Here is a 57,671-nt window from a genome sequence, read left to right as displayed (position 1 = left end):
GTTGCACATGGCCGCACAGTCGCTGCGCTCGGGGGAGTGTGACCTTGCCCTGGCCGGCGGCGTCACCGTCAACGCCACCCCCGACATCTTCGTCGAATTCAGCCGCATGCGCGGGCTGTCCGCGGACGGCCGCTGCAAGGCCTACGCCGGCGCGGCCGACGGCACCGGATTCTCCGAAGGCGGCGGCATGCTCGTGGTGGAGCGCCTATCTGACGCTCAGCGCCTGGGGCATCCGGTGCTGGCCATGCTGCGCGGCTCCGCGATCAATCAAGACGGCGCGTCCAACGGGCTCACCGCGCCCAACGGTCCCTCGCAGCAGCGGGTGGTGAGGGCCGCCCTGGCCAGCGCCGGATTGACGCCGGCGGACGTGGACGTCGTCGAGGGCCACGGCACCGGAACCACTTTGGGCGATCCGATCGAGGCCCAGGCCCTGCTGGCCACCTACGGGCAGGATCGCAGCGAGCCGCTGTGGCTGGGGTCGATCAAGTCGAACATGGGCCACACGCAGGCCGCCGCCGGGGCGGCCGGCGTCATCAAGATGGTGCAGGCGATGCGTCACGAGACGCTGCCGGCGACGCTGCACGTGGACGCGCCGAGCCCGCATGTCGACTGGTCGGCGGGCTCGGTGTCGCTGCTGACCGAGGCGCAACCCTGGCGGGCCGAGCGCCCGCGTCGCGCGGGGGTTTCGTCGTTCGGCATCAGCGGCACCAACGCGCACGTCATCGTCGAAGCCGCTCCGGCTGAACCCGCGCGTGAGGCCGGACCGGCACGTCCGGTGGTTCCCTGGCCGTTGTCGGCGAAGTCCCCGTCGGCGTTGGCGGCGCAGGCGGCGCGGTTGGCCGAATACTTTCGCGCGCACAGTGATCTGGACCTCGCCGACATCGGGTGGTCATTGGCGGGCCGCGCGACCTTTGAGCACCGAGCCGTCGTGGTGGGCGGTGACCGCGACCGGTTGCTGGCCGGACTGGACGAGCTGGCCAACGACGACCCGACCGGATCGGTCATCCGGGGCATCGCGACGCCGGCGGGCAAAACTGTGTTCGTCTTTCCGGGCCAGGGCTCGCAATGGCTGGGCATGGCCATCGAATTGCTGGATACCGCACTAGTATTCGCACAACAGATCCGCGAATGCGAAGAGGCGTTCGCCGAGTTCGTCGACTGGTCGCTGATCGGTGTGCTGCGTGGCGCACCCGATGCGCCGGGACTGGACCGGGTCGATGTCGTGCAGCCGGTCCTCTTCGCCGTGATGGTGTCGCTGGCCGAACTGTGGAAGTCGGTCGGGGTCAACCCGGATGCGGTGATCGGCCATTCGCAGGGTGAAATCGCCGCCGCTTACGTCGCCGGTGCGCTGTCGCTGCACGACGCCGCGCGGGTGGTCACGTTGCGCAGCAAGCTGCTGACGTCGCTGGCCGGCCCCGGCGGGATGCTGTCCATCGCCTGCAGCACCGAACGGGCCCGGGAGTTGTTGTCGCCCTACGGCAATCGAGCCAGCATTGCCGCCGTCAACGGCCGGTCGGCCGTCGTGGTGTCGGGTGAGGTGGCCGCGCTCGACGAGCTCGTCGGCTTCTGCGCCGACCTCGAGCTGCGGACCCGGCGGATCGACGTGGACTACGCGTCGCATTCGGTGGAAGTCGAGGTGATCCGCGCGGATCTCGCGGAGGTGCTGTCCGGTATCCTGCCGCGCTCCTCGCGGATCGCGTTCTTTTCCACGGTGACCGGAAACCGTTTGGACACAGCCGGGTTGGACGCCGAGTACTGGTATCGCAACATCCGACAGACCGTGCAGTTCGACCAGGCGGTGCGCAGTGCCTGCGAGCACGGATACCGGACGTTCATCGAATCCAGTCCCCACCCGGCTCTGGTCGCGGGCATCGAGGACACCGTCACCAACCACGTCGGCGGCGGCACCGAAGCTATCGTCATTCCCACCCTGGGCCGCGATGACGGCGGACTCGACAGATTCCTCACTTCGGCCGCGACCGCCTTCGTCGCCGGAGTGAGCGTGCGCTGGCGCGGCGCGCTGGACGGCGCCGGCTTCGTCGAGCTGCCGACGTATGCCTTTGACCGGCGCCGGTTTTGGCTGTCTGGGAAGGGCATCTCGGCCGACGCTTCCGGACTGGGCCTGGGCACCAGCGAGCACCCGCTGCTGAGCGCGGTTGTCGAGCTCCCGGCTTCGGGCGGGGTGGTGCTGACGGGCCGCCTATCGCCGAGCCTGCAGGGCTGGCTGACCGATCACGCCGTGTCCGGCACGGTTGTGTTCCCCGGAGCCGGCTTCGTGGAGTTGGCGATCCGCGCCGGTGACGAAGTCGGTTGTCCGACGGTCGACGAACTGACGCTGCAGGCGCCGTTGATGTTGCCGGCCAAGGATTCCGGGTCGTCGTCGGTTGCCGTGCAAGTGGTCGTCGGACCCGCCGAAGAATCCGGCCAGCGCCCGGTGTCGATCTTCTCGCGCCCCGACACCGGTTCCGGTTGGATGTGCCACGCCGAAGGAACGCTGAGCACCGGCTCGGTCGAGCCGGGGGCGGATCTGTCGGCTTGGCCGCCGGCGGGAGCCGTCAAGGTCGATGCGGCCGACGGCTACGAGCAGTTGGCGGCGCGTGGCTACGGCTACGGCCCGGCCTTCAAGGGCCTGACCGCGGCCTGGGTGCGCGACGACGAGGTGTTCGCCGAGGTGCGGCTGCCCGATGCCGCCGGCGGTGTCAACGGATTCGGCGTCCATCCGGCGTTGCTGGATGCTGCCATGCACGCTTTGATTGTCAGCCAGAATGTCGCCGGCCAGACCGACGAGGTGGTGCTGCCGTTCTCGTGGCAGGGCGTGTCGTTGCACGCGGCGGGCGCCCCGGCGGTTCGTGTGCGCATCGCGCCGGCATCGACGTCGGAGGGCGCCGCGGCCTCCAACTCTGTTTCGATCGAGCTGGCCGACGGGCTCGGATTACCGGTGCTATCGGTGCGCGCGATGGTGGCGCGCCCGGTGAGCGAGCGGCAGCTGCGGGCGGCGGTGTCGGCCTCGGGTCCGGACCGGTTGTTCGAGCTGGCGTGGTCGCCCGCCACGACGCCGGCCGCCGCCACCGAGTCGCCCGGGCACCAGGTGTTCGAATCCGTTGCGGCCGGCGAAGATCCGGTCTCCGGATCGTACGAGCGCACGCATCATGCGCTGGCGGCCGTGCAGTCGTGGCTGACCGAGCATGACTCCGGGGTGCTGATCGTCGCGACCCGGGGCGCGATGGGGCTGGAGGGGGAGGACGTCCCCGATCTGGCCGGCGCGGCGGTGTGGGGGCTGGTGCGGTCGGCGCAGACCGAACACCCCGGCCGGATAGTACTGGTGGATTCCGATGCGGCGCTTGACGATAGCGTGATCGCGACCGTTCTGGCGGTCGGCGAGCCCGCGGTGTTGCTGCGCGACGGCACCGCCTACATCGCGCGGGTGCACGGCAGCCGGGCGGCCGACGGCATCATGACACCTCCGGCGGATGGGCCCTGGCGGCTCGGAATCAGCAGCGCGGGCACTTTCGAAAACCTGCAACTGGAGCCGGTCCCTAATGCGGGCGCCGCGCTTGAGCCGGGTCAGGTTCGGGTGGCCCTGCGCGCCATCGCCACCAACTTCCGCGACGTCATGATCACCCTGGGCATGTTCACCCACGACGCCCTGCTCGGTGGCGAAGGCGCCGGCGTGGTGGTCGAAGTCGGCCCGGGGGTGACCGAGTTCGCGGTCGGCGATTCGGTGTACGGCTTCTTCCCTGATGGCAGCGGCACGCTGGTGCCCGGCGACGTCCGCCTGCTCCAGCACAAGCCCGCCCACTGGTCCTACGCCGAAGCGGCCGGGATCTCGGCGGTTTTTACCACCGCCTATATGGCGTTCATCCACCTGGCCGACGTGAAGCCGGGGCAGCGGGTGCTGGTGCACGCCGCGGCGGGCGGCGTCGGGATGGCCGCGGTTCAGCTGGGCAGGCATCTGGGCCTGGAGGTGTTCGCGACGGCCAGCCGTGGCAAGTGGGACACGTTGCGGGCCATGGGTTTCGACGACGATCACATCTCCGACTCACGCAGCCTCGAGTTCGAGGAGAAGTTCCGGGCGGTCACCGGCGGCCGCGGCATGGATGTGGTGCTGGACTCGCTGGCCGGCGAATTCGTCGACGCCTCGCTGCGGCTGGTCGCTCCCGGCGGCATGTTCCTGGAGATGGGCAAGACCGACATCCGCGACCCGGGCGTGGTGGCCCAGGACTACCCGGGTGTCCGCTACCGCGCCTTCGACCTATTCGAGCCGGGCCGCCCGCGGATGCATCAATGGATGCAGGAGCTGGCCGGGCTGTTCGACGCCGGCGTGCTGGAACCGTTGCCGGTCACCACCTTTGACGTGCGGCGCGGCCGCGCCGCGCTGCGATACCTGAGCCAGGCCCGTCACATCGGCAAGGTCGTCATGACGGTGCCTTCTGGGCCAGGTACCGGGCTGAGTTCGGGCACGGTGCTGATCACCGGTGGAACGGGCATGGCGGGTTCGACATTGGCTCGTCACCTGGTGGCACACCACGGTGTCGAGGAGTTGGTGCTGCTGAGTCGGCGTGGTCCGGACGCGCCCGGGGCCGCCGAATTGACCGCCGAGCTGCAAACCGCGGGTGCCCGGGCGCGCGTGCTGGCATGCGACGCCGCCGACCGGGCAGCACTGGCGCAGGTGATCGACGACATTGCGGCGCAGCGGCCGCTGTCGGGTGTGATCCACGCGGCCGGCGTGCTGGACGACGCGATGGTCACCTCGCTGACGCCCGAGCGGGTCGACGCGGTGTTGCGGGCCAAGGTCGACGCCGCGTGGAATCTGCACGAGTTGACCCGCGAGCTGAATCTGTCCGCGTTCGTGATGTTTTCGTCGATGGCCGGGCTGGTCGGCTCGTCGGGCCAGGGCAACTACGGGGCGGCGAACGCTTTCCTGGATGGGCTGGCCGCGCACCGACGCGCGCACGGTTTGCCGGCGATCTCGTTGGCCTGGGGGCTGTGGGATCAGGCCAGCACCATGACCGGCGGGCTGGACGCCGCCGACCTCGCCCGGCTGGGCCGAGACGGGATCTTGGCGCTGTCCTCGGACGAGGCCATGGAGCTCTTCGACACCGCACTGATCGTCGACGAGCCGTTCCTGGCGCCGGCCCGCATCGATCTCGGCGCGCTGCGCGCCCACGCGGTCGCGGTGCCACCGATGTTCACCGATCTGGTCAACGCCCCGACGCGCCGCCGGGTCGACGACTCGCTGGCCGCCGCGAAATCGAAATCCGCTCTGGCGCATCGGTTGGACGGGCTCTCCGAACCCGAGCAGCAGGCCGTGCTCCTGGACCTGGTGCGTTCGCACATCGCCACCGTGCTGGGCAACACCACCGCCGAGGCCATCGACCCGGACAAGGCGTTCCAGGAGTTGGGCTTCGACTCACTGACCGCGGTCGAAATGCGGAACCGACTCAAAACCGCCACCGGCCTTGCGCTTTCGCCCACCCTGATCTTCGACTACCCGACGCCCAACGGCCTGGCCGGCTACATCCGCACCGAGCTCGCCGGAGTGCCGCAAGAGATCAAGCACGCCCCCATCGCCCGCGCCACCGACGATGATCCGATCGTGATCGTCGGCATGGCTTGCCGCTATCCGGGCGGGGTGAATTCCCCCGACGACCTGTGGGAGATGCTGACCGAGGGCCGAGACGTGCTCTCGGATTTCCCGACAGATCGTGGCTGGGACCTGGCCGGTGTGTACAACCCGGATCCCGACGTTCCGGGCACCTGCTATACCCGCACCGGCGGCTTCGTGGACGGTGTCGCGGACTTCGACCCCGCCTTCTTCGGAATCGCCCCCAGCGAGGCGTTGTCCATGGACCCCCAGCAACGCATGTTCCTCGAGCTGTCCTGGGAAGCGCTGGAGCGGGCGGGAATTGAGCCCGGTAAGTTGCGCGGCAGCGCCACCGGCATGTTCGCCGGCGTGTACACGCAGGGCTACGGGATGGGCGCCGCACCGACCGCGGAGGGCTTCCGGCTGACCGGCCAGTCGTCGAGCGTGGCGTCGGGCCGGGTGTCCTACGTGCTGGGGCTGGAGGGCCCGGCGGTGTCGGTGGACACGGCGTGTTCGTCGTCGTTGGTGGCGTTGCACATGGCCGCACAGTCGCTGCGCTCGGGGGAGTGTGACCTTGCCCTGGCCGGCGGCGTCACCGTCAACGCCACCCCCGACATCTTCGTCGAATTCAGCCGCATGCGCGGGCTGTCCGCGGACGGCCGCTGCAAGGCCTACGCCGGCGCGGCCGACGGCACCGGATTCTCCGAAGGCGGCGGCATGCTCGTGGTGGAGCGCCTATCTGACGCTCAGCGCCTGGGGCATCCGGTGCTGGCCATGCTGCGCGGCTCCGCGATCAATCAAGACGGCGCGTCCAACGGGCTCACCGCGCCCAACGGTCCCTCGCAGCAGCGGGTGGTGAGGGCCGCCCTGGCCAGCGCCGGATTGACGCCGGCGGACGTGGACGTCGTCGAGGGCCACGGCACCGGAACCACTTTGGGCGATCCGATCGAGGCCCAGGCCCTGCTGGCCACCTACGGGCAGGGTCGCAACGAGCCGCTGTGGTTGGGTTCGATCAAGTCGAACATGGGCCACACGCAGGCGGCCGCCGGGGTGGCTGGCGTGATCAAGATGGTCCTGGCGATGCGCCACGAGATGTTGCCCGCGACATTGCATGTCGACGAGCCGAGCCCGCACGTCGACTGGTCGACGGGCTCCGTCTCGTTGTTGACCGAGGCGCGGGTGTGGCCCGGCAACCGCCCGCGCCGCGCGGGTGTGTCGTCCTTCGGCATCAGCGGCACCAACGCGCACGTCATCGTCGAGGCCGTGCCCGCCGAGGCGCCGCGCGTCGTGGACGGTCCCAAGGTGCCGATGGTGGCATGGCCCGTCTCGGCGAAATCGCTGTCGGCGTTGAACTCTCAAGCCGCACGCTTGGCGGGCCACCTGCGTGCCCACCCGGACTTGGACATCGCAGATGTGGGGTGGTCGCTGGCGCACCGGTCGGCCTTCGAGCAGCGGGCCGTCATCGTCGGGAGCGATCGCGACCGGTTGTTGGCCGGGTTGGACGAGCTTGCCGGTGACGACCTGACCGGCTCGATCGTTCGTGGCACGGCTAACGCCGGCAAGACCGTCTTTGTGTTCCCGGGCCAGGGCGCCCAAACGCTGGGCATGGGAATGGGATTGCACGCCGGCTATCCGGTGTTCGCCGAGGCGTTCAACACCGTCGTGGCCGAACTGGATCGGCACCTGCTTCGTCCGCTGCGCGAGGTGATGTGGGGGAACGACGAAAATCTGGTGAACAGCACCGAATTCGCACAACCCGCGCTGTTCGCAGTCGAAGTCGCGTTGTTCCGGCTGCTCGAGTCCTGGGGCGTGCGGCCCGACTTCGTGATGGGCCACTCGATCGGGGAGCTGGCGGCCGCGCACGTCGCCGGTGTGCTGTCCCTGGAGAACGCCGCGGTGCTGGTGGCGGCCCGGGGTCGATTCATGCAGGCGCTGCCCGAGGGCGGCGCGATGGTCGCGGTCCAGGCCACCGAAGATGAGGTGGGGGCGTTGTTGGTGCCCGCCGAACAAGCCCGCGCGGGCATCGCCGCGGTCAATGCGCCGACCTCGGTGGTGATTTCGGGTGCACAAGAAGCAGTGGCCGCGGCGGCCGATCAACTTCGCGCCGACGGCCACCGTGTGCATCAGCTTTCCGTGTCGCACGCCTTCCACTCCCCGTTGATGGATCCGATGATCGACGAATTCGGAACCGTCGCGGCCGGACTGGCTGTCGGCAAGCCCACCATCCCGATCGTGTCCAACGTGACCGGCCAGCTGGCCGGGGATGACTTCGCCTCGGCGGCGTACTGGAAGCGACACGTACGCGAGGCGGTGCGCTTCGCCGACAGCGTGCGTTTCGTGCACTCGGCCGGCGGAAACCGCTTCCTCGAAGTCGGCCCGGGCAGCGGCCTGATGGCATCGATCGAGGAGACACTGGCTTTCGATCCGACGGCAGCCCCGGTGACCACGATGTCCACGCTGCGCAAGGACCGCCCCGAGCCGGTCGCCTTGCTCAACGCCGTCGCGCAAGGGTTCGTCGCGGGAATGGATGTGGACTGGCGCGGTGCCCTCGGCGACGCCAATCTGGTCGAGTTGCCGACGTATGCCTTTGACAGGCGGCGCTTTTGGCTTGCCGCCGACGGCGCCCCGGCCGACGCCGCGGGCCTGGGTTTGGCCGCCAGTGAGCACGCCCTATTGGGCGCGGTGGTGGAACTGCCGGCCACCGGCGGAGTGGTGCTGACCGGCCGGTTGTCGCCCGCCACCCAGGGCTGGTTGACCGACCACGCGGTCGGCGGTGTGGTGCTTTTTCCCGGCGCGGGATTTGTCGAGTTGGCGATTCGCGCGGGCGACGAGGTGGGCTGCGGTGTGGTCGACGAGCTGAATCTGGCGGCGCCGCTGGTGTTGCCGGCCGGTGCTTCGGTCGCCGTTCAGGTCGTGGTCGGCGGTCCGGACGATTCGGGTGCCCGCGCGGTGTCGGTGTTTTCGCGGGCCGAAGCGGGCTCGGGATGGTCATTGCATGCCGAAGGTGTGCTGCGGGCGGGGTCGGTGCAGCCGAGCGCGGATCTGTCGGCGTGGCCGCCCGTGGGTGCTGTGCCGGTGGATGTGGGCGACGGGTACGAGCAATTGGCCGAGCGCGGTTACGGATACGGCCCCGCGTTCCGCGGCCTGACGTCGATGTGGCGCCGCGGCGACGAAGTCTTCGCCGAGGTCTCGCTGCCAACCGATGCCGGGGTTTCGCCGGCCGGGTTCGGCGTACACCCGGCGATGCTCGACGCGGCACTGCACGCGGTCATGTTGGCCTCCGATCGCGAGGGACTGCCCGAAGGCTCGATGCTCGTTCCGTTCTCCTGGCAGCGGGTGTCGTTGCACGCCGCAGGGGCGGGTGCGGTGCGCGCACGGATCATGCCGGTCAGCCCGTCCACGGTGTCGATCGAATTGGCCGACGGGCTGGGGCTGCCGGTGCTCTCGGTGGCGTCGATGGTGGCCCGCCCGGTCACCGACAAGCAACTCCTGGCCGCGGTGTCGAATTCGGGGCCGGACCGGCTCTTCGAGGTCATCTGGTCCGCTCAGCCGTCGGCGGCGGTGCAGCCGGTATCGGTATTCGGTTGGGATGCACTGGAATTGAACGACGCCGAGGCCGACCGTTCGGCGGGGCTGTTCGAGTCGCAGCCGGTGGCCGGCGACATGATCACCGAGGTGTATGCGGCGACGCGGGCGGTGCTGCCCGTGCTGCAGTCGTGGTTGTCCCGCGACGGCGCCGGGACCTTGGTGGTAGCGACCCGGGGCGCGATGACGCTGCCGGGCGAGGACGTCACCGATCTGGCCGGCGCGGCGGTCTGGGGATTGGTGCGGTCGGCGCAGACCGAGCATCCCGGACGAATCGTGCTCGTCGACGCGGACGGGCCTTTGGACTCCGAGGCGGTAGCCGCGGTCCTGGCGCTCAGCGAGCCGCAGGCGATAGTGCGCAAGGGAACGCTCTACACCGCGCGAGTGCTCGGCAGCCGCGCGGTCGGCGGTCTGCTGCTGCCACCCGACGAGGGACCGTGGCGACTCGGCATGAGCAGCTACGGCACGATCGAGAACCTGCGCATAGAACGGATTCCCGATGCCGATGCGCCGCTGGGTGCCGGCCAGGTGCGGGTCGAGCTGTCGGCCATCGCGGCCAATTTCCGTGACGTCATGATCGCATTGGGCCTCTACCCAGATCCCGAGGCGATCATGGGTATTGAGGCCTCCGGCGTGGTCATCGAAACCGGCTCGCAGGACGGGCGTTTCGAAGTCGGCGACCGCGTCATGGGGCTCTTCCCGGACGGCACCGGAACCATCGCCAAGACCGACCAGCGCCTGCTCGTCAAAGTTCCCGCTGGTTGGTCACACACCGCAGCCGCGACAGCGTCGGTCGTCTTCGCGACGGCAAACTATGCGCTGGTGGACTTGGCCGGCGCCAAGCCCGGTCAGCGGGTGCTGATCCATGCCGCGGCCGGTGGGGTCGGGATGGCTGCGGTCCAGTTGGCCCGCCACATCGGCCTGGAAGTGTTTGCGACCGCAAGCCGCGGAAAGTGGCAAACCTTGCGGGACATGGGCTTTGACGACGATCACATCGCCGACTCGCGTAGCCTCGAGTTCGAGGAGAAGTTCCGGGCGGTCACCGGCATGGCCGGGATGGATATCGTCCTCGACTCGCTGTCCGGTGACTTCGTCGACGCTTCGCTGCGCCTGATGGCGCCCGGCGGGGTCTTCCTGGAGATGGGCAAGACCGATATCCGCGACCCCGACGTCGTCGCAAGGGACCACTCGGGTGTGCGCTACCGAGCTTTCGATCTCTTCGAAGCCGGTCCGGATCGCATCGCACAGATGCTCGACGAGTTGGCCACCATGTTCGGCGAGGACGTGTTGCGGCCGTTGCCGGTCACCAGGTTCGATGTGCGACGCGCGCCCGCCGCGCTGCGCTACCTAAGCCAGGCGCGACACGTCGGCAAGGTCGTGATGACCATGCCGGACGCGTGGACGGCCGGCACGGTGCTGATCACCGGCGCCACCGGCATGGCCGGCTCGGCGGTCGCCCGACACGTCGTGTCCCGCCACGGCGCGCGCAATCTGGTGTTCGTCAGCCGCCGCGGCCTGGACGCACCGGGTGCGGCGGAGCTGGTCGCCGAGCTGAGCGCGGCCGGTGCAACCGTGGAGGCGGTGGCCTGCGATGCCGCCGATCGCGAGGCCCTGGCCAAGGTGATCGCCGAGATTCCGATGCAACACCCGCTGACCGGGGTGATCCACGCCGCCGGGGTATTGCGCGACGCGGTGGTGACGTCGTTGACCCCCGACCGGATCGAATCCGTGCTGCGGTCCAAGGTCGATGCGGCGTGGAACCTGCACGAACTGACCCGCGACCTGGATGTGTCGGCGTTCGTGATGTTTTCGTCGATCGCCGGGCTGGCGGGTGCGTCGGGTCAGGCCAACTACGCGGCCGGCAACTCCTTCCTGGACGGGTTGGCCGCGCATCGACGGGCACATGGGCTGCCGGCGATTTCGCTGGGCTGGGGGCTCTGGGATCAGGCCAGCGCCATGACCGGTGGATTGGGCGCCGCCGACCGTGCCCGGTTCGGCCGGGACGGGATCGTCGCCATGTCCTCGGACCATGCGCTGGAACTGATGGACACCGCGCTGATTGTCGACGAGCCGTTCATGCTGCCCGCCCACATCGACCTCGCGGCGTTGCGGGTCAAGTTCGACGCGGGCACGTTGCCACCGATGTTCGTCGATCTGATCAACGCGCCGTCGCGACGTCAGGTCGATGACTCGCTGGCCGCCGCCAAGTCGAAATCCGCTCTGCTGCAGCGCCTCGAAGGGCTGCCCGAGGATGAGCAACAAGCGGTCTTGCTGGACTTGGTGCGTGCCAACATCGCCACCGTGCTGGGCAGCGCCAGCCCGGAGGCGATCCACCCGGATCGGGCGTTCCAGGAACTCGGCTTCGACTCGCTGACCGCCGTAGAAATGCGTAACCGGCTCAAAGCCGCGACCGGGCTGGCGCTTTCGCCGACGCTGATCTTCGATTACCCGAACTCCGCTGCGCTGGCCGGCTACATGTATCGCGAATTGGTCGGATCGTCGGACCAGCCCGCGGTGGCAGCCGTGCCGGGCGAAGCCGAGATTCAGCGGGTGGTCGGATCCATCCCGGTCAAGCGCCTTCGCCAGGCCGGCGTTTTGGAGCTGCTGCTGGCCTTGGCCAACGAATCTTCCAGTGGGAGCGCGTCGTCCGAGGTGACCACGGAGAAGGACATCGCCGACATGGACCTCGACGACCTGGTCAACGCCGCGCTGCTGGATGACGACGAATAGCCATGAGTGAGGGCGTTTTGTGAGAATCGCGGTCACCGGGGCCAGCGGCGTGCTCGGTCGCGGCCTCGTCACGCGGCTGCTCAGCCAGGGCCACGACGTCGCGGGGATCGCCCGCCATCGTCCCGAAAGCTGGCCGAGCGCAGCGGATTTCGTTGCTGCCGACATCCGTGACGCCGGGGCTGTCCGACGCGCCCTGGCCGGCGCGGACGTCGTCGCGCACCTCGCGTGGGCGAAGGGTTCCGGGTACGACGACCAGGTCAATATCGGCGGCAGCCGCAACGTGCTCGAAGCGATGGCCGAGAATGGTTCTAGGCGAATCGTTTTCGCGTCATCAGCGCATGTGTACGGCGGGACGGCAGTGCCGCACGCCGAACACGAGGTCACGACTCCGATCAGCGCCGAAGGCCGGTCCAAAGCCCGAGTCGAACAGATGCTTGCGGAATCGGGAGCGGAATGGGTCGCGATCCGCTCCGCGCTGATCTTGGGGCGAAGCGTCGATAACTGGGTGCGCCGCCTGCTCGCGTTGCCGGCGTTCCCCGACCGGTCGGCCGATCGCCAGATGCAGGTCGTCCACCTCGACGACGCGCTGCGGCTATTCAACCGCGCCATCATTGAAACCGAAGTCGCCGGTGGCCCAGTGAATCTCGCCGCTTCGGGCGACCTGACCTTCCGGCACATCGCCGCTGCGCTGCGCCGCCCAATCGTGCGCCTTGGCCGCGAGCCGGCCGAGCTGCACCTGGTGCGGGGGGTTGCGCTTATGGACACCTCGCGGCTGACAGAAGAATGGGCGTTTCAGCCGGCGTGGGAATCCGGCGAATGTGTCCAGGATTTCGTGCTGGCGGTGCGCGGCCGGGTAACCGTGGGCAATCGGGTGGTATCGCTGCCGTGGCGGCTGGCCAACATCCAGGACCTACCGTCGGTCGACGCGCCGAGCGACGACGGCGTCAAACCCGTTTGGGCAGGCGCAGCGGGGGATAACGGGGAATTCGACACGCCGATCGACCCGCGTTTTCCCACCTTCCTCGCCACGAACCTGTCTGAGGCGCTGCCTGGTCCCTTTTCGCCGGCGTCGGCGTCGGCGACGGTTCGCGGACTGCGGGCCAGCGCCGTGTGCGTCGCCGAGCGGTTGCGGCCCGGCGGGACGATCCAACGCGAAATCGCGATGCGCATGGTCGCGGTGTTCGCCCACCGACTGTACGGCGCGATCACCACCGCACACTTCATGGCCGAAACGGTGCCTTTCGTCAAGCCGACGACGGTGGTGAGCAATAGCGGGTTCTTCGGTCCGAGCATGGCCGCCCTGCCGATCTTCAGTGAAGAACATCCGCACTCCGACAACGGCCGATTTCGCAAGCGACTGCGGACCATCCGTAACATCGGGGTATTCGGCGTCAACCTGATCGGCCTGTCCGCCGGCGCGCCCCTGGACACCCGCGAGTTCGTCGCCGACGTCGATCGCCTGGAACGCTTGGCCGACGGCGAGCTCGCCGGGCTCGACGATCGTCGGCTGCTGAGCCTGATCTCGCTGGCGCGTGACCAGGTGGTGCACGGCTGGGTGCTGGCGGCGGGCTCGTTCCTGCTGTGCGCGGCGTTCAACGTGCTGCTGCGCGGTTTATGCGGACGAGACGTCGCCGCGCCCGGCGGACCGGAATTGGTCAGCGCGCGTTCCGTCGAGGCGATGCAGCGCTTGGTGGTCGTCGCGCAGCGCGATCCGAAAGTCACGGCGCTGCTGGCCGAACCGGGCGATCGGCTCGACAAGCTCGCCGTTGAGGCGCCGGAATTCCATGCCGCCCTGCTAGACGAGCTGGCGCTCATCGGGCACCGTGGTCCGGCCGAGCTCGAGATGCTGTCGACCAGCTACGCCGACGATCCCGAGCTGCTCGTGCGGATGGTGACCAGAGCAATGAGCGCGTCATCCGCGCCGCAGCCCCAGCGGCCCCGGATCCCGTTGCACGCCAAGCCCATAGCGGCTCTGGCCACCCAACAACTTCGGGATCGTGAAGTCCGCCGCGACAAGGTGGTGCGGGCGAACTGGGTCCTGCGAAAGCTGTTGCGCGAGTATGGGCGTAGGTCGGTCGATGCCGGGATTTTCGACGCGGCCGATGACGTCTTCTATCTGCTTGTCGACGAACTCGATGCACTCCCTGCGGACGTGGGCGCGCTGGTGGCGCGGCGCCGGGCCGAACAACGCCGGCTGGTCGCGGTGGCGCCGCCGACGGTCTTCAGCGGAAGCTGGCAGCCGACCGCGACCACATCGGACGCGCTGGCCAGCGGGGACACTTTGCGTGGTGTCGGCGTTTGCGGGGGACGGGTGCGCGGCCGGGTGCGGATCGTGCGGCCCGAAACCATCGACGACCTGCAACCCGGTGAGATCCTTGTCGCAGAGGTGACCGACGTCGGGTACACCGCGGCGTTCTGTTACGCCGCCGCCGTCGTGACCGAACTCGGCGGCCCGATGTCGCACGCCGCCGTGGTGGCCCGCGAATTCGGGTTTCCGTGTGTCGTCGACGTTCAGGGGGCCACCAAGGCACTGCCGCAGGGGGCCATGGTGGAGGTCGACGGCGCCACCGGCGAGATCCGTTTGCTCGAGCTGGCCGCGGACGACGCGCTTAGCTAGTCGAACTCCATCTCCAGCTCGACCGGCCCGCTCAATCCCAGCATCGGTTTCCAGCGTGCCGTGGCCACGCGGCGCGGATTGGTCATGCGCCGGGCGATGACTTTGAGGGCTCCGGCGAGTTCCGTTCGGGCGAGATTGGCGCCCAGGCAATAGTGGGCGCCGCCGCCGAAGGTCAGAATCGGCGGCGGTTCCTCGCGGGTGATGTCGAACCGGTGCGGGTGCGGGTAGACCTCTGGATCACTGTTCGCGGCAAAGGTATTCACCGAAATGAAGGTGCCCGCCGGAAACGTGTACTCCGCGAACGTGACGTTGTCCAGGACGGTGCGCAGCGTGGTGCAGACCGCCGGCGAATGGCGCATGCATTCCTCGACGGCTTGCATCGCGAGGCCGGAATCGTCGCGCAGCATCGCCAGTTGATCGGGATGATCACACAGCGCGTGCATGCACGCGGCCAGTTGATTGCGAGTGGTGTCGGTGCCGGCGCTGAGAATGCTGAACGCCAGCATGCGCATCTCCGCGTTGCTCAGCCGGTCGCCGTCGTCCTGGGCGCGGATCAGTTCGGAGATCAAATCGTCGGTCAACCGGCCCCGGCGTTCGGTGATCATCTCGTCGATGTACGCGTCGAACTCGTCCCATGCGCGCATCACGATGTGCTGCTCGTTCGCCAGGTCGGAGTCCAACCTCACGATTTTGAAAATGTCCTCGGCCCACAGGGAAAACTGCTCCCAATCCTGGGGAGGCGCGCCCAACAGCGCACAGATGATCGGGATCGGGTACGGCCGGGCGATGTCGGTGACGAAATCGCATCGGCCGGCATCGGCGACCTGGTCGATCAACCCGTTGATCACCGCGTCGATCGTGTCTTCCATGCGTGCGGAAGCCCGCGGCGTGAAGGCTTTGGACACCAGGCCGCGCAGCCGTCGATGGTGCTCGCCTTCCATGCCCAGGATGGTGCCGAGGACCCGGTCATAGAGCGGGCCGGACGTTATCCCGCGAGCGGTCATGTGCATGCCGGGCGGGAAAACGAACCGGGGGTCGCGAAGTATCCCGCGGGCGAGCTCGTAACCGAGCACCTCGGGTCCCAGCGGTCCGATGGCTATCGGAGACCTCGTGCGCACCTCGTGGATGCGCGGGGCGACCTCGTGCACGGTGTCGGTGATTTCGTAGTGCAGCGTCGGAAGGCCGGCGTCGAAGACGCTGGGTGATGCGGTGTCGACGGTCATCGTGCCTCCTTAGGCCGAAACCAGCTTGGCTGGTAGCGCTTTGGCAGTACTTCGATCGGCGCCGAAACCAGCCATGCCGTCTCCAATCACGGGATGTTGGTTGCCAGGAATGTCAGTGGCAGTCCCAGGATCGACACGTCGTTTTCGTCGAGGTAGGTGCCTCCGCCCTCCATGCGTTGCCGGAATCGCGTTGTCGCGCCGTAGCGCTCGGCGACGGCGTCGGCCTTGGCGGCTTCCGGAACTCCGATCACCACGGTGAACACGCCGTCGCCGTGACGCTCGAGGAACTCTGTGACCGAGACGGCGACCTCGCCGGTCGACCCGGGGATCGGGCTGATCAGCTCGATGCCCCGATCCCAGTCGAGGTGGATGTCCAGGCCGAGCTCGGCCAGCCGCAGGGGCTCGAAGAGGAATCCGAGATCGCTGAACATCTGTGTCGTTGCGGCATGTCGTTCCGGCGCCACGGCGAACACGACGTGATGGAGCGAGGGTTCTTCAGGCATCTGAGTCCTCCTATCGAGCGTTGGTGCGTAGCACTCCGCGCGGAAGTAGCAGCGGTAGGTCGTTGTAGGTGACGATGCCGGGAGGAGCGGCGACGACGGCGGGTATCGCGGTGATCGCCGGCACGGCGGTGATGGTGAGGCCCAACATGATGTAGTCGTCTAGCGTCTGGCCCTCAAAGTCCGGTGGTGGCAGAAAGCTCAATGTGGTCTTGATCGTCGGTCGGCCCTGCACCTCAACCGTATAGCCCATGTCCAGCGGCCAATCTGGCTGCAGTGCTTGGCCTTTGCGCCATCGCCCACCGATTTCGATGACCTCGCGGTCGGCCAACACCCCTTTCCAGCGAACGTGGATGCCGGCGACGCAACCCTTCGCGATGGTCCAGTCGCCGGGCAAGTGCAGATCTTCGGTGGTCGCGGCGTACTCGGCTTCGCAGCGAACTTCGTCGAGCTCGACTCCGAGGGCATCGGCGAGCAGCAACACGCCGTCGCGGAAGATGCCGGACCCCTTCTCGGTGATGGCCGGGAGGTCCGGTTGATCGATGGGATAGCCGAAGCCCATGGGTATTTCGGTCGCGGGGGAGTTGTAAATCGTGGTATCGAAGGATTCGAGTACCGACACCTTGTCCACCCGGTCGGAGAGTCCCGCCGACACGATGGCGAACAATTGGATGAAACCGGGGTTGATGCCGCTGCCGAAGATGGTCGACCCGCCGTCCTCGCAGGCCTGGGCGATGCGCTCACGTCCCGCGCCGAGGAAGTGACCGGTGATGAACCCCGCCGTGCCCACCACGTTGATGCCCGCGCCGAGGATGCGGACCAGCTCGTCGACGTCGGCGAACATCGGATTGTAGACCACGCAGTCCGGCTTGAGCGCGAGCAGTGCGTCGATGTCGTTGCTGGCCTTGACATTCAGTGGTTCGATCCCGCACAGCTCGCCGACATCATGTCCGGCCTTCTCCGGCGACCAGGCGTAACACCCGACGAGCTCGAGCGTCGGGTTGGCGACTATGGCCTTGACCGAGCTCTTGCCGACGTTGCCCGTCGTCCACTGAACGACCCGATGGATCAACGGTTCAGCCCGTTCATGGGTGCGGCGCCGCCTGGGCTTGGCGGGCCAGCCTGTCGTTGTGGATCTTGACGAGTTCGCGGAATCCCAGCCGGTGGTACTTGGGTATCGGCTGGATGCCCCACACGTCCTGCGCGGTGGCCTTGCCCTCGGCGCCCTCGGGCGGGCCGAACGGCGGGTAGGGGTACTTGCACTCGAGCGTGTCGTTGGAGTACCGGATCTTGAGCAGCTCACTGCAGATCTGGGTGAGGCTCAGCGTCGGGTAGCCGTAGTAGACCGCCATGAACGGCAACGTGAAGGCGCCCTCGATCACGAGGGCCACCAAGCACACCAGCACGGCACGCTTGATCCATTTGTGCATCCGCGCGTAGTACGGCGTCGTCCCCGGCTCGAGATCGGCGGCCGGGTCCTTGTCTTCGGCGGATGCCGGTGCGGAAGGGCTTGTCATGGCACGACTCCTTGCTAGTCGGAGAAGATTTCGCGATTGACGGTGTGCAGATAGGGGATGGCGAGGAACGGGGTGATGTAGAAGATGTCGTAGAGCCACCAGCCGATGACCGGAAAGACGACTCCGGCGTACCGTACGTCGGCGAACATGGTCATGTTGAAGACATAGGCCGACCAGATCACCACACCCATCCAGCATGTGACGACCATCCATTGATGACCCCAGCGCTTCATCTGCAGGAAGCCGATCGCCGCTGCCACCCGCATCGAGAAGACTGTGAGGATCAGGCCGGCCACGTAAGCTTTCTCGCCCGGCCCGGCGGCGCCCCCGACCCAAAGCTCGTTGTAGTGCCAGAAATAACCGGCGTCGAACATGTTGCCCCAGCCGACCATCAGCACGCGGTTGATCAGCGTGTGGTTGGCCACCAGATCCAGGGCCCAGCCCAGGCTGTTGAGCATTCCGTCGATCAACACCAGATAGCCGATCAGGGTGACGATCATGGGCCGGACCGACAGTCCGGCGCGCAAGGCCTGGCGCTGCAGCCACACCCCGCGCATGAAGATGGGAAAGCCGATCAGGCCCGGCGCCCACATGCCCATCAGGCCGGCGCCGACGATCATCCACTTATCGGCGCGGCGCTGAGCCTGGCGGGATTCGTCGTGGTGATCCTCGAGGCTGACCGATGCCTCGGTTCCATCCGAATGTCGTTTCAGCAAGGGGAGATTCACAGGTCCCACCACCCCCGTGCGAACGACATGTAGAGCTGGATCCCGAACATCGCCAACAGGTAGCCGTAGATGAAGATCTGGAAGACGATGAGCGCCCTCTTGCGCTTCTGCTCTTGTCGGTCCATACCGTTGCTCCTTTCTAAGAACTACTCGATGCGTCTGCGGTCCCCAGGCTGGCAGCCGCGACTTCGCGTAGGCCGTCGGTGACAGCGCCGTCGGTGCTCAGTGGCGCGAGTATGCACGCATCGGCCGCGTCCAATTCGGTTGCGCCGGCGGCGATCAACTGAGCGGCCGTGACGAGCACCCGGGTCGACGGCGGCTCGAAGTGGAAGGCTTGGTCGGCGGTGCGGATCGCGACCGCGCAGCCGACCAGCCGCCTCGCCGTACCCAACGGGATTCCCGATTCGGCGACGATCACCTCCGCCTCGCGGTCCGGGGGTAGGTAGTGCATCGCCAGCGTGGCGAACCGTTGGCGGAACGACGGTTTGAGCTCCTTGAGCGAGCTGCGATATGCCGGGTTGTACGAACACACCAGCATGAACTCCTCGGGCGCCTGCACCACCTCGCCAGCGCGGTCGAGATACAGCGACCGCCGGTGATCGGTGAGCGAATGCAGGATCGCCAAGGAGTCGTGGCGGGCCTCGACGACTTCGTCGAGATAGCAGATCGCGCCCGCTTTGACGGCCCGGGTCAGCGGGCCATCGGTCCAGACCACGTCGCCGCCGGTCACCATGAAGCGGCCGACGAGGTCGGAGCTGGTGAGGTCGTCGTGGCAACTGATGGTGACCACGGGCCGCTGCAGCAAGGAGCCCATGTGTTCGACGAAGCGGGTCTTGCCGCATCCGGTCGGGCCGGTGAGCATCACCGGGATGCGCCGGTGGAAGGCCTGCTCGAACAGCTGAACCTCGTTGCCGTTGGCGAAGTATGTGTCGGTGGTCATCTCTTCCTCAGCAGGTCGGCATTCACGCGGCGACCAGTTCACGATGGACGTGGGCCAATACCCGGGGCAGTTCCTCTATGCGCCGGATCCGCTGCGACCGGCGAGGCCCGAACACCTCGGGCAGGGGATCGACGCGGGTGGGACCCACGCCCACGTAGTAGATCGACACCCCGGCCTCGTTGGCCTCCTCGACCGCGTGCGCGGTATCGGCCCAGGCGTAACGTCCCTCGTATCCCTCGTCGGAGATCAGTCCGTCGCCGATGACGATCAACAGGCGGCGCTCGGAGGCCTGCGCCAGCAACCGGCTGGTCAAATGGCGAAGCGGCGCACCGAGTCGGGTGTATCCCCTGGTGGACAGGCCGAGCCCGCTCGGCGGTACGAACCGGCGGTCCTCAAAGTCCTTCAGGCAGCGGACTTCGACTCGATGGCGGGTGTTGCCGGTGAAAACGAAAACACCGTGCCGTTCGCGCGCCAGCGTCATTGCCCGCGAAAGTGCATCGGCACACGACAATTCCAGTTGGAATACGCGCCCGCCGTGCACCCCCAGCGACGAACTCCCGTCGAGCAGCAGCGCCGTGGTGACGTCGCGGCTGCTGGGCAGCAGGTCGCGGAACACCTTCGGCTCCTTGGCCTCGCCGGTCGCGAGATCGATGTAGTGGTTGACGTATTGGTCGACGTCGAGGTCGGAGCCGTCTTCGAGGCGGTTGGTCATCGCGCGGTGGGTGTGCTCTTCGAACCACTTGCGCACGTCGACGGCGACGGGCACCGGGCGGCGGGCGTGCCGGCCGTCGGCGTGCTCGACAACGGCAACGTGGTCTTGCATGAATCGCTGTGTCCACATGTTCCATTCGGGATAGGGGATCCCCGGCCGGTGTTGCGGTGTGACGTCGAGATCGTTGTCCTGTGGCCGGCTCGGTGGCGGCAGGTTGGGGTTGCGGACCCCGCCGTCGCCGCCGACGGGAACGGAATACGGTCGCGGCAGACGTTTCTGCGTTGTGGTCCATGGCATCCTGCCAAAGCTGCGTCGCAGCTTGTCGGTCAAACCGTGCGGCGCAGTATATGCCAGCGGCAAGGTGCCCAGCAGGGGATGAATCGTCAATGCCTGATCGGTGGCAGCCAAAGCGATTGCCCGGCACAGCATTTCGGCGGGAGCCACGTCGCCGGACTCGGCGTGGAGGTCGGGGAGGAGTCCTTGAACCTCGGGCAGCAGGCCGGGCCACCGCGACGCGATCCAGCCAAGGGCGACGCCGGCCTCGACGAGGGTGAGCGCACGCAGTTCGCGGGCGGAGAGCTCGTTGAGGCGATACTCGGTGACGCGTTCTTTCGACGGCGAACACTGCAGCGCCACACCGCATGTCAGGGTCCTGCGGGTCCAATCGGGTGGCGCGGGGTAGGGGACATGAACGAAGGTGAGCGCCGCGTTCATGCCGAAACCCCGCCGGTCCCCGGTGACCAGGCGGACGCCCTCGCGACGTTGCTCGCTCAGCGCGACTGCCGTGACGGCGCAACTGCGTTCCAGCGCCATCGCATGCGCATCGGAGTGCTTAGTCATTCAGAAGGTGCCGATGTTGGAGAACAGCCAGTACCAGAACCAGATGATCAGTCCGGTGCCGCCCCATGCGGCGACGTAGCGAAGGATCTCCCATAGATAGCCCATGATGTGACTTCCTCGGTGGCGTAGCGGATTTCAGTTCACACATTTCAGTCGGAGAAGAGTTCCCGGTTGACGGTGTGCAGATAGGGGATGGCCAGGAACGGGGTGATGTAGAAGATGTCGTACAGCCACCAGCCGACAACCGGCAGTACGACTCCGGCGAAGCGCACATCGGCGAACATGGTCATGTTGAAGACGTAGGTGATCCAGATGACCACGCCCATCCAGCAGGTGACGACCATCCATTGATGGCCCCAGCGTTTCATCTGCAGAAAACCGATGGCCGCCGCGATGCGCATGGTGAAGACGGTCAGGATGAGGCCGACTTCCAGAGCTTTTTCGCCCGGGCCCGCCGCGCCGCCGACCCACAGCTCGTTGTAGTGCCAGAAGTAGCCGGCGTCGAACATGTTGCCCCAGCCGTTGAGAAGCACCCGGGCCAGGATCGTGTGGTTTGCCACCAGGTCGAGGGCCCATCCGACCGTGTTGATGGCCGCGTCGATAATGACGAGGTAGCCGAGCAGCGTGACCAGCATCGGTCGAACGGAGAGGCCATCGCGCTGGGCCCGGCGCAGCAACCGTACGCCCCAGAGAAACAACGGCAACCCGAAGATGCCCAGGGCGGCGGTGCCGATCAGCAGACTGCCGGAGATGAGCCATTTGTCGGCTTGGCGCTGCGCGGATTGTGAGCGCGCCATGTGCTCGTCGATTGTCAGGCTCGCCTGTGCGGCGCCGGTTGACTCGAGCTTCGGCAGATTCACGAACCCCCCAGTGATTGGATCGGCGTTTGCACTATAACAGGCTGACTGGAGTCAGCAGAAGAGGTCGAGCGAGACGCACTACTACGCCACATGACGTTAGGGTTGCCGTCTGCTGGCGCGGCGCCCGTAATGGCGACACATTGCTTCTACTGACGAAAGTCAGCCGTGACCGTTGACACAGACTTCCGGGGATGCCTACGCTCATCGAGCGCTCAGCCCGTCCGGCTATGCAAAGGAGTAGCAATGACGCTCAAATCGCCGGCCGAGCGAAAATATCGTGTAATCCAGTGGGGCGTAGGCAATGTCGGAACGATAGCGCTGCGTCACTTCGTGCACAACCCCGCCTACGAACTCGTCGGAGTGCTGTGCAATCGTCCGGAGAAGGTAGGCAAGGACGCCGGTGAACTCTGCGGCAAGGCGCCCACCGGAGTGCTGGCGACCACCGATAAGGCTGCCATCGAGGCGCTCGAAGCCGATTGCGTGTTTTATGCGCCGCTGTGGTCTGACCCCGATGAGGTGTGCCGCTTGCTGCGCGGCGGCAAGAACGTCGTCGCCTCAGGCGGCGCGTGGTGGTATCGAACCGAACACAGCAAGGCGGACATCGATAAGATCGATGCGGCGTGCCGCCAGGGTGGAACGTCGTTTCATGCAGGGGGTGTAAACCCCGGCTTTGCCGGAGACCTACTGGTCCTGACGCTGGCCCGAATCGTCAGTCAAATCGACACTATTCACATCTACGAGGTGGTGAACTTCGGCCGGGACACGCTGAAGTACCTGTATGAGATGGGAATGGGGAGCGATCCTGCCGGGTTTGAGGACGGCCCGAACCTGTTGGGGCAAGCGTGGCCATTGTTCGCGCAGTCGATGGCAATGGTGGTGGAGGGAATGGGTAAAACGGTCGAGAAATACACGACTGAGGTGGAGCTCGGGTCTGCCACGCGCGACATCCCCTTTGAGGGTGGCGAAACCAGCGACATGCCGGGCTTCAAGGGAGTGATCAAGAAGGGCACGGTCGCTCGGCAGCACCACAGGTGGACCGCGTGGGTGGAAGGCAAGCCCCTCATAGTCTTCCATGAGATATACACCATGGACACCTTCGATGCCATTGAACCGCAGGAGGATTGGCCTCAGCACTACCACTACCGCATAGTGATCGAGGGCGATTCGTCCACCGAGCTGATCCTGCAGGGCGCACAGGACCCGGATGGCGGGTACGCGCTGCCTGGTTACACCTGGACCGCGATGGGTCCCGCCAATGCCATTCCCGCTGTGTGTGATGCCCCGCCGGGATTCATGTCCCACAACGAACTTGGGCTGATGAAGCTGCGTGGCGTCATACGGCCCTAGCGCCGCAAGACCTCATGGTCTCAAGCTTCGCAATGTCCTCGCGACATAATCTTCGAGCAGGGTATGGCCGGTCGGCCAGTGGTTGGTCGTGATCAACAGAGCGTAGAGACCGAGCAGGAAGAACACCGCACTGTTCATGGGGTTCACCTCTGAATCCGTCTCGCCGCGCTCTTGGGCCTGCGCGATCTCCTGGGCGACCAGCACGATCAGCGGGTGGTCCCTGCCGTCTTCGGTCTGCGGACGCGTTTGGGAAAAGTGCAGCGCGAGAAAGTCATTGAATAGTCTATCGCCCAGTCGGCGTTCCAGCCCGACCACCAGGCGGACCGCCTCGTTCAGCGCGGAAACGAGATCGTGCTTGGACTTCAAGAATTGTGCGAACTGCTTGGCGATGCGGTCTTCTTCGCGGCGCTCCAGCTCGAGCAGCACATGCTCCTTGGTGGGGAAGTGGAAGAAGAAGGTTCCGTGGGCGACGCCCGCCGCGGCCACAATGGCAGCCACGTCAGCCTCGGCCATGCCGGCGCGCGCAAATTCCGCGATCGCGGCGCCCATCAAACGTTCCCGCGTCTGCAAGCGCTTGGCTTCTCGCGCCGACAGCCGATCCGTCACAGCCATTCTTTCCTCACGGTTGACCTGGCTCATGTGAGAGCTTCGAGGCTAACTCGACCAGTATGCCGTGTCTGGGCCAAAAAGGCTTGCCAACTTGAGTGTTGTCAGGCAACCCACACGCCGCGGCTGATATATGCACTGGACTGTCATTGACTTTAGTCAGCAAGGTTCATAGATTGAACGGCGCACGCACTCGATCGAGGGAGCCCGGCATGGCATTGGAGCAATTCCGGCTGGACGGGCAGGTCGCGATCGTCACGGGCGCCGGGAAGGGTGTGGGAGCAGGTATCGCTAGGGTCTTGGCGGAGGCGGGCGCCACGGTGGTTGGGACCGCACGGACCGAGGCGGATATCGTTGGCACGATTGCGGGTATCGAGGCTGCCGGCGGCGAAGGGCTGGCGCTTGTAGCGGATGCGATGAGTCGTCCGGATTCAGAGCGGGTCGTCAGCACGGCCATGGAGCGCCTCGGTCGCATCGACATTTTGGTCAACAATGTCGGTGGTTCCACCTATGCGCGGTTCTTGGACATTACCGACGAGGACTTCCGGCACACGTTCGACTGGTGCGTGACGTCGGCATTCATCATGAGTCAGCTCGTGGCGCCGCACATGCTCACCGCCGGACACGGTTCCATCATCAACATCTCATCGGGCTCGGCGCGGTTCGGTATCCGGGCGCTGACCGCTTATTGCGTCGCCAAGGGCGGTCTCGAAGCGCTCACCCGCGCCATGGCACAAGAACTCGCCCCGAAGATTCGCGTCAACGCCATCGCACTGGGATCGTTCTCCACCGACGGTCTGAAAGGTAGCCTGGACCTGATGCCGGGGTCGCTGGAAAAGATGCAAGAGGCCACACCGCTGCATCGGCTGGGCGACGTCGAGGACCTTGGACGGCTCGCGGTGTACCTGTGCACCCGCGACTGCTACGCGACCAACGCGACTTTTCACGTCGATGGTGGCATCGATTCGAACAATTCGCCGCTGCCGATACCCGATTACTGACCTCCGCTTCGAATGAACGCGCCATGATGGGTCTTCACCCACCGCCGGAAGGACGAGGGTAATGCGCAGGGTCATTCAATTCTCCACCGGAAACGTCGGCCGGCATTCGTTGCGAGCCATCATCGGCAGACCCGATCTCGAACTGGTCGGCGTGCACGCCGCCAGCGCCGAGAAGGTCGGTCAGGACGCGGCACAGTTGTGCGGACTGAACGAACCGACCGGCATCGTCGCCACCGACGACATCGACGCGTTGGTGGGCCTGGGCGCCGACTGCGTGGTTTACACCTCGCAGGGTGAAACGCGCCCGATGGAAGCCATCGAGCAGATGACCAAGTTCCTCGCGGCGGGTACGAATGTGGTCGGTACATCGATGGTCTGGCTGGTTACGCCCCGCCACGCCGACGATTGGCTGCGCGAGCCCCTGGAGCGTGCCTGCGCGGCCGGCGATGCCTCGCTCTACGTCAACGGCATCGACCCTGGCTTTTCCGGTGACACCCTGGTGCACTCGGCCGTCAGCCTGACCACTCGGGTCTCGTCGATCACCGTGCAGGAGATCTTCGACTACGGAAACTACGATGACGCCGAATTCACCGGCGCTGCAATGGGGTTCGGCTCGACACCGGACGACGATGCACCGATGATGTTCCTGCCCGGGGTGATCGTGTCGATGTGGGGAGGCCAGGTCCGCAGCCTGGCGGATAATCTGGACATCAAGCTCGAGGACGTGCGTCAGCGTGTCGAACCGTGGTACACGCCAGAACGAATCGACTGCACGATGATGACGGTGCAGCCGGGGCAGATGGCGGCGGTGCGGTTCGCCACCGAGGGCGTGCGCGACGGCGAGCCGGCCATCACCCTCGAGCACGTCACCAGGCTCACGCAGACCGCCGCACCCGACTGGGAATTCCCACCCGAGGGTCATACCGGAGTGCATCGCGTCGTCGTGGAGGGCGAACCTCGGGTCGAAATCAACACCCACGTATCCCATCCCCTGTTTGATTCCACCGATGCCGGCTGCATTTCGACGGCCGGCCGAGTCGTCAACGCGATCGACTGGGTGTGCCGCGCGCCCCAGGGGCTCATCGGTGTCGAGGACATTCCACTGTCCGCGACGATGCGCGGGCTGATGTGGAACGAGCGGTAGCCGGATTCGTGGTATGACGACATCGCCCTCGGGACGCGTTGCAGGTAAACGCATTCTGATCACTGGTGCGGCCCGCGGCATGGGACGCAGTCACGCGCTGCGGCTTGCGCAGGAAGGCGCTGATCTGATCCTGATCGACATCTGCCAGTCCCTGCCGCAGATCGAATATCCTCTGGCCACAGAGGAAGATCTCGCCGAAACGGTACGGCTGGTCACGGAACTGGGCCGGCGGTGCGTAAGTCATGTCGTCGACGTCCGCGACGATGTCGCGTTGCGCAAGGCCGTCGATGATGGCGTCGGCGAACTGGGTGGCCTAGACGGCGCAGTGGCCAACGCCGGTGTGTTGACCGTCGGGCCATGGAACACCACAACTCTCGACGACTGGCGCACGGTCGTCGATGTAAACCTGATCGGAACCTGGAATACGTGCGCGGTGGCTATCCCGCATTTGCTTGACCAAGGTGGCGGCAGCCTGGTGAACATCAGCTCCGCGGGCGCCATCAAAGGCTTTCCGCTGCAGCATCCTTACACCGCTGCCAAGCACGGTGTCGTGGGGCTGACGTTGGGGTTGGCCAATGAGTTGGCCGCGCAAAGCGTGCGCGTCAATTCCGTTCATCCCACCGGGTGCCCGACCGGCATGATCCCTCCGTCGATCGGAGCCGTCTTCTCCGAGGAACGCCCCGACCTGATTCCCACCTTCGTCAACGCGATGCCCACGCCGGCCATCGACCCCGTGGATGTCAGCCACGCGGTGCTGTTCTTGATTTCCGACGAAGCCAGATACGTGACGGGGCTGCAGTTCAAGGTCGACGCGGGAGTGACCATCAACTAGAACTTCGAAGGGCAACGCCACGCCGCCGGCAAACAAATGCCCTTACTGAGATCGGGTCAAGCCCATAGGCTGGGCTGCAGATGAACATCAGTTCGTCGGCCGAATTTCGTGTGTCGCAGTGCCTACGCGCGCGGCAAGGGATACAAATAGCTGACGTCTTGAAGGAGACCCTATGAATACGGTGCGGACGTCCGCGCTCGGCTTGACGGTCACCGCGGTGTTGGTCAGCGCGACGTTGGTGGGCTGCGGCGGGGAAAAGAACTCCACGACATCATCGGGTTCGGCCTCGCCGTCGGCTACCTCGTCGAGCTCCTCGGCCGGCGCGGGTCCGGGGGCGCCGGCGGATTACAGCCACCTGCTGATCAAGCCCAGCGACGTCGGCCCCAACGCCACCGCCGACGGACCGCCGAGCCAGAATCCCAGCGGCATCACCGGCGTGGGACAGGTTTTCAAGAACCCCGATGGCAAGCGCACCATCATCGACACGATCGCGGTGTTTCCCGACGCGGCCACGGCCACCCAGACGGCGGCGAACATGCGCGATGTCGTCGGCAAGAAGGTCAACGGGCAGCAACAGCCCCTCGACGTCGGCACCAACGGGTTCTTGGTGATCGGCCAGGGGACCGACCCGGCCAATCCCATGGAGATTTCCGAGGCGGTGTTCGTCGTGGGCAGGGCCATGGTCGACCTGGAGTCCGATTGTGTCATCGGCAATCCCACGCCCGCCGATGTCATGCTCGATCTCGCCCGTAATCAAGAGGCCGCGGTCAAAGCGGGCTTGCCGGCTAGCTGAGCTCCACCGATTACAGCGGCCAGCTGTCCGGCTGCACCTCGTAACGCAAGGCGGCGGCCGGAGGCAGCGGCCGCCGGTCGTTGACCGATATCGCGTCGAGGATGAGCGCGACATAGCGTCGCCAACCGTCGCTGTCCGCATCCATGGTCGACAGCACGCTGAAGAGCATCGCGACCAGGCGGGGCAGATCGTCGGTGACGAGGTCGGCGCGGATGCTGCCGGCTCGCTGGCCAGCTCGGACGAGCTCGCCGAGGGCGGCGTTGAGGGACACCGAGATGTCCGACGTGAGTGATCCGGCGCGGCGCGCGGCGGTCAGCAGGCTGTGTTCGCGCGCCCCCAGCGAGATCGCCGCTTCAATCAGTTGGGTGAGACCGTGCAGCGGATCCTTGGCGAGGCGGGCGCTATCGATCACCGGGGTGAGGTCTTCGGCGATGCTTTGATCCAGGGCGGCGCGGACCAGATCGGCCTTGGCCGGAAATCTGCGGTACAGGGTCCGCTCACCGACGCCCGCACGGCGCGCGACGGCCTCCGCCGGGGCGTCCGGCCCCAACTCGCCGTACACCTCACGAGCCGCACGCAGGATGCGCTCGACGTTGCGCGCAGCGTCGGCTCGCAACGGCCGATCCTCAACCGCGGTCATGGTGACTAGCGTAACTGACGGTTGACTGCCAACTAGGCTGGCTTTACGCTCTATAACTGGCAGGCAGCTGACACTTAACAGGAAACACGGTACATGTCAACGACTTCCGAAGTGCGTTCCGACGCCGGACTACCGGTGCTGCCCATCCCACGGCCGGCAACCTGCCCACTCGCGCCCCCGCCCGAGTTCCAGGAGTGGCGGGACGGTCCCGGGCTACGGCAGGCGATGTTCCAGGGCAACCCGGTCTGGGTGGTCAGCCGCTACCGGGACATCAGGGCGGCGCTTGTCGATCCTCGCCTGTCCGCGAAGACGATTCCCGACTCGATCATGTCGAAGGACGACGACAACAAGGTCCCGGTGATGTTCGCGCGCACCGATGATCCCGAGCATCACCGACTGCGGCGCATGATGGCCAGCAACTTCACCTTCAGGCGTTGCGAGTCGATGCGACCGCAGATCCAGGACATGGTCGACCACCACCTCGGCCAGATGATCGAGCACGGCGCACCGGCCGATCTGGTGCGTGAATTCGCGTTGCCGGTGCCGTCGATGGTGATCGCGCTGCTGCTGGGAGTGCCACCCGAACACCTGGAACTCTTTCAGTTCAACACCACCAAGGGGCTTGACCAGAGGTCCACCGACGCAGAAAAGGGACAGGCTTTCGGCGCCATGTACGCCTACATCGAGGAGTTGGTGGAACGCAAGGCGTGCGAACCCGGAGACGACTTGATCAGCCGCCTGGTCACCGAATACGTGGCGACGGGTCAGCTCGACCGTGCCACCACGGCCATGAACGGCGTGATCATGATGCAGGCCGGCCACGAGACCACCGCAAACATGATCTCGCTGGGAACGGTTGCGCTGCTGCAACATTCCGATGTCTTCGAGCGCCTGGGACACACCGGGGACCCGGCCGTCATCGCCAATATCGTCGAAGAGCTCATGCGCTACCTCAGCATCGTGCACAGCCAGGTCGACCGGGTGGCGACTGAAGACCTGATGCTCGGCGGTCAGCTGATTCGCGCCGGGGAGTATGTGATGATGAGCTTGCTCGCCGGGAACTGGGACGCGGAATTCGTAGCCAATCCCGGATCGTTCGACGCCGACCGAAACACCCGTGGGCACCTGGGCTTTGGTTACGGCGTCCATCAATGCATCGGAGCGAATCTCGCCCGCGTCGAAATGCAGGTCGCGTTCGCTACGCTGGCCCGTCGGCTGCCCGGCCTCAAACTAGCGGTACCGGCCGGGCAGCTGAGCTTCAAAGACGCCAATATCTATGGCATGAAAGAACTTCCGGTGAGCTGGTGAGCGGCGAACTGCGGTTCGACGACCAGGTCGCCGTCATCACCGGGGCCGGTGGCGGTTTGGGCAAGCAATACGCGTTGCTGCTTGCCTCGCGTGGCGCGCGCGTCGTCGTCAACGATATCGGCGGCTCGGTGACCGGGGAGGGATTCGACGCCGCGACTGCGGGCGCCGTCGTCGATGAGATCCGCGACCGGGGCGGTGAGGCGGTCGCGGACCGTCACAGCGTCACCAATCCCGAAGGTGGGCAGGCGATCATCGACGCCGCCCTGAACGCATGGGGCCGAGTCGACATCGTGATAAACAATGCCGGAATCGTGCGGGACGCGCCATTCGAGGAGATGACCGCCGACCGCTTCGAACAGCTGTTGGACGTGCATCTGAAGGGCGCCGTCTACGTGACAAGGCCTGCGTGGAAGGCGATGTGCGAGCAAGGGTATGGCCGGATTCTCAATACCTGTTCGGCGGCCGGAATCTTGGGTGCCGCGGGTATGAGTAACTACGGCTCGGCCAAGACCGGATTGATCGGCCTGACTCGCGTTCTCGCCGCCGAAGCCGCCGATCGCGACATCAAGGTCAACGCCATCGCCCCGATTGCCTATACACGGATGCTGGCGCACTCCGTGGACGGTGCCGCGCAGCCCGATGATCCCGCCGCGCAAGCGGTGCTCGATGACCTGGTGAGTCAATACCTACAGCGACTGGATCCCGCGTTGGTGGCCCCCGTGGCGGCTTACCTGACCCACCGGTGCTGTCCGGTGTCGGGGGAGATCTATACCGTTGGGGCAGGCCATGTTTCGCGGTTCTTCATCGGCAGGACAAAGGGCTTTTACCGCCCCGAGCTGTCCATCGAGGACGTGCGCGACCATCTGGACGAGATCCACGACGAAGCCGGCTACACCGTGCCGCGCGGGACCGCCGACGAGATGAGCGAGCTCTTCGCGACCATCAAGGCCGGCTTCAGCAGCTGAACGCCGTGCCGACACCGTCCGGTGGTGGCGCCGACTTCAGGCAGCCGAACGGCTCGATGCCGGCGGGGCTGAATTTGACCGCCGACTGGTGCGCGTAGTTGACGCAATAAAGGCCGGTTTGGTCGGCGCGGCACCGGTAGTCACCGAACGACAGCGAATCTCCGTTCGCCAGTTCCGGTCCGTTGCCGTTGATGAACGGACCGGGATCGGCTCGGGCAGATCCGACCTGCAGGTTCACCCCGTCGAAGCCGATCCAACCGCCTTGCCATTGGCCATACGCCGTCGCGGGCGCCGGCGGCGGATTGGTCAGACGCACCAGGCAGGCCAGCGCGCCACCGGTGTGTTTGGCATCGGTCATGCAGGAGACCTTGCCCGCCATCGCCGTCAGTGCGATGTCGTCGCCGAGCGGAGTGGTCGTCCCGTCGCGGGTGGCCGCGTGGAAACGGCTTGGATCGGCGGGGTGACCGGCCTCGATCCACGCGATGACCTCGGAGATTGCCGCACCCGCGGCGGGCCCGACGGATGGTCCCGGTGATTTGTTCCCAGGCGCCCCGGCGCCGGTGGATGCCTGGGGGGTGCCTCCGGTCGGCTCCGGATGGCCGCCCGTGCCGTGCGAGCATCCGGCGACCAGCAATGTCGCGGCGATCATTGCAGCTATCCGCATTCAGCCAGGCTAACCGCCGCGCCGCGCAAATAAGGCGCTGTGCGCGCGTTACGACCATCATGTCGGTTACCGTCGGATTATGCATGACCGCACTGTCCGCGCACGCACGGCCATCGGCACCGTCGAAGGCTTCACCCGAGACGGCGTCACTCGGTGGCGGTCGATCCCGTATGCCCGTCCACCGGTGGGAAGCCTGCGCTTCCGGGCGCCGCAGCCGGCCCAGCCGTGGTCGGGTGTCCGCCACTGCCATGGTTTCGGCAACTGCGCGCCCCAACAGCGCCGCTACACCCTGCTCGGCATGTCGGGTTTGGGCGGACGCTTTCAGCCGATGAGCGAGGACTGCCTCACCCTCAACGTCGTGGCGCCTGAGGGTGCCGCCGAGGGACCGCTGCCCGTCATGGTGTTCATCCACGGCGGCGGCTATTTCCTGGGCAGCTCGGCGACACCGTTGTACGACGGAGCGCCCCTGGCGCGCCGGGGATGCGTGTACGTGTCGGTGAACTACCGGCTGGGCGCGCTGGGGTGCGTCGACTTCTCGTCGCTCTCGACGCCGGAGATCACCATCGACAGCAATCTGTATCTGCGCGACCTGGTGCTGGCGCTGCAGTGGGTCCGCGACAACATCGCGGGATTCGGCGGTGACCCGGACAACGTCACCATCTTCGGGGAGAGCGCGGGGGCGTGCATCACCGCCTCACTGCTGGCGGTGCCCGCCGCCGAAGGGTTGTTCGCCCGAGCGATCTCGGAAAGCCCGGCGTCGGGCCTGGTGCGGTCGAAAGAGGTTGCGGCAGAGTTCGCGAACCGCTTCGCCAACCTGCTCGGGGTGCGCAGGCAAGACGCCGCCGACGCGCTGATGCAGGTGTCCGCGGCCCAGCTGGTGGAAACCCAACACCGATTGATCGACGAGGGCATGCAGGACAGGCTGGGCGCCTTCCCGATCGGCCCCGTCTTCGGTGACGACATCCTGCCGATGGATCCGGTCGAGGCGATGCGGCGCGGCGAGGCCCACCGGGTCCCTTTGATCGTGGGCACCAATGCCGAAGAGGGCCGGTTGTTCACCCGGTTCCTGACGATGCTGCCGACCAACGCGACGATGGTCGAAGAGCTGCTCGCCGAGGCGGAACCCGCCATCCGGGAACGCATCACCTCCGCATATCCCGACTATCCTGACCGGGCGGCGTGCATCCAGCTCGGCGGCGACTTCGCCTTCGCGTCGGCGGCCTGGCAGATCGCCGAGGCCCACGGCGCCCACGCGCCGACGTACCTCTACCGGTATGACTACGCTCCGCGCACGCTGCGCTGGTCCGGTTTCGGTGCCACCCACGCCACCGAGTTGCTCGCGGTCTTCGACTTCTACCGCACCAGATTCGGGGCGTTGTTGACCGCGGCGGCGGACCAGCGGGCCGCGTTGCGGGTCAGCAACCAGGTGCAGCGGCGGTGGCGTGCGTTCAGCCGGACCGGGGTGCCGGGGGAGGACTGGCCCGTCTACACGGCCGAAGACCGCGCCGTGATGGTCTTCGACCGCAAGTCGCGCGTCGAGTTCGATCCACACCCACATCGCCGAATGGCATGGGACGGCTTCTCACTGGTGCGTTGACCTGGCACGCTGACCCCCATGCATGCCGAGACCGAGCAAGTCATCGAACGACCCAGTGACCTCACCGCGTCCTGGCTGGCCGCGGTCATCGGCACCGGACCCATCGCCGATTTCTCGGTGGAGCGTATCGGTACCGGCCAGATGAGCGAGTGCTATCGCGTCCGGCTCAGTTATGCCGAAAGACCCGCGGAAGGTCCCGAGTCGGTGGTGCTGAAGGTCGCGGCCACCGATCCGGTCAGCCGGCAGACCGGCCTGGCGTTGGGGCTCTACGAGCGGGAGGTGCGCTTCTATGGCGACATCGCGCCGCGTCTGGGCGGACCCATCGCGCCCTGCTACCACGCGGCGGTCGACACCTCGACGGGCGTGTTCGATCTGTTGCTGGGGGATGCCGGCCCGGCGGTCGTGGGCGACGAAATCGCCGGCGCCACAGTAGAACAGGCCCACCTCGGGGCCGTCGAACTGGGACGGCTGCACGGGCCGCTGCTCGGCGACGTCTCGCTGGCCGAGGCGCCGTGGCTCAACCGCGCGGCTCCGCTGAACCAGGCGATGATCAACCCGCTGTATGCGGGTTTCGTCGACCGCTACGGTGACCAGATCGCGCCGGAACACCGCGTGGTGTGCGAACGCCTGATTGCCGCGTTCGACGGCTACCTGGCCCAGGAGGCGGAGGCGCCCGGGCGAGTCCAAGGCTTGGTGCACGGCGACTACCGCTTGGACAACATGCTGTTCGGCACCGACGGCGCGGATCGCGCACTGACGGTGGTCGACTGGCAGACCGTTTCCTGGGGCCCGGCCCTGACCGACCTGGCCTACTTCCTCGGTTGTGCCCTGTCCACCGAGGACCGTCGGCAGCACTACGACGCGCTGCTGCGGGCCTACCACGACGCGCTCGGCTCGCGGGCGCCACTGGACCTGGCCGACGTCGCCGACGGTGTGCGGCGGCAGAGCTTCTTCGGGGTGATGATGGCGATCGTCTCGTCGATGCTGGTCGAGCGCACAGACCGCGGCGACCAGATGTTCATGACGATGCTGCGACGGCACTGCGACCACGTGCTCGACACGGACGCGTTGTCGACGCTGCCCGAAGCGGTGGCTCCCGAGCCGTTGCGGCCGTCAGCCGAGGACGAACTCGCCCACGATCCCACCGCCGAACCGCTGTGGAGTGAGAGCTGGTACGCCGACTTCGCCGATGCGGCACAAGGATTGGGCGGCTGGTTCCGACTCGGCAGAGTGGCCAACGAGCACATCGCGTGGATGCACGTGCTGTTGTGCGGACCCGACATGCCCACCGTCGCCGTGGACGCGCAAGTGCCGCTGCCGTCGGACCCGTGGAGCCTGCGCACCGATGACGTCGAGCTCGGCCATTCCGCCGAGGTGCCCCTGCAGAGCTACCGCGTCGACGTGCGGGCGCGTGCCCAGGCCTACGCCGACCCGTCGGCGTTGTTGCGCGGCGAGCCCGGAACCCCGGCCGAGATGACCATGAGCCTGCTGTGGGCGACCGACGGCACGCCGTACAAGTACGGCTTGACGACGCGTTATGAAATCCCGTGCACCGTCTCGGGCAGCGTCACGATCGATGACCACAGCTACCGGTTGGAATCCGTTGCAGGCCAACGCGATCACTCGTGGGGCGTGCGCGATTGGTGGGGGATGGATTGGCTGTGGAGCGCGCTGCACCTCGACGACGGCACCCATTTGCACGGCGTGAACATCCGGATCCCCGGGGCGCCCGCGTTCAGCATCGGCTACACCCAGGGCGCCGATGGCAAGGTCACCGAACTGCAGACCGTCGACTCACGAGAGTCGTTCGCCGACAACGGATTACCGATGAACGCAACACTGGTGCTGGAACCGGGGCAGATCAACGCGACCGTGGACGTGCGCGGTCAGGCACCGGTTCGGCTCGTCGCGACGGACGGGCGGGTCAGCCAGTTTCCGCGCGTCTGGGTCACGATCAGCACCGCCGACGGGCGTGGCGGTGTCGGCTGGCTGGAGTGGAACCGCAATCTCGGCGAACAGACTTAGGTGAGCGAACCGGCCCCCGTCGTGGTGATGGGCGTCTCCGGATCGGGCAAGTCGACGGTGGGCGCGGCGCTCGCACGGCGCTTGCGGGTCCCGTTCGTCGACGCCGACACCATGCATACGGCAGCCAACATCGCCAAGATGGCGGCCGGCGAACCGCTCGACGACGACGACCGCTATCCCTGGTTGGAGCGGGTCGGCGACTGGTTGGCCGCCCACCGCGACGGCGGAGTGGTGAGTTGTTCGGCGCTGAAAAGGGCTTATCGCGACCAGCTGCGTGCGCACTGCCCGGGCGTGGAGTTCCTGCACCTTTCCGGTTCGGCGGAACTGATCGGCGGCCGGCTGGCCGCACGCACCGAGCACTTCATGCCGCTCGCGTTGCTGCGCTCGCAACTGGACACCCTGGAGCCCCTCGGTACCGACGAGGCCGGCTCGACCGTCGACATCGGTCCCGACGTCGACGCGATTGTGGATGCCGTCGTAAAAGCGCGCGGCTAGCGTGTGGCGGAGGCGGATATGTAGCATTATGCTACAACTCGTAACGAAGTGTTGCATTGGAGGAAGTCATGGCGGAGGCCCTCGATCGTGTGACGCGCGTTGCGTCCGACCTGATGGACAGCGCGGCGGCTGAGGGTGCCCGCCAGAGCCGCTCGGCTAAGCAGCAACTCGACCACTGGGCGCGGGTCGGGCGCGCGGTGTCCAGCCAGCACGCCGCCTCGAGGCGCCGGGTCGAAGCGGCACTCGCCGGTCAACTGGCGACCAGCGAACTCACGGTCGAGGAAGGCGTGGTGTTCAACGCCGAGATCTCTGCGGCCATCGAGGAAAGCCTGGCGCGCGCCAACTACGGGGCGACGCTGGCCGGGCAAGGGGTTACCACCGTAGCCCTCAACGACGACGGCGAGATCGTCGAGCACCGCCCCGACGGCGCCACGGTGGTGCTCGCGGCCGGGCGCTGACCCGGCGTTCGCCGGCGGTTCGGCGGTCGGATGGATCGACTTGATCTGGTGGTCGGGCCGAACGGCGCCGGTAAGTCCACGTTCATCGCGTTTACTCTGGCGCCGTTGCTGCCGGGAAGCCTCGTGGTCAACGCCGACGAAATCGCGCGGCAACGCTGGCCCGAGGATCCGGCGTCGCACGCCTACGACGCCGCGCGCATCGCCGCCGACACCCGCACAAAGCTGATCGAACTGGGCCGGTCCTTCATCGCCGAAACGGTGTTTTCCCATCCGTCGAAGCTGGACCTCATCCACGCCGCCCGCGGCGCGGGCTTCACCGTCGTGTTGCATGTGCTGCTCATCCCGGAAGACCTTGCGGTCGAACGTGTCCGGCACCGCGTGGCAGCGGGCGGTCACGACGTGCCGGAAGCCAAGATCCGCCTGCGCCATCACCGGCTGTGGATACCGGTCGTCGAGGCCGTTGCTCTGGCCGACCTTGCAACCATCTACGAAAACAGCCGGCATCGCGGGCCGCGCATCGTCGCGCGGCTCAGCGGCGGCTTGACGGTCGGCGCGCCCGAGTGGCCCAGGTGGGCACCGGAGAATTTGCGGGCGCGCTGGCCCGACTAGTTCAAACTCGGCCGCCCGCTCCGGTGACTACCAGGACAGCTTGCGCCGGCCGGTGTCGACCTGACTGCCGACTCGCTCGCGGGCGGTGTCGGCCAAGTCGTTGCCGCGCTGACGGGCGGTTTCGGCGAACTCCTCGCCGCGCGCCCGCGCCGTGCCGGCCAGCTTCTCGCTGCGCTTGCGGGCCTTCTTGGCCAGCTTCTCGCTGCGTTTGCGGGCCTTCTTGGCCAGCGGCGCGGCGCGGTCGGCGGCCTCGTCGGCGAGCTCTTCGCTGCGCTTGCGCGCCTTCTCTGCCAGGTAGGCGGCGCGGTCGGCGGCCTCGTCGGCCCATTGCTCACCGCGCTTGCGGGCCTTCTTCGCCAGCGGCTTACTGCGGTCGGCAGCAGTGCTGGCCAGCTCGCGGCCGCGTTCGAGGGCGGCTTCGGCGTAGGGTGCGCCGCGTTCTGCCGCCGTGCTGGCGAGTTCGCGGCCGCGTTCGAGGGCGGCTTCGGCGTAGGGTGCGCCGCGTTCTGCCGCCGTGCTGGCGAGTTCGCGGCCCCGTTCGGCGCCGATCTGCAGGCCATGTGCGATCCGGTCACCGAGCTCGGACGCATCGAACGCCGAGTCGTCGGAACCGGGCCACGCCGACGAAACCCGCTCGGAGAGCCGTTCGGCCGCCTGCCGGCCACGCCATCCGAGCGAGGGCTTACCGGCTGTGTCGGCGGAGGCGATCAGCAGTCCGCCCAGCAGGCTGAGGTCGGTGAGGAATTGCTGGCGTTTCTGGGCTTTGGCCACCGGGTCGCTTTCGTTCCAGAACGAATGTGTCCCGAGGTTGGCCGGCAACACCGTCACCGCGAGCGCCGCCGATGCGATGCGGGGAAGTTTGCCGGTGGCAAGCAGTAGGCCGCCGCCGATCTGTACGGCCGCGGTGATCTGCGCGACCGTCTCGGGGTCGCTGGGGATGCTGCCGCTCACCGAATCCGGCAATGCCTGCAGCCCGTCCACCGCCGGCGCCGCGGCCTCCGCCGCGGATTTGGGGTTCAACAGTGAATTGACTCCTTGCCCGATGAATGCCACTGATAACAGGGGTCGCGCGATTCTCCTGAGCACCATGGCCCGTGTATTACCCGGCTGCTTGTCGAGCAAACCGCCACCCCGATAACTCCAGCTAGATCCGCCTAGGGGTACGCACCGATAGGGTGGAGCACGTGCGAGCGTTGATCATCGTCGACGTGCAAAACGACTTCTGCGAGGGCGGCTCGGTGCCCACTGCCCGCGGTGCCGCCGTGGCGCCCGCGATCAACACCTATCTGTCCGGTGACCCGGGCTACCACTACGTCGTGGCGACCCAGGACTTCCACATCGACCCGGGTGATCATTTCTCCGACAACCCGGACTATTCGTCGTCCTGGCCCGTGCACTGCGTCGCCGGAAGCACGGGCGCGGATCTTCGCCCGGACCTGGACTTGCGGCACCTCGATGCGGTGTTTCGCAAGGGCGCTCACGCCGCGGCGTACAGCGGTTTCGAGGGCGCCGATGAGAACGGCACGACGCTGCTCAGGTGGTTGCGACGGCGGGGGGTCGACGCAGTCGACGTGGCCGGCATCGCCACCGACTTCTGCGTGCGGCGAACCGCCGAGGACGCGGCAGCGGCGGGCCTGACCACCAGGGTGCTGGTGGACCTGACCGCGGCCGCCGCGGTCGACTCGGCCGCCGAAGCGCTGGCGGAGATGCGCTCCGCCGGCATCGAGTTGGTGGGGGGACCGTAGTGGTGGTGCCGCTGGGTCGGGAACGTCTGCTCGCCGCCGTCGAGCGTTCGCCGCAGGCGGCCGCCGCGCACGATCGCGCCGGGTGGGTGGGACTGTTCACCGACGATGGCCGCATCGAGGACCCGGTGGGCTCGCGACCGCATGTGGGGCACGAGCAGATCGGGCACTTTTACGACACGTTCATCGGTCCGCGTGACATCAAGTTCCACCGCGACCTCGACATCGTCGTCGGCACCACGGTGCTGCGTGACCTCGAACTCGAGGTGGCGATGGGTTCGGCGGTGACCATGTACATTCCCGCCTTCCTGCGCTATGACCTCCGAGAAGCCAACGGCGAGTGGAAGATTGGCGAACTGCGAGCCTACTGGGAGCTTCCCGCCATGATGCTGCAGTTCCTGCGCACGGGTTCGGGTGCTTTGCGGCCCGCGTTGAACCTGTCCAAGGGGTTGTTGGGCAATCAAGGCTGGCGTGGCACGGCAGGTTTCATGGCCGGATTCCGGCGGGTGGGAGCGCGCCACCAGCGGCTGTTGACGGCGTTCCTGGACGCGGTCGCGCGGAAAGACAAGTTTGCCGCGGCGCAGGCGCTGTCCACGGATGGCGCAATCACTTTGGGTGATCGTGACCCGCTCGAACTGGCCGAGCTGATGGAGCAACTTGACGGAGTCAGCGCAACCAAGATGAATAGCGCAGGCCCCACCGTGGCCGTCTCACTCAACTCGGGTCACGGACGCGCCATCGTGTTCGCCGATGTAGCTTGGCGCGGCAACACCATCAACCGAATCAGGTATTTTCCCGCCTGATCAACCGCCTTCAGGCATGTCTGACGATCACCATCAGCGCCAGCGATGCCGCGGACAGGCAAAGGTATGCGCCGGGAAAAGCGATGTTGTATAGGACGCGTGCCCTCAGGTGAGTCGCCACCGCGCCGACGAAGAATGCAACTAGGCCGGCGGCGGCCGCGATACCCAATTGCCACGCGCCCAGCAGGCCGACAACGATCCCGGCGGCCCCGGCCAGCTTCGCGGCGCCAAGCGCCGGTAACCAGGACGGCGGCACCCCGACCTCGGCAGAGTTCGAAAGAACGAATCGCGCCGGAACGAAGTCGGCGATGGCGATCGCCGCGGTGACGGCGGCGGTGATCAGCGTGATTACGACGAGTGCGGTATTCATCTTGATCAATCCCTTGTCGCGCAGCAAATTCCGCAGCGGCGAGTCGGGTGCGCGCACTGCGCGCCGCGGCGCACAATCGGTAAGGTCATGGTGCTTGTCTCCTTTGCCACACGAAGTCCGTTGGACGCGGTCACCTTCTTGACGAGTTTCGTGCAAAAAAGGTGACCCATGGGTGCAACAAGGGATTTGGCGGATCTGGCGGCGCGTTTCGACGCCGACCGAAGACATTTGAGGTCGGTCGCGTTCCAGCTGCTGGGCTCGGTGGCCGACGCCGAAGACGCCGTGCAGTCGGCTTGGCTCAAGGCCAGTCGCGCCGACTTCGACGCCGTCGAGAACCTCACCGGCTGGTTCACGACGATCACCGCGCGCGAGGCATTCGACCAGCTTCGGGTGCGCAAGCGTCGCGCCGAACGACCGCTCGCCGGACCCGACGAACTGGACCGGCTGGTCCAGGCGGCGTCAGCGCCGGCCGACGAGGACGCACTGCTGACGGAGTCGGTGAGCAGTGCGCTGCTCGTCGTGCTCGACCGGCTGTCCCCGGCGCAGCGCGTCGCGTTTGTGCTGCACGACGTTTTCGCGATGCCCTTCGAGCAGATCGCCGCGGTGATGCATCGGTCGCCGGACGCGACCAAGAAGCTGGCGAGCAGGGCACGCGGGCGCGTGCATGCGGAGCCGGCCGCCCCGCCACGCCGCACGGCTCACCACCTGAAGGTGGTGGAGGCGTTCCTGACGGCCACCCGCGGCGGTGACATCGCCGGCCTGCTCGAACTGCTGGCTCCCGAGGTGGTTCGCACGGTCGATCCGGTCCTGGTCCCGGCCGACGTGCCGACCACGTTGCGTGGCGCGCCGGAGGTCGCCACGGAGACTCGACGGTTCGCGCAGCGGGCGCGCGCTGGTGCTGTCATGCTCATCGACGGGGCACCGGGCATCGTGCTCGCGGCCCGCGGGCGCGCTCAGGTTCTGCTGGTGATCGGCATCCGCGCCGACGGTCGTATTCACACGATCGACATCACCGGCAATGCCGAGCGGATCCGTCGGACCGCGCTGACGCTGCCGCGGTGGCCGAACCAACAGCATCACAATCTCATCGGGTACCAAGGACGTCAGACACACTCGGCCGGAGAGCCGGCCACGGGGCAAGACCGGGAGAGTCATGCTCGATAGGCCGTTCGGACGGCGCAAGCTGTTGCGGGGCGCCGGCGCGCTTTCCGCGGCCGCGCTGGCACCGTGGCCCGCCGCGTGCGCACCCGAAGACGACGCCCTCACCTTCTTCTTCGCGGCCAACCCGGACGAGCGCGACGCCAGGATGCGGATCGTCGACGAGTTCATGCGCCGTCACCCGGATATCAAGGTTCGGCCGGTGCAGTCCGGTCCGGGCGTCATGCAACAACTTTCGACGTTTTGCGTCGGCGGCAAATGCCCCGACGTGCTGATGACGTGGGAACTGTCCTACGCCGAACTCGCCGACCGCGGTGTGCTGCTGGACATGAACACGCTGTTGGCACGGGACAAGGCTTTCGCCGACCAGCTCATGGCGGACAGCATCCCGGCACTGTATGAAACCTTCACGTTCAACGAAAAGCAGTACGCGCTGCCCGAACAGTGGTCGGGCAACTACATGTTCTACAACAAGAGGCTCTTCGCTGAGGCCGGGGTGCCCGCGCCGCCCGAGACGTGGCAACAGCCTTGGGATTTCACCGAATTCCTGGACACGGCGCGCGCTCTGACCAAGCGGGACGCGTCCGGGCGGGCGTCGCAGTACGGCTTCGTCAACACCTGGGGTTCGTACTATTCGGCCGGCCTGTTCGCGATGAACAATGGCGTCGCCTGGTCTAACCCGCGGCTCAACCCCACCCACTTCAACTTCGACAAGGCGGCGTTTCAGGAGGGGGTGCAGTTTTACGCCGATCTGGCCAACACATACCGAGTCGCGCCCGACGCATCGGGGATGCAGTCGATGTCGACCCCCAATCTTTTCGCGGCGGGACGGGCGGCGATCGCGCTCGGCGGGCATTGGCGCTATCAGACCTACATCCGGGCCGAGGATCTGGATTTCGATGTCGCTCCGTTGCCGGTTGGCCCGGCGCTGGGAAAGGGTCACGCCGCGTGTTCCGACATCGGCGCCACTGGACTGGCCATCTCGGCGAGCAGCCCCCGCAAAGAGCAGGCATGGGAATTCGTGAAGTTCGCGACCGGCCCCGTCGGGCAAGCGTTGATTGGTGAATCGCTGTTGTTCGTTCCCGTGTTGCGCTCAGCGCTGCGATCGGACGGATTCGCCAAGGCTCATCGACGGCTCGGCAATCTCAGTGTGCTCACCGAAGGGCCGGCCTTCTCACAGGGCTTGCCGATCACGCCGGCATGGGAGAAGGTCAACGCCTTGATGGACCGCAACTTTGGCCCCGTCCTGCGGGGCCACCAGTTGGCCACCTCGTTGGACGGCCTGTCCCGCTCCGTGGACGAAGTGCTGCGCAGCCCATGACCTCGACGGGCGCACCTGGCGCGACCGCGCCGGCCGGCAAGGCGAAAAGGTCCCCGAAGGACCCGAGCCCGTGGCGCCGACGCGCGTGGGCGGGTCGGTTGTTCGTGGCGCCAAACATGGCGGCAGTCGCCGTGTTCATGCTTTTTCCGCTGGGCTTCTCGCTGTACATGAGCTTCCAGAAATGGGACGTGTTCACTCCACCGAAATTCGTGGGCCTGAGGAACTTTGGAGAGCTGTTCACCTCCGATCCGCTCTTCCTGATCGCGATCCGCAACACGGTCATCTTCACCCTCGGAACGGTCGTGCCGACGGTCCTCATCAGCCTGGCCGTCGCCGGGGTGCTCAACCAGAAGGTCAGGGGCATCGGCGTCTTCCGAACGATTGTCTTTCTGCCGCTGGCTATCTCATCGGTCGTGATGGCGGTAGTGTGGCAGTTCGTTTTCAACACCGACAACGGCTTGCTCAACATCATGCTCGGGTGGGTAGGGCTTGGCCCGGTCCCGTGGTTGGTCGATCCCAATTGGGCCATGGCCTCACTGTGCATCGTCAGCGTCTGGCGCAGCGTGCCCTTCGCCACCGTCGTCTTGCTGGCGGCGATGCAAGGCGTTCCGGGAACGGTCTACGAGGCGGCCAAGATCGACGGCGCCGGCGAGATAAGACAATTCGTCTCCATCACCGTTCCGCTGATCCGAGGGTCGGTCTCGTTCGTGATCATCATCTCGGTCATCCACGCCTTCCAGGCGTTTGACATGATCTATGTCCTCAACGGACCCAGCGGTGGGCCGGAATCGGCGACCTACGTGCTGGGCATCATGCTGTTCCAGCACGCCTTTTCGTTCCTCGAATTCGGGTATGCCTCCGCGCTGGCGTGGGTGATGTTCGCCGTCTTGCTCGTGCTGACCGTGGTGCAGTTGCGGGTCAGCCATCGACGATCTTTGGAGACTTCGCGTGGGCTTAAGTGAGGGTGTCATCAAGCACACCGCGGTGCGCGGCGGCATCGTGTATGGCGCGCTGCTCGCCGTCGCCTGGTGCGCGCTGTTTCCGATCGCGTGGGCGGTGTCGGGCTCGCTGAAAACGGAAGGCGAGGTCAGCGAGCCCACGCTGCTGCCGGCCCACCCGCGGTGGTCAAACTACACCGACGTGTTCGCGCTGATGCCGTTCGGGCGGATGTTCTTCAACACCGTGCTGTACGCGGGCTGCGTCACCGCCGGGCACGTCTTTTTTTGCTCACTGGCCGGATACGCCTTTGCGCGACTGGATTTCCGTGGCCGCGACGCGCTGTTCGTCGTGTATCTCGGCACGCTGATGGTGCCCCTGACGGTCACCGTGATCCCGCAATTCTTGGTGATGCGGACCCTCGGCTGGGTTGACACGCCGTGGGCGATGATCGTGCCGGGTTTATTCGGCAGCGCATTCGGCACGTACCTGATGCGGCAATTCTTTCGTACCTTGCCCACCGATTTGGAGGAGGCGGCCATACTCGACGGCTGTTCGCCGTGGCAGGTCTATTGGCGAATCCTGCTTCCCCACGCAAGGCCGGCGGTGATGGTGCTCGCCGTGCTCACCTGGGTCAACGTCTGGAACGATTTTCTGTGGCCGCTGCTGATGATTCAGCGCAACAGCCTGGCCACCCTGACCCTGGGCCTGGTGCGGATGAAGGGCGAATATGTTGCCCGGTGGCCGGTTCTGATGGCAACCTCGATGCTCATCATGCTGCCCCTGGTCATCATCTACGCGGTCGCGCAACGCTCGTTCGTCCGCGGAATCGCCGTCACCGGGATGGGCGGCTAGCCATGGCGTCGGTGACATTCGAACAAGCGACCCGGCGCTACCCGGGAGCGGATCGACCGGCCCTCGACAACCTGGACCTTGTCGTCGGCGACGGCGAATTCGTCGTCCTGGTCGGACCGTCGGGGTGTGGCAAGACCACGTCGCTGCGCATGGTGGCCGGGCTGGAAGTCGTGGACTCCGGGCACATCCGGATCGGCGAGCGAGACGTCACCAACGTCGATCCCAAGGACCGCGACGTCGCGATGGTTTTTCAGAATTATGCGCTCTACCCGCACATGACGGTGGCCCAGAACATGGGCTTTGCCATGAAGATCGCCAAGACGCCGAGGGACCAGATCCGTGAGCGGGTGCTGGACGCGGCGAAACTGCTTGACCTGCAACCCTATCTCGATCGCAAACCGAAGGGCCTGTCCGGCGGGCAACGGCAGCGAGTGGCGATGGGCCGCGCGATCGTCCGCCGGCCCCACGTGTTCCTGATGGACGAACCACTGTCCAACCTCGACGCCAAACTCCGCGTGCAGACGCGCAACCAGATCGCCGCCCTGCAACGGCGGTTGGGCACCACCACCGTCTACGTCACCCACGACCAGGTCGAGGCAATGACCATGGGCGACCGAGTCGCCGTCCTGCGCGACGGCGTGCTACAGCAGTTCGCGCCACCCCGCGAGCTCTACCGCAACCCACACAACGTCTTCGTGGCGGGTTTCATCGGATCGCCGGCGATGAATCTGTTCACCCTACCCATCGTGGATTCCACTGTGGCCTTGGGCGATTGGCCCATAGCCCTGCCCCGAGAGGCCGCCGGCGCCGCGGGCGAAGTCGTGGTCGGAGTTCGTCCCGAACATTTCGAGCTGGGTGATCTCGGTGTCGAGATGGAGGTCGACGTGGTGGAGGAACTGGGGGCGGATGCCTACCTCTATGGGCGAATCACCGGGTCCGGCAGGGTAATCGGTGCGCCCATCGTCGCGCGGGCCGACGGGCGCAACCCGCCGCAGAAAGGCAGCAGGGTGCGTCTGCACCCGGAACCCGGGCACCTGCACTTCTTCGGTGTGGATGGCCGCCGAATCTGTTGACTGGTCGGTCGGCGGTGCCTACCCGCGCGAGCAGCGGAGCGCATGCACACGACGCTGGACACGCGCGATCTCGTCGGGGGAGGGCAGCTGGTTGGTGATGCGGGTGATCTCCACGCCGATGTCGATGGAACTTATCGGCCAGAGCCGACGCGCGATGAGATTCCTTGCGATGGCGGTGATGTCGTCGCCACAGAGCCGTCGGCGCGTCAACGCCGCCAGTGGCACATGCCCGGTGAGCGGCATGCCAGAGGGGTAGCCGGCCCGCACAAAAGCGACAATGCTCGTCACCCAATGCGACAGGTCCATATGTCCACCTCGCTAACCGCCGCAAGTTGCGCGTGAGCGGCAGTGCTTGCTTAGCTAGCAACGTACCATCGGCAGCGCCATCAGCTGAGTAACGCCACACAGTTAAAAACGGGTTTTCTATAGGGGGTGGCCGGCGCAGCGGAAGTGATTTCGGTGACGATTCGCCGGCCGTGGCGCGCCGTAACAGTGTTTGGTCGCAAGGCTTTCTAGTATTGCCCGCGTGGTGGATCGCTATGGAACCGATGTCCTCGCAGCGGGACGACGCAAGCCCCGCTCGACCGAGCATCCGGCCGAACTGGGCCTGGTGGTCGAGGATGTGGAGACGGGATACGTCGGCGCGGTAGTGCGCGTCGAATACGGGCGAGTGGACCTCGAAAACCGACGCGGTCACGTGCGTGGGTTCCCTTTGGGCCCTGGGTATTTGCTTGAGGGGCGGCCCGTCATCCTCACCGCGCCGCGCCGGCCGGCACCGACCGCCGCGGGCAGGACCGCTTCCGGTTCGGTGGCCGTGTCCGGTGTCCGTGCCCGGGTCGCCCGCGCCAGCCGCATCTACGTTGAAGGTCGCCACGACGCCGAGCTCATCGCGCAGGTGTGGGGCGAGGACTTGCGAATCGAAGGCGTCGTCGTCGAGCAACTCGGTGGTGTCGACGACCTGGTGGAGATCGTCGCCGAGTTCGCCCCGGGGCCGGGGCGGCGGCTGGGGGTGCTTGTCGATCACCTCGTCGCCGGTTCGAAGGAGGCGCGGATCGCCGATGCGGTGCGGCGGGGCTCCGGCGGCACCGACACGCTGGTCGTCGGTCATCCCTACGTCGACATCTGGCAGGCCGTGAAACCTCAGCGGTTGGCCCTGGAGGCCTGGCCCGAGGTGCCGCGGCAGGTGGAATGGAAGCGTGGCGCGTGCCAGGCGCTCGGTCTGCCGCACAACAATCAGGCGGACATCGCGAAGGCCTGGCGGCACATCCGTTCGCGGGTGCGCGACTGGAACGATCTGGAGCCGACTCTGATCAGCCGGGTCGAAGAACTCATCGACTTCGTGACGGCGCCGGTCTGCTGACGCGGTAGCCACCGGACCAGGGCTAATGCCCGTCGCTTAGTTCGGCTACGCTAGGCCGAACGTCCCGATCGGCGGGATAGAAATAAGGCGTATGCAGGGCTTATTCGGCGTTTTCATCGGCACGTTCCTCATCGGTCTTCGTGAAGGCCTGGAGGCGTCGCTCATCGTGAGCATCGTCGGTGCCTTCCTCAAACGAAACGGCTCGACGGTCCGGCCGATGTTTGCCGGTGTCGCCGTGGCCGTGCTGCTCAGCGTCGCAGTGGGCGTCGGCCTCGACCTGTTCGCCGCGAGCCTTCCGCAGGCCCAGCAAGAGATGATGGAAACCGTCATCAACGCCATCGCGGTGGTGTTCGTGACGTCGATGATCATCTGGATGAACGGCAACGCCGGGCAGCTTAAGGGGGAACTCGAGCGCGAGGCCCGTCAAGCGGTCAACCGTGGTGGCGCGTTCGCCCTGGCCGCGATGGCGTTCCTTGCCGTTCTCAAGGAGGGCTTCGAGACGTCGGTGTTTCTGTTGGCCGCCGCCGAGACGTCGCATGGCAATCGGTGGTTTGCCGTGCTGGGCGGCGCCGTGGGCATCCTGACGTCGGTCGGGCTCGGCGTGGGCCTGTACTACGGCGGCTTGCGGATCAACCTGGCCCGCTTCTTCCGGGTCACCGGGGTGTTTCTGGTGCTGATCGCCGCCGGCCTGGTGCTCGGCGCGCTGCGCGCCGCGCACGAGGCCGGCTGGGTGAGCATCGGCCAGCAGCAGGTGCTCGACCTGTCCGGCTGGATACCCAGCAATTCGGTGCTGGGCGCGGCGACTACCGGGGTGTTCGGCATCCCCGCCGACCCTCGGCTCATCGAGGTGCTGGGCTGGCTGCTGTATGCCGTGCCCGTTCTGGTCGTTTTCCTCTGGCCGGCCCGGCTCGCGGCCGCCCCGCGAGCCCGCAGCCGGCTGATGACGGCGACGTCGGCGGTGCTACTCGTGGTGGGGGCGGCGCTGACGATCATGACGCCCGCAGCTTCCTCGCCCCCGACGTCGCCGGTGCGCACCGTCACCGACCGCTCCGGGCACACCGCTGCGGTGTCGTTGGTGACGGGGCCGCACGGACGTGAGCTGAAGGTCGTCGCCCAGGGCGCCTCGACCGTCCGCAACATCGTGCTTGTCCCGGCAGACGACCAAACAGTGGACGGCGTGCCTGTACAGGTATGGCAGGTCTCCGAGGCGGCCGGGGCCGATGGCGCGCCGGAAGTCACGCTGGATCAGTTGCTGACCATGACGGGGGGCCGGGTGCCGGTCGGCCTGGCGGTAGGCCGCACCCCGGGGCCGTTCCAGGGGCAATGGTCAACGACCACCGTGTATACCGTGTTCGCGCGAGGCGATTCTGTGGTCAGTGCGCACGCGACGAGCAACCGCACGGCGCTGTTGACCGGTGGAGGGTTGACGGGCGCCAAAACCGTGAGCCTTGGCGGACTGGCGACGGACTGGTCCACGTCCGCTGCCGAAGACCACTCGACGCTCGCTGAGATTGTGGCGAGCGAGCGTCATCGCGGGGAGCGGCAGCTCTGGAATGTTTGGCTTCCACTGGTATTGGCCGGTTTTGCGTTGGCTTGCGCGCTGGCAGCGGTAGCCTCGCTGCGCGTGGACCGCCGACAGGAGGATGAGAGGAAATCGGTTCATGGTGAGTCGCATCGCCTGGGCAACGTCCCGGTCTCGTGAATACTGGTTGACTGCAACGGCTCTTGTTGCGGTGGCGGTGTTGCCGGTGACCGCATGCAGCCACTCGGATGGCAACTCGAACCATGCACAGCACTCGAAGCCGGCAGGTACCAACGCGGTCAAGGTCACGATGGCGAACAACGGTGGCCAGGACGGCTGCACACTGGATACCACAAGCGTGCCCGCCGGACCGGTGACCTTCACGGTCGCCAACACGAATGCACCCGGCATCAACGAGGTCGAATTGCTCAGAGATCAGCGCATTGTGGGCGAGAAGGAGAACCTCGCGCCCGGCCTGGACGCGGTGTCGTTCACGGTTTCGCTGGACGGCGGCGCCTACCAGCTTTACTGTCCGGGGGCGAGCACCGAATACCAGACCCTGACGGTGTCGGGTAAAGCGCCGGCGACGCCGACGGGCACCGTGGCCAGCATCCTCGGCCAGGGCACCAAGGACTACGCGGCCTATATCGTCAGCCAAATCGGTCAGCTCAACGACGGCGTGAAGGCGCTCGATGCCGCCGTGCAATCGGGCGACGTCGATGCGGCAAAGGCCGCCTACGCCAAGGCCCGGTTGTTCTGGGAGCGTTCGGAATCCACCGTGGAGGGTTTCGTGCTGCCGGGCTTCGCGGTCGGCGACAACGCCGGCAACCTGGATTATTTGATCGACATGCGTGAGTCGACGCCGGTCGACGCCAAAGTCGGATGGAAAGGCTTTCACGCCATCGAGCGCGATCTGTGGCAGGGCGGCGCGATCACGCCCGGAACGAAGACGCTCAGCACCGAATTGGTCGGCAACGTCGGCAAATTGAACGGCATCGTCGCGAGCCTGCAGTACAAACCCGAGGACCTGGCCAACGGTGCCAGCGACCTGATCGAAGAGATCCAGAACACCAAGATCACCGGAGAGGAAGAGGCCTTCAGTCACATTGACTTGGTGGACTTTTCGGGCAACGTCGAAGGCGCCCAGCAGGCGTACGCGTCGTTGCGACCGGGCCTGGAGAAGATCGACGCCAATCTGGTTCACCAGATCGATCAGCAGTTCCAGACCGTGCTCGCCACCCTGGACGGGTATCGCGACCCCGCCGCGCTCGGCGGCTACAAGACCTACACTCCGGCGCTGAAGGCCAGCGACGCACCCAAGTTGACCGCGGTGATCCAGCCGCTGCACCAGAGCCTGTCCACCGTCGCCCAAAAAGTCGTCACGGCCGGCTGATCATGACCGACGACATCACCCCACCCTCCGACGGCGACCCGAACGACATTGGGGCACCGGCTGACTCCACAGCGGTGTCGCGTCGGCGCGCGCTCGGTGGCGCCATGCTGGCCGGGCTCGGTGGCGCCGCCATCGGTGCCCTCGGTGGCGGGTTCGCCGGTCACGCCCTGGCCGCGGAACAGCGTGGTGACGACGATGACACCGTCGATCTGCGCCGCAGTTACCCCTTTTACGGCCAGCCCCACCAAGGCGGAATCGACACGCCCCCACAGCGTTACGCCATGTTCATGTCGTTCTCGCTGGCCGACGGCGCCGGCCGGACCGAGCTACAGAGACTGTTGGCGCGCTGGTCGGCCGCCGCTGCGATCCTGCAGCAGGGGAAGCCGGTCGGCACGGTACAGCCCCAGGTCGAGGTGCAGCCTCCCGCCGACACCGGGGAGGCCTACGGGCTGAGCCCCGCCGGCCTCACCGTCACGATCGGGCTGGGGCCGTCGCTGTTCGGTGATCGGTTCGGACTGGCGGCTCGGCGACCCGCCGTGTTCACCGACCTGCCGCCGCTGAACGGGGACAACCTGGATCCGCGCATGCATGGCGGCGACCTGTCCGTGCAGGCGTGCGCCGACGATCCCCAGGTCTGCTACCACGCGGTGCGCAACTTGGCCCGCCTTGGCCGCAACATCGTGTCGCCGTCCTGGGCGGTGCTCGGGTTCGGCCGGGCCTCTGCCGGACCCGGCCAGCACACGCCACGAAACCTGTTGGGATTCAAGGACGGAACCCGCAATATCGCCACCGATGCGGAGTACGCGAAATATGTCTGGGTCACCAACGGCGACCAGCCCTGGATGAACGGGGGGACGTACCAGGTCGTCCGTAAGATTCGGATGTTGATGGAGACGTGGGACGTCGACCGGATCGGCAATCAGCAAAGGATCTTCGGGCGCACCAAAGAGGAAGGTGCGCCGCTGAGCGGCAAGCACGAATTCGATACACCGGACTTCGCCGCCATGGGCGCCGACGGAAACCCGCTCATCGATCCGAAGTCTCACGTCGGCCTTGCCGCCCGGGAAAACAATGACGGCGTCATGATCCGCCGACGGTCGTACAACTACACCGATGGCCTGGACGCCAACGGCCAACTCAACGCCGGTCTGCTTTTCGTTTCGTATCAAAATGATCCGCAAGCTTTCATCCGCCTGCAGAACCGCCTGGGCGCCCACGACCTGCTCAACGAATACATCCGGCACATCGGATCAGCTATCTTCGCGGTGCCGCCGGCGCCTGCTGAAGGCCACTACATCGGGCAGAGCCTGTTCGCCTGAGCAATCCCGTCGACAGGCAGCGACCAGAGACCTCCGGTACGACAGGTGAGGACTAAAGCCTGATCAACTGTCGCCGCGGGCTGGGCAGCGCGCGAAGCGGGATGAGAACATTCCGCTTACCGTCGTGCACGCGGCATCGACTCCCACCGCGACATTCCCGCCGGTTCCGTACCCCGAGTCGCTCGTCACGAGTCTGGAAGACGAGGGCAAGAAGGCGATCATGCGCGCGACGAAAGTCGCCGAAGAGGTGATGCCGGCGGACCACCATGTTCCCATCGGCAGGTGATGGACGTCTTCGAAATCGATTGGCCGGCGGTCGAAAGCGAAGCCCAACGCAGCCTCGCCGAGAGGCTGGCGGGCTGGCAAGAACGCTGTCCTGACGTCACCGTTCATCGACTCATCGCCCAAGACCGGGCGGCGCGACACCTCATCGATCAGTCGCACACTGCGCAGCCTGTGGTCGTCGGCAGTCGCGGTCGGGGTGGTCTGAGCAGGATGGTGCTGGGTTCGGTCAGCAACGCGGTCCTGCACTCGGTCCGCGAGCGCGATGAGCGCCGCGGCCTCCGAATACCGGTTATCGTCGCTCGACCGCAATTCGCATAACGCGCTCACCGCTCACGCAGCACAGCGGTCGCCCAGGCGCACAGAGACGCGACGTCACCTCCGGCCCGGGCGACGGTCCGGTCGGGGCGCACCACAGCTGCGTCGGCGCGCCCCCGACGCAACCACGTCGCCAAGGCATCGCCCGATTGCGGGATCAGGGTGACGACGCCGCGACGCCGCAGGGCTGCTTCGTCGGCGGCCGTGGGGCGAACCATGGTGATCAGCGCGAAGCCCGTGCCGAGCACATCATCGAGGCGTCGACCGTCACGCAGCAACGGGTTCGGGCAGAGCCTTCCGCCGAGCCGGCGCGGCAGTGGCGAATTGCTCACGAGCGCTGAGGAATGCAGCGCTGGCGTGGTGGAGTCGACGATCCTGCGGCGCAGGCCGGGGATGAAGCGCATATGTGGCAGCACCAACCGGCGCGCCGCATCGCCCGCGCGGCCGCCGCCGGTCATCGCCCAGCCGACACCCAGCGCCAACCGGATCATCTGTCGGGTATGCGGCGCGCGTTCCTGTTCGTAGCTGTCCAGGGCATCCGCCGCCATGGTGCCGTGATGGACCGCGGCGAGCTTCCACGCCAGGTTGGCCGCATCCCGAAACCCTGCCCCCATGCCCTGGCCGATGAATGGGGGAGTGAGGTGCGCCGCGTCGCCGAGAATGAACACGTTCCCGCGTCGCCACCGGTCGGCGATCTGAGCGCGGAAGGTGTATTCGGCGACACGCAGCAGGGTCAGCCGGCTGTCGGTGACCGTTTCCGTCCACGGCGCAATCAGCGGCCGCAATGCGTCTAGCGTGCCGAAGTCGTCGGCGGTTTCGCCGGCCAGCAGCCGGAATTCCCATCGGTAGCGGGATTCTCCGATGCGCATGTAGGTTCCCGCGCGTACCGGGTCGCACACCTGGTGGACGCCATCCCATTGGCGCAGGTCGGCATCGCTGGCCACGTCGACGACCAGCCAGCGTTGCTGAAAGTTCAAGTCCCGCATCGTGGAACCGATGTGGACGCGCACGGTGCTGTTCGCGCCGTCGCATCCCAGCACATAGTCAGCGTCTACGTGGTGAAGGTGGCCGTCGGTGCGGTCGGTGAACGTGACGCGGATGCCCTTCGCGCCATCGGTGATCGCGGTGACTTCGGCGTCGCCGCGCAATTGCGCTGTGGGGTAGCGCTTGAGGTTGGCGCGCAGCAGCGCCTCCAGCTCCGGCTGGTCGAACATGTTGGCCTGCGGAAAGCCGTTAACACGCTGGGATTGATCGCGGTTGAACTGGGCGAGGACATCGAAATCCACGCCCATTAGCCGCAAACCCAGCGTGGGCCTGGAGATCGACGCGAACTCATCGGCGATGCCGATGCGGGCGAGTATGCGGTAGATCTCGTCGTCGAGGTGCACGGCGCGTGGCTGGGGGTACACGGCGGACCAACGGTCGAGCACCAGGCAATCCACGTCGTGTTGCGCCAGCAGGGTCGCGGCGGTGATGCCGGTCGGTCCGGCGCCGACTATGACTACGCAGCGGCGCCGAACGTAATCGTGGTTCACGCGAATCGTACTGTGGCGCGCTGTGTTCCGAGATCGATGGTTCTGTCATCGGTGCCGATCGACGCCTCGACGACGTCGCCGTCCTGCAGGTAATTCGTGTTGTCGGCCTGGCGCGAGAAGAAGAATCTCCATTTCAGGTTGGGTGGCAACAGGTTTCCGATGATCTGTAGCGGCTTCGGCGGAGCGCTCAACGCGGTGCCGGCCGGGGTTCCGGTGAGCACCAAATCGCCGGGTGCGAGTTCCTGGAACTGGGTAAGCGACTGCAGCGCCTGCAGCGGACGGTAGAGCATGTCGGGATCGACGAGTGCATTCTGGCGCTCGTCGCCGTTGACGCTCAACCGCAGTCGCAGATCGCCGAATCGCTTGAGTTCGTCCGCGCCCAGCAGCACCAGTTCCGGGCCTACCGGGGTGAACGTCGGATAGGACTTGGCCTCGTAGAACTGCGTCTGTGGGAGCTGCACATCGCGCGCCGAGATGTCGTTGGTGACGACCAGCCCGGCGATGAGGTCGCCGAGGTTCGTCTCGGAAATGCTGGTGCCGACCGGGATCGTGCTCCCGATCACCAGCCCGATCTCCACCTCGTAGTCGAGGAGCTTGACGTGTGGCGGTTTGACGATGTCGTCGAACGGGCCGTTGATCGATGCCGACGCCTTGCGGAAGAAGGTCAGCGGCACCGACGACGGGTCCATGCCGGCGTCTTTGACGTGCGACTCGAAGTTGGTCATCTGGGCTATCACCCGGCACGGTCTGGTCACCGGCGAGACGAATCGCAAACCGTCCAGTTCCACGCTGTCGGTATTGTCGGCGGCCGCCTCAATGGCGGCCGCATCGGCCAGCAGCCCCGCGGTGCTGGTGGCGGCGGTGTCGATCTTCGCGGCGCCGCGTGCCGTTTTGAGCCACCAGGCGTCGGCGGTGTGCAGGACGGAAACGGTCATGAGGTAGGCACTTTCAGTAGTCCGGCTAGACGGCCGATATCGAATTCGTTGTGTCCGCGCAAGGCGGTAGCGATCGAAACGAGTTCATGGCGAGCAGATTTGAGGTCGGTGCCGAGGAAGTCCCTGCTCGCCGGAGGGCCCCATTGGGCCAATCCTGATGCGGTAAACGGTGCCCATCCGGGTTCGAGGGTGTTGTCGAACAGGTCGCCATCGGCGAAGTGCTCGAACAGGTAACCATCGGGATCGCGCCAGTAGTCGAAGATCTGGCTGCCCTGGATGTGTCTGCCGATTCCCCACGAGCGCAAATAGCCACGCTCGCGCAGGTATTCCCCCCCGGCGGCCAGGGCGTCGAGGTCGCTGACCTGATACGCCGAGTGGACGTAGCGGTTGCCCGGACCGAGTGCGAGAGCGAGCGTGTGATGGTCGGCCGGGGTCAGGCCGCGATCGCAGCGGATGAAACTCATCGTCGGTCCTCGGCCGCGCTGGCCGGGGAAGTACAAGAAGTCGCTGACGATCATCCCCAGGTTGTCCAGGTACCAGTTCAGCGTCTCAACGTACTTCATCGACTGCACGACGAGATGTCCCAGGCGCTGCACGCGGGCGGGCGCGCGCCGGGGACGCTGGGCTTCGTTGATGCGCCGCGGGTCGGCTCCGAAATTGAGTGAAAGCGGTTGCTGCGCCGGGAGTTCCGGTAGTTCGGTCATGCCGGCGACAACGCGGACCGGCATGCGGCTGGGGTCGACCAGCTCGACCGAGACGCCGCCGACGGCGTCGGGCAGCGGTCGCGTGGGCGCGCCGTGGGCATTAGCCAACCTCAGCACGTCCGCCTCGTCGCACGCCTGGAACGCCACACCGGCGAATCGCCGCCTGGGCCCGCGACGCAGGATTAGGCATGGTCCGCCGGACAGCGTGCCACGCATCAGCACTTCATCCGGGCCGCGCTGGGCCGTGTGAAACCCGAAGGCCCGCGCGAAGGCCTCGGCGCGCGTCGGGTCCGGTCGCTCGAACTCCAGCCAGGCGATATCGACGACCTTGATCACCGGGGTGCGTGATCGTCCGGGGTGCTCGCCGGGTAGCGCGCCCGGCGGACTATTTCCGTCTGGCTGGGCGCTCTTAGTCATGTTCATCTGCGATCTCCCACACTAACTGACGAAATCGTCACATACGAGTCAAGGTTCAGTCAAGACTTCTGACGGAATCCTCATAACTGAGGCATACTGCTCAAGATGAGCGCGATGCCCGATGGTCAGACGGCCAACCGCTTGGCGCGGCGCAAACAGCGCACCCGTGCGGCCTTGGTTGCGGCCGCACAGCGGCTGATCGCCGAGGGCAAATCCAACGTGCCGGTCCTGGAGATCACCCAAGCCGCCGATGTCGGGATGGGTTCCTTCTACAACCACTTCGACAGCAAGGAGCAGCTGTTCGACGTGGCCGTCGCCGACGTACTGGACGCGTACGGTGCGATGCTGGACCGGCTCACCGAATCCATCGAGGACCCGGCGGAGGCATTCGCCACCAGTTTCCGGCTGACCGGCCGACTCTTCCGTCGTCGCCCGCAGGAGAGCCAGATTCTGCTCGCGAATGGGTTGGCGCTGTTGTCGTCGCCCAGTGGCCTGGCGCCACGGGCCCTGCGCGACATCAAGGCCGGTGTCGAGGCCGGCAGGTTCGCGGTGGAAGATCCCGAACTGGCTCTGGCCATGGCCGGGGGCGCTCTGCTTGGTCTGGGCAACCTATTGCGGAATCACCCCGAGCGCGACGACGCGCACGCCGCCGACGCGGTCACCGAGAGCATCTTACGGCTGTTCGGGCTCAGCACCGCCGAGGCCCGCACGGTATGTCGACGTCCGTTGCCCGACAGCGCCTTTGACTAGGCGGGGGCAGCGTTACACCCTTTCCGCGTGCTGCCGAGCGGGACGAAACGCCGCCAGCAGCGCTCCCGCAGCGAAGATCGCTGCGGTCAGCCACGGGAATCGCCCGTCGGGGGCGAAGCCCTCGGCGGCGATCAGCGACAGGGCATAAGCCGCCATCGCGACGCCGGCCAGCATCGTGGGTTCCGCCCATCGCTCCGTGACCGGAACGCCGAGCAGGGGCAGCGGAGCCGCGAAAAGCCTTCGCGCCCAGAACAGCAGCGCTATCTCCACCGTGGTCACGACGCTGAGGACGACCACCCATTCCAGCCGGGCCAGCCACCAGTCCGCGCTACCCTCGGGCGGCTGCGGCAAGAGTCCGGTCGGATAGCCGACGATCGCGACGATGACGACGGGAATCATGTGCCACAGGTAAAGAGCCATGATGTTGTTGTTGGCGATGGACAGTGCGCGCTCGGCGCGCATGCCGCGCAGCGCACGGTTGAGCGCGGGTGCGACGGCTATCGCAATCCCGGTTTGGGAGCAGCCGAACGCCAACAGGGCCACGGTCGGTGGTGTCGTGTTGTCGATGGTCTGCCCGGGAACTCCGATCATGCTGACCGGATAAATGTTCAGCCAAACCAGCAGCGCCAGCGCCACCGCAGCAACGCCGGCCAGCAGCCAGGGCCGGCGACCGGCCAATGACCCGCCGTGCCAAGCGATTCCGAGCTGGTACAGGCTGCCCCAGCCCAGCAGATAATTCATCCAGTTGAGGTAGGGCACGTGCCCGACGAGCCGGGCGACATCCGCCGCCGCGACGGCCAACGCCAGGACCGCGGGCACCAGCAGACCCCAACGGCGTTGTGCGACAATCGCAATCGGCGTCAGCGACACGACCACCAGATACACCGCGAGGAACCACAGGTGCATCGCGACTGCCCAGCCTGCGTACTCGAGGATCGAGCCTGCCACACCGCAGGCGCCCAGGACCACCACAACCACCGACACCAGCGCGGCGTACACCGCCGTCGGCCCAAGGACTCGGGCCGCCCGGCGCTGCACCCAGGTTCGACGTGAAACGCCCTCGGTGTCATGCCGATGCGTCCACGACACGGCGGCGGCGTAGCCGGCAACCAGGAAGAACGCCGGGACAGCCTGAAACGGCCAGGTCAGCCACTGGGTCCAGGGCAGGTCGACGAGCGGGTTCTGCCGGCCGAACTGTCCGCCCTGGTACGTCACCGATCCGGCTAGCCAGTGTCCCAGCACGATCAGCACCACGCCCGATACGCGGTAGTAGTCGACCGCCAGATTGCGTTCCGGGTTGTTTGCGCGATCCATCAGATCGGGGGAGGCTCGACGCGGTACACAGCGCCACGGTACCGTCCAGCACTCAGCTGGGTCTCGCGCAACCGTAGAACAGGAGACATCTGATGAAACCGGCTCAACTCGCCGAGCTACAGGTCGGCCGCCTCGGGTTGGGCGCGATGGGCATGTCGGTGGCGTACGCCGGCGCGGGCAGTGACGATGCGGAATCGATCCGCACCGTTCATCGCGCCATCGACCTGGGTGTCACGCTCATCGACACCGCCGAGGTCTACGGCCCGTACGTCAACGAGGAACTTCTGGCCCGCGCTCTGCAGGGCAGACGCGATCAAGTAGTGCTGGCAACCAAATTCGGCCTGATCTCGCACATCGGCCGCGAGGGTCTCGACAGCAGCCCCGCCAACGTCCGTATCGCCGTGGACGGTTCGCTGCAACGGCTTGCGACCGATCACATCGATCTGTACTACCAGCACCGACTCGACCGCCAAACCCCGATCGAAGACACGGTCGGTGCGCTGGCCGAGCTGGTCGCCGCCGGGAAAGTCCGGCACGTCGGTCTGTCTGAAGTCGGCGTGGACACCATTCGTCGCGCCCACGCCGTACACTCCATCACGGCAGTCCAATCCGAGTACTCGCTGTGGACACGCGATCAAGAAGACGAGATCTTGCCGGTACTACGCGAATTGGGCATCGGGTTTGTCGCCTACTCCCCGCTGGGCCGCGGCTTCCTCACCGGCGCCATCCGCACCACAGACGAGCTGCCCGACACCGACTACCGTAAGACAAACCCGCGGTTCTTCGAGGACAACTTCCAGCACAACCTGCGGTGCGCGGACGAGGTCCGCGACATCAGCGCGGACGTCGGTGCCACGCCGGCTCAGGTCGCCTTGGCCTGGCTGCTGGCGAAAGGACCTGACATCGTGCCCATTCCGGGCACCAAACGTGTCACGCGGCTAGAGGAAAACGTCGGCGCTGACGCGGTAGAACTGACGGCCGACCAACTGGCCAGGCTCGATAGCCTCACCCCTCCGGTGGGAGGGCATCACGCCGAGGCGCAGATGGCCTGGATCGACCGCTAGCGGCTGGTGCTGGTCTGCGCTACTCGACGCTGGCCAAAGCCGCTGTGCCATACTTCTTTTCAATCAGCGACCACGGGTCTGCGTAGGGACCTCGTCCCTCGAGCCGGCGCTGAACGAAAAAAACGGCACGCAGCGCCGGCCGTAGCAGTGGCCCAAGCAGTCGCAGCGCGACGCGCGCAC

46 protein-coding genes and 2 pseudogenes (2 of these 48 only partly in view) are annotated in these 57,671 nt (G+C 66.5%); 28 read left to right on the top strand and 20 right to left on the bottom strand.

The window, feature by feature from the left end:
- Together A5753_RS20425 and A5753_RS20420 are read left to right on the top strand one after the other, a co-directional pair.
- Positions 1–11,899, top strand: partial view of a type I polyketide synthase gene (locus A5753_RS20425; RefSeq protein ID WP_067132382.1) — the 3' portion only. It extends 6,740 nt beyond the left edge of the window; 11,899 of the gene's 18,639 nt are visible here — the last part of the coding sequence; the start codon falls outside the window, past its left edge; the stop codon is at positions 11,897–11,899.
- Positions 11,900–11,918: 19 nt separating this feature from the next.
- A complete protein-coding gene (locus A5753_RS20420; RefSeq protein ID WP_067132380.1) occupies positions 11,919–14,516 on the top strand; it encodes a sugar epimerase family protein in 2,598 nt (865 codons plus the stop codon).
- Here the strand turns inward: A5753_RS20420 and A5753_RS20415 are convergent.
- From A5753_RS20415 to A5753_RS20380, 9 genes are all read right to left on the bottom strand, one after another.
- Positions 14,513–15,739 (bottom strand): cytochrome P450, encoded by a 1,227-nt coding sequence (locus A5753_RS20415; protein WP_067132377.1) that lies wholly within the window; start codon positions 15,737–15,739, stop codon positions 14,513–14,515. The genes A5753_RS20420 and A5753_RS20415 overlap by 4 nt on opposite strands.
- An 86-nt stretch (positions 15,740–15,825) precedes the next feature.
- A complete protein-coding gene (locus tag A5753_RS20410; RefSeq protein ID WP_067132373.1) occupies positions 15,826–16,242 on the bottom strand; it encodes a hypothetical protein in 417 nt (138 codons plus the stop codon).
- A gap of 10 nt (positions 16,243–16,252) precedes the next feature.
- Positions 16,253–17,311 (bottom strand): dihydrodipicolinate reductase, encoded by a 1,059-nt coding sequence (locus tag A5753_RS20405; protein WP_067132370.1) that lies wholly within the window; start codon positions 17,309–17,311, stop codon positions 16,253–16,255.
- Positions 17,312–17,324: 13 nt separating this feature from the next.
- The gene (locus A5753_RS20400; protein ID WP_067132367.1) at positions 17,325–17,756 is read right to left on the bottom strand and encodes a hypothetical protein; all 432 of its coding nucleotides are present in this window, start codon (positions 17,754–17,756) and stop codon (positions 17,325–17,327) included.
- Positions 17,757–17,770: 14 nt separating this feature from the next.
- Complete coding sequence (locus A5753_RS20395) at positions 17,771–18,484, bottom strand: hypothetical protein (RefSeq protein ID WP_067132366.1); 714 nt, start codon at positions 18,482–18,484, stop codon at positions 17,771–17,773.
- Positions 18,481–18,609, bottom strand: a complete 129-nt coding sequence (locus A5753_RS25090; RefSeq protein ID WP_255361372.1) for a hypothetical protein — start codon at positions 18,607–18,609, stop codon at positions 18,481–18,483. The genes A5753_RS20395 and A5753_RS25090 overlap by 4 nt, the downstream gene beginning before the upstream one ends.
- A gap of 14 nt (positions 18,610–18,623) precedes the next feature.
- Positions 18,624–19,424 carry a CbbQ/NirQ/NorQ/GpvN family protein gene (locus tag A5753_RS20390; RefSeq protein ID WP_067132364.1) on the bottom strand — a complete coding sequence of 267 codons (801 nt, stop codon included), beginning with the start codon at positions 19,422–19,424 and terminating at the stop codon, positions 18,624–18,626.
- A gap of 22 nt (positions 19,425–19,446) precedes the next feature.
- Positions 19,447–20,976: a nitric oxide reductase activation protein NorD gene (locus tag A5753_RS20385; RefSeq protein WP_067132342.1), complete on the bottom strand. Its 1,530-nt coding sequence runs from the start codon at positions 20,974–20,976 to the stop codon at positions 19,447–19,449.
- Positions 20,977–21,125: 149 nt separating this feature from the next.
- Positions 21,126–21,773, bottom strand: coding sequence for a hypothetical protein (locus A5753_RS20380; RefSeq protein ID WP_156656181.1), 648 nt, complete (start codon positions 21,771–21,773; stop codon positions 21,126–21,128).
- Positions 21,774–22,079: 306 nt separating this feature from the next.
- Between A5753_RS20380 and A5753_RS20375 the strand changes: the two genes are divergently transcribed.
- Entirely contained in the window at positions 22,080–23,183 is a 1,104-nt protein-coding gene (locus tag A5753_RS20375) for a dihydrodipicolinate reductase (RefSeq protein ID WP_067132335.1), read from the top strand.
- Positions 23,184–23,195: 12 nt separating this feature from the next.
- On the opposite strand, the gene A5753_RS20370 is transcribed toward A5753_RS20375, so the two are convergent.
- Positions 23,196–23,795 carry a TetR/AcrR family transcriptional regulator gene (locus tag A5753_RS20370; RefSeq protein WP_067132582.1) on the bottom strand — a complete coding sequence of 200 codons (600 nt, stop codon included), beginning with the start codon at positions 23,793–23,795 and terminating at the stop codon, positions 23,196–23,198.
- A 206-nt stretch (positions 23,796–24,001) separates the two neighbouring features.
- On the opposite strand from A5753_RS20370, the gene A5753_RS20365 reads away from it, so the two are divergent.
- The 4 genes from A5753_RS20365 (at position 24,002) to A5753_RS20350 (ending at position 27,559) form a co-directional block, all read left to right on the top strand.
- Positions 24,002–24,790: an SDR family NAD(P)-dependent oxidoreductase gene (locus A5753_RS20365; RefSeq protein ID WP_067132326.1), complete on the top strand. Its 789-nt coding sequence runs from the start codon at positions 24,002–24,004 to the stop codon at positions 24,788–24,790.
- A gap of 61 nt (positions 24,791–24,851) precedes the next feature.
- Positions 24,852–25,934, top strand: a complete 1,083-nt coding sequence (locus tag A5753_RS20360; protein ID WP_067132323.1) for a dihydrodipicolinate reductase — start codon at positions 24,852–24,854, stop codon at positions 25,932–25,934.
- A 13-nt stretch (positions 25,935–25,947) separates the two neighbouring features.
- Positions 25,948–26,766 (top strand): mycofactocin-coupled SDR family oxidoreductase, encoded by an 819-nt coding sequence (locus A5753_RS20355; protein ID WP_067132320.1) that lies wholly within the window; start codon positions 25,948–25,950, stop codon positions 26,764–26,766.
- Between the two features lie 172 nt (positions 26,767–26,938).
- Positions 26,939–27,559 (top strand): hypothetical protein, encoded by a 621-nt coding sequence (locus A5753_RS20350; protein ID WP_067132317.1) that lies wholly within the window; start codon positions 26,939–26,941, stop codon positions 27,557–27,559.
- A gap of 10 nt (positions 27,560–27,569) precedes the next feature.
- On the opposite strand, the gene A5753_RS20345 is transcribed toward A5753_RS20350, so the two are convergent.
- The gene (locus tag A5753_RS20345) at positions 27,570–28,199 is read right to left on the bottom strand and encodes a TetR/AcrR family transcriptional regulator (RefSeq protein WP_067132314.1); all 630 of its coding nucleotides are present in this window, start codon (positions 28,197–28,199) and stop codon (positions 27,570–27,572) included.
- 93 nt (positions 28,200–28,292) lie between these two features.
- Between A5753_RS20345 and A5753_RS24950 the strand changes: the two genes are divergently transcribed.
- Positions 28,293–29,507 carry a cytochrome P450 gene (locus A5753_RS24950; RefSeq protein WP_067132311.1) on the top strand — a complete coding sequence of 405 codons (1,215 nt, stop codon included), beginning with the start codon at positions 28,293–28,295 and terminating at the stop codon, positions 29,505–29,507.
- Positions 29,504–30,472: an SDR family NAD(P)-dependent oxidoreductase gene (locus A5753_RS20335; RefSeq protein ID WP_369829342.1), complete on the top strand. Its 969-nt coding sequence runs from the start codon at positions 29,504–29,506 to the stop codon at positions 30,470–30,472. Before A5753_RS24950 ends, A5753_RS20335 begins: the two co-directional genes overlap by 4 nt.
- On the opposite strand, the gene A5753_RS20330 is transcribed toward A5753_RS20335, so the two are convergent.
- Positions 30,462–31,136: a hypothetical protein gene (locus A5753_RS20330; protein WP_197694751.1), complete on the bottom strand. Its 675-nt coding sequence runs from the start codon at positions 31,134–31,136 to the stop codon at positions 30,462–30,464. The two genes, A5753_RS20335 and A5753_RS20330, sit on opposite strands and share 11 nt — an antisense overlap.
- Before the next feature lie 79 nt (positions 31,137–31,215).
- On the opposite strand from A5753_RS20330, the gene A5753_RS20325 reads away from it, so the two are divergent.
- From A5753_RS20325 to A5753_RS20305, 5 genes are all read left to right on the top strand, one after another.
- The gene (locus tag A5753_RS20325) at positions 31,216–32,733 is read left to right on the top strand and encodes a carboxylesterase/lipase family protein (RefSeq protein WP_067132306.1); all 1,518 of its coding nucleotides are present in this window, start codon (positions 31,216–31,218) and stop codon (positions 32,731–32,733) included.
- An 18-nt stretch (positions 32,734–32,751) separates the two neighbouring features.
- The gene (locus A5753_RS20320) at positions 32,752–34,758 is read left to right on the top strand and encodes a phosphotransferase (protein ID WP_067132303.1); all 2,007 of its coding nucleotides are present in this window, start codon (positions 32,752–32,754) and stop codon (positions 34,756–34,758) included.
- A complete protein-coding gene (locus A5753_RS20315) occupies positions 34,759–35,253 on the top strand; it encodes a gluconokinase (protein ID WP_067132300.1) in 495 nt (164 codons plus the stop codon).
- A gap of 68 nt (positions 35,254–35,321) precedes the next feature.
- Positions 35,322–35,711, top strand: a complete 390-nt coding sequence (locus A5753_RS20310) for a hypothetical protein (protein WP_067132297.1) — start codon at positions 35,322–35,324, stop codon at positions 35,709–35,711.
- Between the two features lie 30 nt (positions 35,712–35,741).
- Positions 35,742–36,320 carry an AAA family ATPase gene (locus A5753_RS20305; RefSeq protein ID WP_067132294.1) on the top strand — a complete coding sequence of 193 codons (579 nt, stop codon included), beginning with the start codon at positions 35,742–35,744 and terminating at the stop codon, positions 36,318–36,320.
- A 27-nt stretch (positions 36,321–36,347) separates the two neighbouring features.
- On the opposite strand, the gene A5753_RS20300 is transcribed toward A5753_RS20305, so the two are convergent.
- Positions 36,348–37,409, bottom strand: coding sequence for a DoxX family protein (locus A5753_RS20300; protein WP_067132292.1), 1,062 nt, complete (start codon positions 37,407–37,409; stop codon positions 36,348–36,350).
- A gap of 95 nt (positions 37,410–37,504) precedes the next feature.
- On the opposite strand from A5753_RS20300, the gene pncA reads away from it, so the two are divergent.
- Together pncA and A5753_RS20290 are read left to right on the top strand one after the other, a co-directional pair.
- Entirely contained in the window at positions 37,505–38,065 is a 561-nt protein-coding gene (pncA, locus tag A5753_RS20295; RefSeq protein ID WP_082971414.1) for a pyrazinamidase PncA, read from the top strand.
- Positions 38,065–38,865 carry a ketosteroid isomerase family protein gene (locus A5753_RS20290; protein ID WP_067132287.1) on the top strand — a complete coding sequence of 267 codons (801 nt, stop codon included), beginning with the start codon at positions 38,065–38,067 and terminating at the stop codon, positions 38,863–38,865. Before pncA ends, A5753_RS20290 begins: the two co-directional genes overlap by 1 nt.
- A gap of 10 nt (positions 38,866–38,875) precedes the next feature.
- On the opposite strand, the gene A5753_RS20285 is transcribed toward A5753_RS20290, so the two are convergent.
- Entirely contained in the window at positions 38,876–39,235 is a 360-nt protein-coding gene (locus A5753_RS20285; RefSeq protein WP_067132577.1) for a DoxX family protein, read from the bottom strand.
- A gap of 168 nt (positions 39,236–39,403) precedes the next feature.
- Between A5753_RS20285 and A5753_RS20280 the strand changes: the two genes are divergently transcribed.
- From A5753_RS20280 to A5753_RS20260, 5 genes and pseudogenes are all read left to right on the top strand, one after another.
- On the top strand, positions 39,404–40,399 hold the full coding sequence (locus A5753_RS20280) for a sigma-70 family RNA polymerase sigma factor (protein WP_067132285.1): 996 nt from the start codon (positions 39,404–39,406) through the stop codon (positions 40,397–40,399).
- Positions 40,389–41,714, top strand: coding sequence for a sugar ABC transporter substrate-binding protein (locus tag A5753_RS20275; RefSeq protein WP_067132281.1), 1,326 nt, complete (start codon positions 40,389–40,391; stop codon positions 41,712–41,714). The genes A5753_RS20280 and A5753_RS20275 overlap by 11 nt, the downstream gene beginning before the upstream one ends.
- Before the next feature lie 15 nt (positions 41,715–41,729).
- Positions 41,730–42,676, top strand: a pseudogene (locus A5753_RS20270) (carbohydrate ABC transporter permease).
- A 7-nt stretch (positions 42,677–42,683) separates the two neighbouring features.
- Positions 42,684–43,505, top strand: coding sequence for a carbohydrate ABC transporter permease (locus A5753_RS20265; protein WP_369829343.1), 822 nt, complete (start codon positions 42,684–42,686; stop codon positions 43,503–43,505).
- A 2-nt stretch (positions 43,506–43,507) separates the two neighbouring features.
- Positions 43,508–44,578, top strand: a complete 1,071-nt coding sequence (locus A5753_RS20260; RefSeq protein ID WP_067132274.1) for an ABC transporter ATP-binding protein — start codon at positions 43,508–43,510, stop codon at positions 44,576–44,578.
- Positions 44,579–44,596: 18 nt separating this feature from the next.
- Here the strand turns inward: A5753_RS20260 and A5753_RS20255 are convergent, their stop codons facing one another.
- Entirely contained in the window at positions 44,597–44,884 is a 288-nt protein-coding gene (locus tag A5753_RS20255; RefSeq protein ID WP_067132271.1) for a DUF3349 domain-containing protein, read from the bottom strand.
- Between the two features lie 220 nt (positions 44,885–45,104).
- Here A5753_RS20255 and A5753_RS20250 point away from each other — a divergent pair, with 220 nt between their 5' ends.
- The 5 genes and pseudogenes from A5753_RS20250 to A5753_RS25250 all read left to right on the top strand — a co-directional run.
- A complete protein-coding gene (locus A5753_RS20250) occupies positions 45,105–45,938 on the top strand; it encodes a DUF3097 domain-containing protein (RefSeq protein ID WP_067132268.1) in 834 nt (277 codons plus the stop codon).
- A gap of 91 nt (positions 45,939–46,029) precedes the next feature.
- Positions 46,030–47,640, top strand: coding sequence for an iron uptake transporter permease EfeU (efeU, locus tag A5753_RS20245; protein WP_067132265.1), 1,611 nt, complete (start codon positions 46,030–46,032; stop codon positions 47,638–47,640).
- Positions 47,641–47,677: 37 nt separating this feature from the next.
- Positions 47,678–48,853, top strand: coding sequence for an iron uptake system protein EfeO (gene efeO / locus A5753_RS20240; protein WP_197694757.1), 1,176 nt, complete (start codon positions 47,678–47,680; stop codon positions 48,851–48,853).
- Between the two features lie 2 nt (positions 48,854–48,855).
- Positions 48,856–50,172 (top strand): iron uptake transporter deferrochelatase/peroxidase subunit, encoded by a 1,317-nt coding sequence (efeB, locus tag A5753_RS20235; RefSeq protein ID WP_067132262.1) that lies wholly within the window; start codon positions 48,856–48,858, stop codon positions 50,170–50,172.
- Between the two features lie 63 nt (positions 50,173–50,235).
- A pseudogene (locus A5753_RS25250) lies at positions 50,236–50,775 on the top strand (universal stress protein); the annotation flags it as partial.
- Positions 50,776–50,780: 5 nt separating this feature from the next.
- Here the strand turns inward: A5753_RS25250 and A5753_RS20225 are convergent.
- Genes A5753_RS20225 through A5753_RS20215 form a run of 3 tightly spaced genes read right to left on the bottom strand, consistent with a single transcriptional unit; the run spans position 50,781 to position 54,369 of the window.
- Positions 50,781–52,307: a bifunctional 3-(3-hydroxy-phenyl)propionate/3-hydroxycinnamic acid hydroxylase gene (locus tag A5753_RS20225; RefSeq protein WP_231990115.1), complete on the bottom strand. Its 1,527-nt coding sequence runs from the start codon at positions 52,305–52,307 to the stop codon at positions 50,781–50,783.
- Positions 52,304–53,242 carry a fumarylacetoacetate hydrolase family protein gene (locus tag A5753_RS20220; RefSeq protein WP_067132253.1) on the bottom strand — a complete coding sequence of 313 codons (939 nt, stop codon included), beginning with the start codon at positions 53,240–53,242 and terminating at the stop codon, positions 52,304–52,306. The genes A5753_RS20225 and A5753_RS20220 overlap by 4 nt, the downstream gene beginning before the upstream one ends.
- Positions 53,239–54,369: a VOC family protein gene (locus A5753_RS20215; RefSeq protein ID WP_067132250.1), complete on the bottom strand. Its 1,131-nt coding sequence runs from the start codon at positions 54,367–54,369 to the stop codon at positions 53,239–53,241. The genes A5753_RS20220 and A5753_RS20215 overlap by 4 nt, the downstream gene beginning before the upstream one ends.
- Positions 54,370–54,468: 99 nt before the next feature.
- Here A5753_RS20215 and A5753_RS20210 point away from each other — a divergent pair, with 99 nt between their 5' ends.
- A complete protein-coding gene (locus A5753_RS20210; protein ID WP_067132247.1) occupies positions 54,469–55,113 on the top strand; it encodes a TetR/AcrR family transcriptional regulator in 645 nt (214 codons plus the stop codon).
- A 12-nt stretch (positions 55,114–55,125) separates the two neighbouring features.
- Here the strand turns inward: A5753_RS20210 and A5753_RS20205 are convergent, their stop codons facing one another.
- Positions 55,126–56,427, bottom strand: a complete 1,302-nt coding sequence (locus A5753_RS20205; protein ID WP_067132244.1) for an acyltransferase — start codon at positions 56,425–56,427, stop codon at positions 55,126–55,128.
- A 92-nt stretch (positions 56,428–56,519) separates the two neighbouring features.
- Here A5753_RS20205 and A5753_RS20200 point away from each other — a divergent pair, with 92 nt between their 5' ends.
- Positions 56,520–57,491: an aldo/keto reductase gene (locus A5753_RS20200; protein WP_067132241.1), complete on the top strand. Its 972-nt coding sequence runs from the start codon at positions 56,520–56,522 to the stop codon at positions 57,489–57,491.
- A 19-nt stretch (positions 57,492–57,510) separates the two neighbouring features.
- Here the strand turns inward: A5753_RS20200 and A5753_RS20195 are convergent, their stop codons facing one another.
- Positions 57,511–57,671, bottom strand: the final stretch of a protein-coding gene (locus tag A5753_RS20195; protein ID WP_067132238.1) for an NAD(P)-dependent oxidoreductase. The gene runs 940 nt beyond the window's last position; only the last 161 of its 1,101 coding nucleotides appear in the window; its start codon lies beyond the right edge, outside the window; it ends in the stop codon at positions 57,511–57,513.

Origin of the sequence: Mycobacterium sp. 852002-51971_SCH5477799-a, assembly GCF_001667145.1 — a bacterium.
GTDB lineage: Bacteria > Actinomycetota > Actinomycetes > Mycobacteriales > Mycobacteriaceae > Mycobacterium.
This window is presented reverse-complemented; position numbering and strand designations above follow the sequence as displayed.

Excerpts from the sequence above, each read along its gene's own strand:
- A5753_RS20415 (WP_067132377.1), bottom strand. The coding sequence starts at position 15,739 with ATGACCGTCGACACCGCATCACCCAGCGTCTTCGACGCCGGCCTTCCG.
- A5753_RS20410 (WP_067132373.1), bottom strand. The coding sequence starts at position 16,242 with ATGCCTGAAGAACCCTCGCTCCATCACGTCGTGTTCGCCGTGGCGCCG.
- A5753_RS20400 (WP_067132367.1), bottom strand. The coding sequence starts at position 17,756 with ATGACAAGCCCTTCCGCACCGGCATCCGCCGAAGACAAGGACCCGGCC.
- A5753_RS25090 (WP_255361372.1), bottom strand. The coding sequence starts at position 18,609 with ATGGACCGACAAGAGCAGAAGCGCAAGAGGGCGCTCATCGTCTTCCAG.
- A5753_RS20390 (WP_067132364.1), bottom strand. The coding sequence starts at position 19,424 with ATGACCACCGACACATACTTCGCCAACGGCAACGAGGTTCAGCTGTTC.
- A5753_RS20385 (WP_067132342.1), bottom strand. The coding sequence starts at position 20,976 with ATGACTAAGCACTCCGATGCGCATGCGATGGCGCTGGAACGCAGTTGC.
- A5753_RS20380 (WP_156656181.1), bottom strand. The coding sequence starts at position 21,773 with ATGGCGCGCTCACAATCCGCGCAGCGCCAAGCCGACAAATGGCTCATC.
- A5753_RS20375 (WP_067132335.1), top strand. The coding sequence starts at position 22,080 with ATGACGCTCAAATCGCCGGCCGAGCGAAAATATCGTGTAATCCAGTGG.
- A5753_RS20370 (WP_067132582.1), bottom strand. The coding sequence starts at position 23,795 with ATGGCTGTGACGGATCGGCTGTCGGCGCGAGAAGCCAAGCGCTTGCAG.
- A5753_RS20365 (WP_067132326.1), top strand. The coding sequence starts at position 24,002 with ATGGCATTGGAGCAATTCCGGCTGGACGGGCAGGTCGCGATCGTCACG.
- A5753_RS20360 (WP_067132323.1), top strand. The coding sequence starts at position 24,852 with ATGCGCAGGGTCATTCAATTCTCCACCGGAAACGTCGGCCGGCATTCG.
- A5753_RS20355 (WP_067132320.1), top strand. The coding sequence starts at position 25,948 with ATGACGACATCGCCCTCGGGACGCGTTGCAGGTAAACGCATTCTGATC.
- A5753_RS20350 (WP_067132317.1), top strand. The coding sequence starts at position 26,939 with ATGAATACGGTGCGGACGTCCGCGCTCGGCTTGACGGTCACCGCGGTG.
- A5753_RS20345 (WP_067132314.1), bottom strand. The coding sequence starts at position 28,199 with ATGACCGCGGTTGAGGATCGGCCGTTGCGAGCCGACGCTGCGCGCAAC.
- A5753_RS24950 (WP_067132311.1), top strand. The coding sequence starts at position 28,293 with ATGTCAACGACTTCCGAAGTGCGTTCCGACGCCGGACTACCGGTGCTG.
- A5753_RS20330 (WP_197694751.1), bottom strand. The coding sequence starts at position 31,136 with ATGCGGATAGCTGCAATGATCGCCGCGACATTGCTGGTCGCCGGATGC.
- A5753_RS20325 (WP_067132306.1), top strand. The coding sequence starts at position 31,216 with ATGCATGACCGCACTGTCCGCGCACGCACGGCCATCGGCACCGTCGAA.
- A5753_RS20320 (WP_067132303.1), top strand. The coding sequence starts at position 32,752 with ATGCATGCCGAGACCGAGCAAGTCATCGAACGACCCAGTGACCTCACC.
- A5753_RS20310 (WP_067132297.1), top strand. The coding sequence starts at position 35,322 with ATGGCGGAGGCCCTCGATCGTGTGACGCGCGTTGCGTCCGACCTGATG.
- A5753_RS20305 (WP_067132294.1), top strand. The coding sequence starts at position 35,742 with ATGGATCGACTTGATCTGGTGGTCGGGCCGAACGGCGCCGGTAAGTCC.
- A5753_RS20300 (WP_067132292.1), bottom strand. The coding sequence starts at position 37,409 with ATGGTGCTCAGGAGAATCGCGCGACCCCTGTTATCAGTGGCATTCATC.
- A5753_RS20285 (WP_067132577.1), bottom strand. The coding sequence starts at position 39,235 with ATGAATACCGCACTCGTCGTAATCACGCTGATCACCGCCGCCGTCACC.
- A5753_RS20280 (WP_067132285.1), top strand. The coding sequence starts at position 39,404 with ATGGGTGCAACAAGGGATTTGGCGGATCTGGCGGCGCGTTTCGACGCC.
- A5753_RS20275 (WP_067132281.1), top strand. The coding sequence starts at position 40,389 with ATGCTCGATAGGCCGTTCGGACGGCGCAAGCTGTTGCGGGGCGCCGGC.
- A5753_RS20260 (WP_067132274.1), top strand. The coding sequence starts at position 43,508 with ATGGCGTCGGTGACATTCGAACAAGCGACCCGGCGCTACCCGGGAGCG.
- A5753_RS20255 (WP_067132271.1), bottom strand. The coding sequence starts at position 44,884 with ATGGACCTGTCGCATTGGGTGACGAGCATTGTCGCTTTTGTGCGGGCC.
- efeU (WP_067132265.1), top strand. The coding sequence starts at position 46,030 with ATGCAGGGCTTATTCGGCGTTTTCATCGGCACGTTCCTCATCGGTCTT.
- efeB (WP_067132262.1), top strand. The coding sequence starts at position 48,856 with ATGACCGACGACATCACCCCACCCTCCGACGGCGACCCGAACGACATT.
- A5753_RS20220 (WP_067132253.1), bottom strand. The coding sequence starts at position 53,242 with ATGACCGTTTCCGTCCTGCACACCGCCGACGCCTGGTGGCTCAAAACG.
- A5753_RS20215 (WP_067132250.1), bottom strand. The coding sequence starts at position 54,369 with ATGAACATGACTAAGAGCGCCCAGCCAGACGGAAATAGTCCGCCGGGC.
- A5753_RS20210 (WP_067132247.1), top strand. The coding sequence starts at position 54,469 with ATGAGCGCGATGCCCGATGGTCAGACGGCCAACCGCTTGGCGCGGCGC.
- A5753_RS20205 (WP_067132244.1), bottom strand. The coding sequence starts at position 56,427 with ATGGATCGCGCAAACAACCCGGAACGCAATCTGGCGGTCGACTACTAC.
- A5753_RS20200 (WP_067132241.1), top strand. The coding sequence starts at position 56,520 with ATGAAACCGGCTCAACTCGCCGAGCTACAGGTCGGCCGCCTCGGGTTG.